General features: G+C 41.2%; 41 protein-coding genes and 1 pseudogene. 5 read left to right on the plus strand and 37 right to left on the minus strand.

Annotation, left to right across the window (positions count from 1 at the left end; translation table 11 throughout):
* Positions 1-175: 175 nt before the first annotated feature.
* From G603_RS0114535 to G603_RS0114570, 8 genes are all read right to left on the minus strand, one after another.
* Positions 176-481 (minus strand): type II toxin-antitoxin system PemK/MazF family toxin, encoded by a 306-nt coding sequence (locus tag G603_RS0114535; RefSeq protein WP_026525103.1) that lies wholly within the window; start codon positions 479-481, stop codon positions 176-178.
* Entirely contained in the window at positions 481-723 is a 243-nt protein-coding gene (locus tag G603_RS0114540) for an AbrB/MazE/SpoVT family DNA-binding domain-containing protein (protein ID WP_026496574.1), read from the minus strand. Before G603_RS0114540 ends, G603_RS0114535 begins: the two co-directional genes overlap by 1 nt.
* A 129-nt stretch (positions 724-852) precedes the next feature.
* Positions 853-1,239 carry a hypothetical protein gene (locus G603_RS20570; protein ID WP_242834890.1) on the minus strand — a complete coding sequence of 129 codons (387 nt, stop codon included), beginning with the start codon at positions 1,237-1,239 and terminating at the stop codon, positions 853-855.
* Positions 1,240-1,519: 280 nt separating this feature from the next.
* Entirely contained in the window at positions 1,520-2,584 is a 1,065-nt protein-coding gene (locus tag G603_RS0114550; protein ID WP_051207936.1) for an SIS domain-containing protein, read from the minus strand.
* A gap of 20 nt (positions 2,585-2,604) precedes the next feature.
* Positions 2,605-3,120, minus strand: a complete 516-nt coding sequence (locus G603_RS20575) for a GntR family transcriptional regulator (protein WP_051207938.1) — start codon at positions 3,118-3,120, stop codon at positions 2,605-2,607.
* 22 nt (positions 3,121-3,142) lie between these two features.
* Positions 3,143-3,937, minus strand: a complete 795-nt coding sequence (gene frlD / locus G603_RS0114560; RefSeq protein ID WP_026670684.1) for a fructoselysine 6-kinase — start codon at positions 3,935-3,937, stop codon at positions 3,143-3,145.
* A gap of 15 nt (positions 3,938-3,952) precedes the next feature.
* Positions 3,953-4,684 (minus strand): GntR family transcriptional regulator, encoded by a 732-nt coding sequence (locus G603_RS0114565; RefSeq protein WP_026670685.1) that lies wholly within the window; start codon positions 4,682-4,684, stop codon positions 3,953-3,955.
* 20 nt (positions 4,685-4,704) lie between these two features.
* Positions 4,705-6,075: an amino acid permease gene (locus G603_RS0114570; RefSeq protein ID WP_026525107.1), complete on the minus strand. Its 1,371-nt coding sequence runs from the start codon at positions 6,073-6,075 to the stop codon at positions 4,705-4,707.
* Between the two features lie 604 nt (positions 6,076-6,679).
* Between G603_RS0114570 and G603_RS0114575 the strand changes: the two genes are divergently transcribed.
* Positions 6,680-8,218 carry an amidohydrolase gene (locus tag G603_RS0114575; protein ID WP_035793452.1) on the plus strand — a complete coding sequence of 513 codons (1,539 nt, stop codon included), beginning with the start codon at positions 6,680-6,682 and terminating at the stop codon, positions 8,216-8,218.
* 138 nt (positions 8,219-8,356) lie between these two features.
* Here G603_RS0114575 and G603_RS0114580 read toward each other — a convergent pair whose 3' ends face one another.
* From G603_RS0114580 to G603_RS0114655, 15 genes are all read right to left on the minus strand, one after another.
* Positions 8,357-8,992 carry a flavodoxin family protein gene (locus tag G603_RS0114580; RefSeq protein WP_026670687.1) on the minus strand — a complete coding sequence of 212 codons (636 nt, stop codon included), beginning with the start codon at positions 8,990-8,992 and terminating at the stop codon, positions 8,357-8,359.
* A gap of 483 nt (positions 8,993-9,475) precedes the next feature.
* Positions 9,476-10,117 carry a peptide chain release factor H gene (gene prfH / locus G603_RS0114590; RefSeq protein ID WP_026525113.1) on the minus strand — a complete coding sequence of 214 codons (642 nt, stop codon included), beginning with the start codon at positions 10,115-10,117 and terminating at the stop codon, positions 9,476-9,478.
* An 18-nt stretch (positions 10,118-10,135) separates the two neighbouring features.
* On the minus strand, positions 10,136-11,230 hold the full coding sequence (locus G603_RS0114595) for an RNA-splicing ligase RtcB (RefSeq protein ID WP_051207943.1): 1,095 nt from the start codon (positions 11,228-11,230) through the stop codon (positions 10,136-10,138).
* 306 nt (positions 11,231-11,536) lie between these two features.
* Positions 11,537-12,154, minus strand: a complete 618-nt coding sequence (locus tag G603_RS0114600) for a pyroglutamyl-peptidase I (protein ID WP_026670689.1) — start codon at positions 12,152-12,154, stop codon at positions 11,537-11,539.
* Between the two features lie 54 nt (positions 12,155-12,208).
* Positions 12,209-12,760 (minus strand): hypothetical protein, encoded by a 552-nt coding sequence (locus G603_RS21675; protein ID WP_051207940.1) that lies wholly within the window; start codon positions 12,758-12,760, stop codon positions 12,209-12,211.
* A 12-nt stretch (positions 12,761-12,772) separates the two neighbouring features.
* Positions 12,773-12,988 (minus strand): DUF1284 domain-containing protein, encoded by a 216-nt coding sequence (locus G603_RS0114610; protein WP_026525117.1) that lies wholly within the window; start codon positions 12,986-12,988, stop codon positions 12,773-12,775.
* Between the two features lie 441 nt (positions 12,989-13,429).
* On the minus strand, positions 13,430-13,672 hold the full coding sequence (locus tag G603_RS0114615; protein WP_026525118.1) for a hypothetical protein: 243 nt from the start codon (positions 13,670-13,672) through the stop codon (positions 13,430-13,432).
* Between the two features lie 89 nt (positions 13,673-13,761).
* Complete coding sequence (locus tag G603_RS20585) at positions 13,762-13,953, minus strand: hypothetical protein (RefSeq protein ID WP_196808085.1); 192 nt, start codon at positions 13,951-13,953, stop codon at positions 13,762-13,764.
* Between the two features lie 366 nt (positions 13,954-14,319).
* Complete coding sequence (locus tag G603_RS0114625; protein ID WP_026525119.1) at positions 14,320-15,261, minus strand: DUF3658 domain-containing protein; 942 nt, start codon at positions 15,259-15,261, stop codon at positions 14,320-14,322.
* Between the two features lie 55 nt (positions 15,262-15,316).
* A complete protein-coding gene (locus G603_RS0114630) occupies positions 15,317-16,201 on the minus strand; it encodes a J domain-containing protein (protein WP_155832691.1) in 885 nt (294 codons plus the stop codon).
* Position 16,202: 1 nt separating this feature from the next.
* The gene (locus G603_RS22910; protein ID WP_242834891.1) at positions 16,203-17,345 is read right to left on the minus strand and encodes a rhodanese-like domain-containing protein; all 1,143 of its coding nucleotides are present in this window, start codon (positions 17,343-17,345) and stop codon (positions 16,203-16,205) included.
* A gap of 399 nt (positions 17,346-17,744) precedes the next feature.
* Positions 17,745-17,951, minus strand: a complete 207-nt coding sequence (locus tag G603_RS0114645) for a hypothetical protein (RefSeq protein ID WP_026670692.1) — start codon at positions 17,949-17,951, stop codon at positions 17,745-17,747.
* Positions 17,952-18,042: 91 nt separating this feature from the next.
* The gene (locus G603_RS22100) at positions 18,043-18,228 is read right to left on the minus strand and encodes a DUF554 family protein (RefSeq protein WP_330367664.1); all 186 of its coding nucleotides are present in this window, start codon (positions 18,226-18,228) and stop codon (positions 18,043-18,045) included.
* Positions 18,229-18,238: 10 nt separating this feature from the next.
* Positions 18,239-18,784 carry an NAD(P)H-dependent oxidoreductase gene (locus G603_RS0114650; protein WP_026670693.1) on the minus strand — a complete coding sequence of 182 codons (546 nt, stop codon included), beginning with the start codon at positions 18,782-18,784 and terminating at the stop codon, positions 18,239-18,241.
* Between the two features lie 134 nt (positions 18,785-18,918).
* A complete protein-coding gene (locus G603_RS0114655; protein WP_026670694.1) occupies positions 18,919-20,325 on the minus strand; it encodes an RNA-guided endonuclease InsQ/TnpB family protein in 1,407 nt (468 codons plus the stop codon).
* A gap of 253 nt (positions 20,326-20,578) precedes the next feature.
* On the opposite strand from G603_RS0114655, the gene G603_RS0114660 reads away from it, so the two are divergent.
* A complete protein-coding gene (locus G603_RS0114660; RefSeq protein ID WP_026670695.1) occupies positions 20,579-21,898 on the plus strand; it encodes an IS30 family transposase in 1,320 nt (439 codons plus the stop codon).
* 516 nt (positions 21,899-22,414) lie between these two features.
* Here G603_RS0114660 and G603_RS0114665 read toward each other — a convergent pair.
* From G603_RS0114665 to G603_RS0114705, 9 genes are all read right to left on the minus strand, one after another.
* Entirely contained in the window at positions 22,415-23,500 is a 1,086-nt protein-coding gene (locus G603_RS0114665) for a tyrosine-type recombinase/integrase (protein ID WP_026525340.1), read from the minus strand.
* A 127-nt stretch (positions 23,501-23,627) separates the two neighbouring features.
* Positions 23,628-25,841 carry an EAL domain-containing protein gene (locus tag G603_RS0114670; protein WP_026670696.1) on the minus strand — a complete coding sequence of 738 codons (2,214 nt, stop codon included), beginning with the start codon at positions 25,839-25,841 and terminating at the stop codon, positions 23,628-23,630.
* Between the two features lie 185 nt (positions 25,842-26,026).
* Positions 26,027-26,497, minus strand: coding sequence for a methylglyoxal synthase (locus tag G603_RS0114675; RefSeq protein WP_024864895.1), 471 nt, complete (start codon positions 26,495-26,497; stop codon positions 26,027-26,029).
* A 20-nt stretch (positions 26,498-26,517) separates the two neighbouring features.
* A complete protein-coding gene (gene rhaD / locus G603_RS0114680; RefSeq protein ID WP_026519493.1) occupies positions 26,518-27,342 on the minus strand; it encodes a rhamnulose-1-phosphate aldolase in 825 nt (274 codons plus the stop codon).
* Between the two features lie 20 nt (positions 27,343-27,362).
* A complete protein-coding gene (locus G603_RS0114685; RefSeq protein ID WP_024864893.1) occupies positions 27,363-28,625 on the minus strand; it encodes an L-rhamnose isomerase in 1,263 nt (420 codons plus the stop codon).
* 80 nt (positions 28,626-28,705) lie between these two features.
* A complete protein-coding gene (gene rhaB, locus G603_RS0114690; protein ID WP_026670697.1) occupies positions 28,706-30,154 on the minus strand; it encodes a rhamnulokinase in 1,449 nt (482 codons plus the stop codon).
* A 22-nt stretch (positions 30,155-30,176) separates the two neighbouring features.
* Positions 30,177-32,609, minus strand: coding sequence for a beta-glucosidase (locus G603_RS0114695; RefSeq protein WP_024864891.1), 2,433 nt, complete (start codon positions 32,607-32,609; stop codon positions 30,177-30,179).
* 30 nt (positions 32,610-32,639) lie between these two features.
* Positions 32,640-35,231, minus strand: a complete 2,592-nt coding sequence (locus G603_RS0114700; RefSeq protein ID WP_049945245.1) for a family 78 glycoside hydrolase catalytic domain — start codon at positions 35,229-35,231, stop codon at positions 32,640-32,642.
* Entirely contained in the window at positions 35,228-36,634 is a 1,407-nt protein-coding gene (locus G603_RS0114705; RefSeq protein ID WP_024864889.1) for an MFS transporter, read from the minus strand. The genes G603_RS0114700 and G603_RS0114705 overlap by 4 nt, the downstream gene beginning before the upstream one ends.
* 138 nt (positions 36,635-36,772) lie before the next feature.
* Here G603_RS0114705 and G603_RS20590 point away from each other — a divergent pair, with 138 nt between their 5' ends.
* The gene (locus G603_RS20590) at positions 36,773-37,954 is read left to right on the plus strand and encodes a helix-turn-helix domain-containing protein (protein WP_024864888.1); all 1,182 of its coding nucleotides are present in this window, start codon (positions 36,773-36,775) and stop codon (positions 37,952-37,954) included.
* Here G603_RS20590 and G603_RS0114715 read toward each other — a convergent pair.
* Genes G603_RS0114715 through G603_RS0114725 form a run of 3 tightly spaced genes read right to left on the minus strand, consistent with a single transcriptional unit; the run spans position 37,951 to position 41,855 of the window.
* Positions 37,951-39,483, minus strand: a complete 1,533-nt coding sequence (locus tag G603_RS0114715; protein WP_024864887.1) for an NAD-dependent epimerase/dehydratase family protein — start codon at positions 39,481-39,483, stop codon at positions 37,951-37,953. The genes G603_RS20590 and G603_RS0114715 overlap by 4 nt on opposite strands.
* Position 39,484: 1 nt before the next feature.
* Positions 39,485-40,498, minus strand: coding sequence for an NAD-dependent epimerase/dehydratase family protein (locus tag G603_RS0114720; protein ID WP_024864886.1), 1,014 nt, complete (start codon positions 40,496-40,498; stop codon positions 39,485-39,487).
* A 13-nt stretch (positions 40,499-40,511) separates the two neighbouring features.
* Positions 40,512-41,855 (minus strand): glycosyl hydrolase 53 family protein, encoded by a 1,344-nt coding sequence (locus tag G603_RS0114725; RefSeq protein ID WP_196804240.1) that lies wholly within the window; start codon positions 41,853-41,855, stop codon positions 40,512-40,514.
* A 166-nt stretch (positions 41,856-42,021) separates the two neighbouring features.
* Between G603_RS0114725 and G603_RS0114730 the strand changes: the two genes are divergently transcribed.
* Positions 42,022-42,576 carry a TetR/AcrR family transcriptional regulator gene (locus G603_RS0114730; RefSeq protein WP_024864884.1) on the plus strand — a complete coding sequence of 185 codons (555 nt, stop codon included), beginning with the start codon at positions 42,022-42,024 and terminating at the stop codon, positions 42,574-42,576.
* A gap of 136 nt (positions 42,577-42,712) precedes the next feature.
* Here the strand turns inward: G603_RS0114730 and G603_RS0114735 are convergent.
* Both G603_RS0114735 and G603_RS0114740 read right to left on the minus strand, forming a co-directional pair.
* Positions 42,713-42,841: pseudogene (locus G603_RS0114735) on the minus strand (4Fe-4S ferredoxin); the annotation flags it as partial.
* 83 nt (positions 42,842-42,924) lie between these two features.
* Positions 42,925-44,412, minus strand: coding sequence for a radical SAM protein (locus tag G603_RS0114740; protein ID WP_013282476.1), 1,488 nt, complete (start codon positions 44,410-44,412; stop codon positions 42,925-42,927).
* 164 nt (positions 44,413-44,576) lie between these two features.
* Here G603_RS0114740 and G603_RS0114745 point away from each other — a divergent pair, with 164 nt between their 5' ends.
* Complete coding sequence (locus G603_RS0114745; RefSeq protein ID WP_013282475.1) at positions 44,577-45,161, plus strand: TetR/AcrR family transcriptional regulator; 585 nt, start codon at positions 44,577-44,579, stop codon at positions 45,159-45,161.
* Positions 45,162-45,647: the final 486 nt, after the last annotated feature.

The raw sequence follows: 45,647 nt of genomic DNA on the forward strand, positions 1-45,647 counted from the left end.
CGGGAACTGATACCCCGAGGCTCTTTCCGGATGTCTTTAGTAACAATTAAATAAGTTTGTGGTGACTCCCTGTAAGTTTTCTCTTGACAGGAGGTCATTACATATCAGTTAAATAATATTTTTTACTTTTATAACCTTTCGAATATCATGGGTTGTTTAGTGATAATAACACACCTCAGACATAATCAAAAATGCTTTGTATAGCATCCGTAATGTCAATAATTTCTGGCATGTGTATTCTGTCTAATTTAGAATATCCTCTTAAATTCATATCGAGTAGTGCCATTTTCTCACATTGAACATACCCAGTAACTTCATCAGAATTAATTCTAATATGTAAAGCACCTGGCTCTCCATTCTTGTAAATCGGACAACCAATAATTTCACCAGTTTGATTGAAAAAATCCTTACTTACTACCAAAACCGGCATCTTTATTTTTTCAATCTTAAGTATATCCCCCTGATTTATTTCTTCTTTCATTACCAAATCTCTCTTCCTACAGGCTCACCCCAGTCAAATTCTCCGTCAAGATCAAGCTTTCCGCCATATTCGGCAGCACGCTCCTCCAAAGTTTTATGTCTGAATGGCTTAACAAGCATGATAACTCCATTTGAAACTTTGACATCCAGCACATCATCAACAGCCACATCCGCTTCTTGAAGCACTTCCTTTGGAATTCTTATGCCTTGACTATTTCCCCATGTTTTTACCTGAGCTTGCATAATATATACCTCCTTTGTGTATATACATTGTATATCCATGGATGCATTCTTGCAATATTATCTAACTAACAGCTCGTAGAACATTTCCCGAAATGCAACCTTATAGCCCATCATCCACTTTTTCTATCATCATCCTGCCATCGCCACCATATCAGCGTAGCGTATCAGCTCCATTTCTATTCTGTCCAAATCAAGCGTTGTACTCTTTTCATATTCACCGGCATTGCATGCCCTGTCATCAATATATACATCGCAGGTGATCTTCCTTGAGTTGGAGCCGTACTTCTCTATTGTCTCCGGTAAGTTGTCATTTACAGCATCAAAATATAGTCCGTTATCCCGGCAAAACTCTATGGCTTTTTCAAGAGGTTCTCCTGCTCTGCATGTCCAGAGAATCAGTTTGTCCCCCTGCTTTTGCTTTTCTATCAAAAAATCTATCAGTTCTATATTGGCAGGACCAACCGAAGGCCAGTCGCCCAGAGAGATGGTCCCATCGAAATCTACCGCAAATATCATATCTGTCCATACCTCCTGCCATTCTGAAACTAAGGCGCATCCTGTGCACACCGGCTTGCCCCTGAATCAATGAAAAAACCATGCATAGCGAACAACTGTTCTATTTGTAATTATACGAATATATGTTCTGTTTTGCAACCACTAGATATTGTGATGGGTATTTTCGCCTTAGTAGTTATAGACTAACTATTAAATAAAAAGAGTGCGTATATCTGTAGATATACGCACAAGATTTCTGGAGTATTATTAATATGCTGTATCATTTGATTTATCACATACATCAGTAATCCATCTGGTTATAGTATCTGCGAATAGATAAGGGATGTCGAAGAAATAGCTCCATATATGCATCCACGCGGTTATTCACACCATGCATAACAAGATGAGAAATGCTTCCTCTAAACTTGGGACTGATTCCCTTTAACTCCTGTTCCCTGGTATCAATGATCGTATAGTTTGCGTTTACTTTAGGCAAAAACCTTGCAACACGCTCTGCCAATGGTCTCTGTTCATCTTCTCCTATGAAAAGAGTAATAGGTGTGTCAGAAACCACTATCTCCTGCATACCATGGAAAAATTCCTGACAACTAATGGACTTTGTCCTGATCCACATCTGCTCTTCCCAGTAACACATTGCATATGAATAAGTTGCTCCATATTGGTTACCTGAACCTATAAAATAATGTGGAAGATCCGGATGTTCTCTAAGAAATTCCACCTTTTTCTTAGCATATTCATAAGCCCATTCATCAGAATCTTTTTCTACCTGAGCAAGAGCATCCGCCAGATACGTTTCCATCTCCTTATTATACTCTTCATAATCCTCAAATTCCCCATTCAGGTACATAAGATAATTAGCTGTCATGAAAAACTTGAGCTGCTCGTTAGCCTTATATGTTATCAGGAAGTCCTGCTTATCGGGCTGCGTAAGCACTGATCCCGGAGTGTCGATAAATGCAAAAACCCTTGCTCCTATTTCATGAACCTTGTCAACAAGCTGTATCATCTCCTTAGTTGTTCCAGACACAGAAGAATAAATAACAACTGATTTATCTGTAAATCTTCTATTTCCTGTTGTCAAGAACTCTGCCGCGTTCTCAACATATATTGGTAATTTGGATTTACCACGCATATATACTTCAACCTGTAAACTGGAAGCATATGTTCCTCCTATTCCCATAAAATATATGCCGTCGAATCCATCTTCCCAAATTTTATCTATGATTTTCTCTATCTGTGGTCTTAGCGCCAGAGCACCATTAACACTGTCAATCTGAGCCTTCTCATTGAAGGAACGCAGAGATGCACCTTCCTTCTCTTTCCAGGCCTTAGCCTCATATTTCATTATTTTAACCTGCTTTCTTTTTAACGTTTGAAGTGAACTTTAAAACTGCATTTGTCACCACGGGTATAATTTTTATTAAACTCCACCACTCTGCCATCTACGTCATACGTCACGCATTGAAAAAGCATTGTCAAAGTATCAGTATCAATTCCAAGTGTGCGTGCATCTGCAGCTGAAGGCTTAGCAAGATCCAGTGTCTGACTTGCATTGGCAATTTGAATCCCGAACATCTTATACACCTCATATATAGAAAAGATATTCAGATCAATTCCTTCAATTTTAGGTACCAGATAATATGGAATATATGTCTGTTCCAAAGATACCGGTTCACTATTTGCATAGCATACACGCTTGATTGCAATGATCTTATCCTCTGGATTTATTCCAAAAAGCTTTGCATATCTATTTCCTGCAATACGCAGATCCTTCGAAAGAATCCTGATGCAGGGTTCCATATTTATGTCACGCATTGTCTGAGTGAAGCCTTCAAGTTCATCCAAATTGCGTTCAATTTGCTTTTTGTATCGTTCGTCCATTTCAATGCTCCCTAATGACTTATTACCATGCGCCAAAATACTTCAGAGTCTCTGTAGCATTCTGAGCTCCCATTTCCATTGCTTGTTCTATAGTGTTTCCTTCGGTTATACCATTTAAGAAGCCTGCTATATAGCTATCTCCTGCCCCCATGCTGTCCACAAAATTATCACAAGGGACTATTCCAAAGCTGTGAAAATCATTTCCGTCATAGCAAAGGCTACCCTTTTCACCCATCATACATATAACAAGCCTGGGGCCTTTAGCGCAAATACTTTTCATAAGCTCTCTGTTTTCGGATGTATCACCATCATCAACTGAAAAGAATACGTAATCCGTGTATGGAATGGCTGTCTGACTCTCAAGTACATCTGGTTCTGTAGCACAGTCAAAAGCTGTCATAATACCGCATTCCTTTAATTCCCTAAACTGTCCTCCAACCTTTCCCCACAGATCGCAGACAACTACGTCATATCCTTTGATAAAATCTATATCTTCCTCTGTCAGACGATAGTCCGCAAGAACTCCTTCGTCATAATCTCCAAGAATACGTTCCCCGTTTATCAGGTCCACCTGCGTAACTGCAGTTTTTCCTGTTCTGACACTAAGATGGGAAATATCTACTCCTTTTGATGCTATTGCTTCTTTCATTATTTGGCCAAACTCATCATTTCCGACATGCCCTATATATGCCGCTTCTCCACCCATTCTGACGGTGTAAACAGCCATATTTACAGGGCCTCCGCCAGGAAATGCTTTTCCACCTTCGAGTTTTTCATAATAATCAATACAATTACTACCTACTGCCGCCAGTTTCATTACTATTATCTCCTGCTACTCCGAAGCCTCTCTGGTCAGTCCCGTGGAAAATCTTACCTGATCCGGTTTTGCAACAATCTTAAAATACTCTACCGGTTTATCGTTGATGTCGTTGATAAAACCTGTAAGATAATACATTTGTTGCCCCGGATTTACATGAAGCTTTTTGGCCTCTTCATCTGTTGCCGTCGTGATACTTATCCATTCCTCTCCGGCTCCAAGTTTGTTCCCATACTCTTCCAACAGGTGATACAGGGATTCTTCGGAAAAATCATGTTCTTCTATCCCTTGGCAGCGACTGTATTCCATGTAGCTGGTCTCTATCATAAGCGGAGTGTTATTGCGCAATCTTAACCTCTCTAAATGGAATACTTTACTGCCTTCGGGAATACCTAATTTATGTGATACATATTCACTGCATTCTTCTACTCTTGAAAGGAGCACCTCTGTCCAAAGAAAATATCCCATCTTTCTCATTGATTCCGATGTTGATGTACCATCATTCAGATTTCTCTCTAAAACAGGCTCCGCCACAAAAGTTCCTGATCCTTTTTCGCTGTATAAAATCTTTTCTTTAATCAGCTGCTGTATAGCCTGATGCAGCGTGGAACGATTCAGATTCCACATCTCGCAAAGTTCTCTCTCTCCGGGGAGCTTAGCGTGGGGCTTTAGATTGTTTTCTTCGATATACCATATGATCTGTTCTACTGCCCTGTCATGTGGGGGTATCTTTTTTATCCGTTCCATTTTCAAATCCTCAATAATTTTTAGCCGGCAAGCTGTTTATCAGCCTTTTCTGTCTTCTTATTTCTGCTATCCCAATAATAGAATGCCGGCAGACCCGTTGCAACTGCGATCACTGCACAAAGAATGCTTTGAAGAGGTGCATATGTAAGTTCGCCGTAGATCAGGGTCCCAGTCATTACAATTGCTATGATAGGCATTATTGGACCACCGGGACATTTATATGATGGGTTATAGCCATGCGCTTTGCCTTTTCTTCTAAGTACAAAAATAGTGAAGAATGTCAGGATATTTTTCAAAAGTGCTACCATTGTAAAGTAACCAAGAAGTCCTGACAGATTTGTAGCAAAGATAAGAACTATAGCAACTGCGCACTGTACGATGATTGAAAAATATGGGGTCTCGTACTTGGGATGTACCTTTGCAAATGACTTAAAGAACAGGTTATCCTTTGCCATAGCATACTCAATACGAGGCTGATACATTATGCATGAAGAAAGAGATCCGATTACTACAATAATTGCCATGATAGCAACCAGTGTTCCAGCATACTGTCCGATACCGGGGATTTTGGAAGCAAGGAGTGCAATAGGTGCTTCAGAAGAAGCAAGTTCGTCAATCCCAAGCATTCCGGATGCCACAAAGGTAAGTCCTGAATAAAGTGCCAATACAATAACAGCTGTAAGAATAAGGCCTATAGGCATATTTCTCTTAGCATCATTGATCTCACCTGACATGTAGCAGGCAGCTCCCATTCCATCATAAGACCATGTTGTTGCTGCAATGCCCGCAATAAGTGCTGTAAATCCGCCCTTTGCAAATCCTTCAAGCGGTGTTGATGACATTAAAAGTCCGCTCTGAAGATGGAAAAGACCAATACCGATAACCAGCGCAAAAGGTATTATTTTGAGTGCTGTAATGACTGTCTGGAATGCTCCACCTGCTTTAACTGAACGAAGATGAATGCTCATAAACAGTAATACAAAACCAACGGCAATAAATTTAAGTATCAGTCCGTGAACCGGAATAAAGAATGCAAGGTAATTAACTATTGCCAACGCCATGATGGAAATTGACGGCGGATCTGTTGCCCAAAAGCTGATCCATCCGCAAAGGAATGCCAATGGTCTTGATCCGGCTTCCCTGAAATAAACATATTGTCCCCCATCCTCCGGATATGCTGAAGCAAGCTCAGAATAAACAAAGTTGGCAGGAATTTGCAAAAGGCCTCCTATAAAGAATGCCAATATCAGAAACAGACTGCTTCCTGCAGCATTAGCTACTTCTGATAGTGATGAAAAAATTCCGGAACCGACCGTCGTGCCAACTCCAAGTGCAATAACGGCACCTAGTCCCAATTTACGTCCAAGTTCCTGTTTGTTGTTTTCAGACATGAATATCTCCTTTCATACCTAACCGAAAAGGACTGTGCATATCCTTTTCCACCTCCGTAACATAATTATGAAAGGCTTCTATTCTATCCCATCCTATGCAGAAGCGCTTCCGACCTCGCCACTGCAAAAGATCACTTTCTGAACTGATTTGATTGTACGAAATCTCTATATTTAATTCCATTCATGATTGGCACGAAAATGAAAAACGGTTTTTATTCACAACCTCAAAACTGTTCGACCAAAAAACTGATAATCAGACCACTTTCGTCATGTTTCACAAATTATAAAAGAGTATTAATCCACCATGTTTTATACAATGACGAAATTGCTTGAAATATAACAGTTATGAACAGACCACATCCATTTTTGTAGCTGAATCCACTTCTCAGAATTTGGAGAAACTCCCAATAGGCAAAGAAAATCTATCATGGTACTTTACAGTTGTGGGATGAAGGTTTGTGCAGACTTTCTCCCAACGCTTCTATTCTTATCCCAAAGAACTAATCCGGATAAAGAGATTTCCGACATGTTCTCTTTTATCCATAAATCGCCGATTCTTCCGGCATTTATCCATGAAAAATATAGGGAGGAAAATATTGTAAATATGAAAGCTGACTTCGTCATGGCATCCAGATCCATCTTTAATGGTTATGATGCCAAACCTTTCGAGGGATATATCGCAGTTAAGGATGGAAGGATCATTTTAGTGGGAAAAGGAACATTATCTGAAGAAGATAGACGGAATACAGAGAATTACCTTGATTTTGGTGATAAAACTATCACTCCGGCATTTACTGATGTACATTGTTTTTTTACCGGGTATGCTGTCCGCTATGCGGGTGTAGACCTTTCACCTGCGACTACCATAGATGAGCTGTTCTCCATAGTTGTAGATTACGCTGATTCACTGCCTCTTGATAAAGCTGTTCTTGGTCATGGCTTATCAAAAAAACTAATATCTGAAGTGAATACTAAGCGTCTGGAAAAGATCTTCGGTCACAGGCCTGTTATTCTTTTTGCTCAAGGCTGCGAAACATGCCTTATGAATAAAGCTGCAAGAGTAATGTACAAATTTAGTCCGGAAACCTGTTATCCTGAAAGCTATGTCCTTCTGTTACCAATAATAATGTCGGACAAGAACTTCATAGTGCCATTGTTCAAACGATATATGCATATGCTAAACCGTATGGGTGTAACAAATGTAAAAGAAATGGGTTTTGATGATTTCTTTGGTTTTACTGATATTCTTGAGGAGTTGAATAACAAAAAAGAGCTTACTTTAAGAGTCCATTTTATGAGTCAGCCTGTTTCCAAGCCGATGTCTCTGGAATATGGAAAAACCATGCGTGATCGCTTTAAGGGTGAATTCATTTGCTTTTCCGGTTTCAACCAAATGACCGATGGATCCGTAAGTGACTTATGTGCTGATCTTAAAGAACCTTATTTATGTGCAGATACTAACTGTGCTCAGGAAATAGATTGGAAAAAAATCGCTGACGATGCCAGAAACGCTGATTCTGAAGGCTTTCGTTTTTCGCTTCATGCACAAGGTGACGCTGCAATATCAAAAGTTCTCGATATATACGAAAGCTGCATGCTCAATCTTGATGGAAAACTCGTAAATCGACACAGTATAACTGACCTTGAATTCAGTGATCCATCTGACCTTGAGAGAATGGGAAAGCTTGGCGTAATTGCAGAGATTTATCCTCAGATTCAATCTATCGCCAACAGAAAAGATAAATTAGCTATGATTGATGAAAAAATAGGTTCCGAAAGAGGAAAACGATATTGGAATCGCAGAAAAATGGCAGATAGCGGTGTAACTATAAGCTGTGGTACTGATCTGCCACTTCTTATCGATAATATCCCGGAATCAATTTTTCATGCAGTAGGTGGATTTTTCCCGGAAGGTGGAGACGCCTTTAATTCTCAGAATATGCTAAAATGTAGCGAACTTCTAAAAGCTTGGACCTATGGAGGGGCCTATAATCTGGGGATTGAGAATGAAGTGGGAACTCTGGAAGAAGGAAAAAAAGCTGACTTCGTTGTTTTTGATGATAATCTTTTTAATACACCGATAAATGAAATTCGAAAACGCTACGTAGAACAGACATATCTTAATGGAAAAAGAGTTTATTGAGCAGGGGCACAGTGATGAGGGATGGGCTTATTCTGTATAAGCTCATCCCTTCAAACATTATCTGGTAAATAAAGAATTTATTAAGCTCATCAAAGGTTGCTGTACATCCTGATCTGTCATCCGAATTCTCTTATCTGCTCACGCCAAAAGTGCTTTTCCCATCTCATAAGCTTTTTTGCATTCCTGTGGGAATACTGTTTCATGGCGCTCTTTCTTATGTTCAGGATCAAAAAATGACAATTCCCAGTCAGTTTTACTATAGTCTTTTAGCTGCAAAGTATCGCCGCTTACCAGCACATTTGTTGGCCCAACGAACTTATCAAGCGTATCCTTGTATCCATTTAATAGCTCTGTGTATGCTGTATCAGGCGCATTGCTGGTCATTATGAGAAGCACCGGAATAACATTCTGATTACAGCACGGCGTTTCAACATTATAAGTAAGGCTTTGGAAAACAAGTCTTTCATAAAGAGCCCTGAAGGATGCTGTAAAGTTAGACAAATAATTGGGAGAGCCCATTATAAGTCCATCTGCTTTCCTAATATCATCAAGCACCTGTGTAAGGCCATCCCTGCAGATACAGTGACCTTTATTCTGCTCTTTTTTACATCCAAAGCACGAAATACAGCCGGTGTAGCGTTCAAGCTTAAAGAGGTCATATCTCACCACCTCTGCCCCGGCGTCCTCACATCCCTTGGCTGCTTCCTTTAAAAGTGTATCTGTATTGAATCCTGCCCTTGGTCCTGCATTTACAACAACAATTTTCTTAGCCATACCTTTCTCTTTCCTCCTTATCCTGAATGTCTGAATTATGCAAATTTACTTAATCAATCATAGCTTTTAAATCAGCACATTTCTTCTCATTATCCGACCTGGGATAGTGTATATTTTGATGTTTTCCTGCCTATGATTGCTGATCTTTCAAAAAAGCGAAATGCGGTAATGTTTTATACTTTCTCAATCATGCTAGACTCACCATATTCGTTATCAGTTCCGTTAATCTCAATATATCTCCGTTTCATTCTCAAGTCTCCTAAACTTAAACTCTTTGACAAAAATAATGCAGTTATAATCCAAAATATCAGTCTCTTCATGGTGTTACCTTCCTTTCATTATTTGAAATAGTTAGTTCTCCCCCACCATTACTTTGAGTCATCTACTTTTGTTATTTGATAATTACAGTATAAAAATCTCATGGACAAAATAAGTCCATGAGAATAAATCTTAAATAAAAAATAGGGACTTTTTCTTCTACTGTTATTGGTTAGTTAATTTCTCTTTATTCTCCTCTTTTCTTTTGACAAAAGTGAGCTTAAAATCCTCACCTTCATAAATCCTCACCGGATTTCCACGCACAATCTGTGCATGTTTGCTCCAGGCGTCATTTCTTTGATTATCCTTGTTTGTGGCGTTCATCTCTTTAAGAACTGACGAAAGCTTTTTTAGTGCATCCTGCTTGTTGGCATACTGTGAACGTTCCCTAGTTGATGCTACGATGATCCCTGTGGGCAGATGTGTCACTCTTACTCCAGTCTCAACCTTGTTGACATTCTGTCCGCCGGGACCACCGCTGTGAAATTTCTCAATTTTCACCTTATCTGCGGTGAGCTCTGAATCCACTTCATCGGCATCGGGGATTATGCTTACATCCACAAACCAGTTTTTCCGTTTATGGCCGGGTCTGTGTTTACTCTTGCAGATCCACTGCATAGTCCCATCAAGCTCTGATAAATCCTGCTCGGATGAAAAAATGATTGATGAAAACGCACCTTCAACTTCTCCTTTCATTGATGCGATTATCTCTAAATCTGAAAATTCTTTTTCTAATGCTCTGTATATACCGCCCACGGCAGCTCTGCATTCAACAGGGCCCATACCTGAGCTTATCTGTAGTATCATTATCTAATTACCTCTTTCTTATGCATTTCCGCCTTTGTAGTTATAAACAGGTTTGAGGATCTTTGTGATTTCAACGGTATCCTCAACAGCTTGCCTGATGTAATCAATGTCCCTGTAAGCGAAGGGTGCTTCATCAAGTGTATCCTTGCTGATGCAACTAGAGTAAATACCTTTCATGGATGCCTTGAATTCAGAAACTGTATGTGAATTCATTGCCTGTTCTCTTGTAGATAATCTGCCTGCTCCGTGGGGTGCAGAACAATTCCACTCTGCGTTCCCCTTCCCTTTTCCAAGAATTACGCCATCCCTCATATTGATTGGGATGATTACCTCCTCGTCTTTTTTGGCAGAGATAGCGCCTTTTCTTAAAATTGCTCCGTTTTCTGTTTCCTCGATATAGTTGTGGATACAGCTCTGCTGGTCTTCTATCTTCCACTTCATACCCTTGCAGATTTCTTTAATCATGATCTGACGGTTCAGGGCAGCATACTCCTGAACAAACTGAATATCATGAAGATAATCCGCTAAAAGTTCACCTGTGAGGAAGGTCATTTCATAAGGCACTTCTATTCCCTGCTTCTTAAGATGCTTGTGACCTGTTTCCATGTAGTATTCAGCCACTTCCTTACCAAGATGACGGCTCCCGCTGTGGATGATCAAATATCCTTCGCCATCTTCGTCTACATCAATCTCAATGAAGTGATTTCCTCCGCCCAGAGTTCCCAGGCTGAGCATTGCCTTGTCCTGTCTGATGTGTTTTGCACAGCGAAGCCAGCCCGGATCAAACTCTCCTGCATCTCTGTGAATAGTATTTCTGCTCTTGAAGCCAACCGGGATGTTATCTCTGATTACGGTATCAAGCTTCTGGAAATCCTTTCTTACTTTTCCAATGGCTGCCATACTCATTCCACATCCGATATCAATGCCAATAAGTGCCGGAAGCACAGCATCTTTCACTGTCATGGTAAGACCTATGGGACCTACTTTTCCCGGATGAACGTCCGGCATAACGCAGATTTTACTGCCGGTTGCTGCCTCAGTGTCTGCTATCATTTTAACCTGAGCAATTGCGTACTGGTCCACGTTTCCTTCAGCAATATCGCCCATGCACATGATTTTTGCATCTGTATATTTTCCTGTTATTTGTGTCAAAACAAAACCTCCGTATCGGTGTCCTTGCAAATTTGCGCACTAAAAAGACACCTCTAATTCTCAGAGGCTCATTACTTAATTGTCCTGTCAAAAATGGGTAAACTGATAGAACTATCAGCTATATAGACGGCGGACAATCATGCCTCTGTCATTTCTAGTTTCAGTTGTAAATATAGTCGTCATGTATTTCATGATTGCCCTCCTTTCTGCTCTGTATGAGCACGTTGAATTCTTTATTACAGACGTTAGTATATCACATATGGTGGGTTATGGGGTATCTTCCATTTCTTCCAAAACAGTTTCTACGCATATCTGAATTCCCCTGGCTATTTCAGGTGTGCTCATTGCTGATTTTGTAGTCTCATCAGAATCAGCCGGGTTGGGAACATGGATGAATCCTGCAGGAATGCTTAAATCCTTTGTCTTCAGATAATTCATGATACTATAAAAAAGATCATTACATACATAAGCACCGGCTGAATAGGAAAGCTCAGACAAAATCCCTTCTTTTGTCATGTTCTCGACCATTTTTGTTACCGGAAGCGTTGAGAAAATGCCATCTTCTCCTTCTGAATCAATCTTCTCGAATTTAGGGCTGTTGCCTTGATTATCAGGAATTCTTGCATCATCGATATTCACGGCAATGACTTCCGGGGTTATCTTTGTCCTTATACCTGCAACGCCAAGCATGATAATCGCATCAGGTCTTTCCTCATCAATTCTTTTTTCAAGTATCGCTGCAGCCTCGCCAAATACTACAGGTAACCTTATCACTTCAATTTCTGCTTCTCCTATTCTCCTCGGAAGCAGTTTTGCAGCCTCATAAGAGGGATTAATCTTTGCATTATTAAATGACTCAAAAGCCGAAACAATCACCTTTTTCATGATTTCTCAGCATCCTTTCTCATCTTTCATTCCAGCTTCAATATCATCAAAAGACTACTTTGTAAAAAATTCAAATATCCCCATTGTAATTGCTTCTGTAATAAGCGGTATCATCCCAAACAGATACCCTGTCATGGGCTTTACTCTGTAATACTGCAAATAGAAATAAAGACTAAGTATTGCCGCGATCGCAGTTAATATAAGAAGAATAGCCGCCTTGTCTATCGTAACTGTCTCCCAGGCAAAAGCACGGTTTATTGATGCCACTTCAAGCATCGACCATCCTACTATTAGGAACAGTTCAGACGTCACCTGCCTGTGAAGAAAAACTCTGGTTCCATATAGCAGAATCAAATATGTAGCAATGCCAGCGGCTATAATAGTTATTCCGGAAATAAACCCTTTTTTCGGTGGAGTTTTGATTATCCCCATCATATTTATGTATAGCCCGGCAAGACCAAATCCCACTGTAATCAGCAATAAAATTCCATCAAGTCCGGAAGTATGGCTATTACCATGATCAGGATGAAACGCTACTCCCCACCAGACAAGGTAAAATATGCAGCATACGATCAACAGTGCTTGTCCCAACTTAATCTGAGCCATGTTAATACCTCGCTAATTTTTGTTTCCGAGCAGATATTTGCCTGAAAGGATATTTTTCTCGCAGGTGCTCATCTGATACCATTCGCAAGTGCCGCAGATTTCCTGCATCTTTTCATGGGTCATCTTTTCGTGGATCATGCTGATTAGCTCCTGATAGTCGTAGACCTTTTTATCCATTCCTATGGTATTGCCGGATTTATCATTTATAGCTGTGTCTGTCTCTGTCATTTCAAGTTTAGACCTTTCAATCGTAATATGCTTTGTTCACGTAATTTAGTATATCATGAACCATTCTTCTGGAAAAAAGAAGGCCATCAGATTTTGCTAAATCTGACGGCCGTTTCACCACTACTTATAAAAATTAACTCTCTTATTACAAAAGCGTTCCTAAAATATGTATTACGCTCCTTTTTACACAACCTATATAAGAAAAGCTCTTAAGGCAAATTTATATACCTATTTCTCACATAACTTCTCCGTCCGGTATATAAATGGAATATAATAATTTAATTTATATACTTTTTTATATGCTTTCCTGTAACATTCACCCCTATGTACTTATTTGGCACAGAAAAAAGTATATAAAAGCCCCATTAAATTTCTATCTTATATACCTGCCTTACTCAATCGCATACAAAAAGATATATAAATTCTATGTATATTTACATCTTATATACCTGTCTCACAAAGCTCAGGTTCTTCATCATCTTCCTGCCTTTTTGAAACGTGATTTCTGATGGATTCCTTGATCTTGTTCTTTATGTGCTTTTTTGTCTTCTTTTTGATGATATGGATAACTATCAAAATAACGATAGGTACAAGGACAATGGCACCAACCTTTAGTCCAAGCTTTATCTTAAGCCACATGAGCTCTTTCTTTTTCTTTTCGATGGCTTTGCTGATTTTACCCATGAAACACCTCCATCCGCGTGATTTATATATACCTTATCATATTTAATCTCGCTTAAAGGGTTTTGGAAGTATTAAATTTCTATTATCTCTCAGCAACCTTTCCCATCTACTCTGCATGCAGCGCCTGCTTCTCCGGGCTTTTCTACCTCTATTCCCTGCTCTGTAAAGTAGCGCTCCCAGTCAAGGATTATTTTTCCATCATCTGTAATGAGTGTAGGAATGCCTATATATCCATTTCCCTTTGCCTCGTTAAAGGCTTCATCCTTATCACGGAGTCTCAAAAACGCCTTAAGGCCTTTAAGGCTCTGGGTTATATCAATATTTTCATAGTCTCAAGCGGTATGCGATTTGGCATTCCGGTATCAGGATATCCAAGAATGAGTCCTCCTGCTAAAAAAGCCCCATCGTATGGGACTTTTATATTTGCTGCCATTTGATTGTATGCAACGCTTAAAGCAATAATAAACCGCCCATAATCAAAAATCAATGCTTAATTGATGCTGATTACGAGCGGCACTACATGTCTCTTTTCGTCGAATATCATTATTATTCAAACCATTTCCGCATTTGATCCACAGCTCATATGCACATGGTTAACAATCAGAATTTCTTAAAAATGTCAGCTATTTCGTTTTCATGTAAGCATTTTATCTATTATTCTTCACAAGAGTCCTCATAGCTGACTCCTGCCATTCCTCTGCGAGAAGTATTTCGCCTCTTTCAATCATGCTGTTTACCCTTTCAAATATGATCAAATCACCCAGCATCAGTTCTGTTTTTCCCATCACTTCACCAACAAGACGGCTTATTTTGAAGGTTTTAGACATATTCTTGATAACATCTCTAATTATAGAATCCAGGAACTCTTCATGAAGGCTCACAATACTTCCACTAACCATCAGCCTTAGCGGGAGATTATCTTTTTGAAGATCCTTCCATTTTTCGGAACAATGTTTTATCTGCTCTTTGGTAATATTTTTTTCCAATGATAATGTGTCAAACCACTTCTCCGGTGGCATTTGTCCCCATGCATTACAATAATACTTGCCTGTCCAATAATTTGGAGGCAAATATACAGCACTTACTTTTTCATAATATTTATTCTTATCAAGATAATTCATTAGCCAGTAAAATCCGTTTATTTCAGACGGACTGTTGCTGTACCATATTCTAATCTCTTCTTCGTTACTGATAGCATCCTTTAAAAGTTTCAGATATTTTCTGTTGTTGCCGGCAATCCCATCGACCCATTCTTTTGCAATGTTACCGTTTCTGCTTTCCGGATACATTGTACTGATCAGCTGATAAATCACCTGGTCTCTCTTTTTCCCGGGAATTCTTCCGGAAATGTCGCCATACTCTAAAGACAGCTCAAGGCAAATGATATCTTTAGCATTTCCGCCAATAGGTCTGCTGTTATACCACTTCTCTTCATTTTCCTTGTTGAGTCTTTTGATTCTGTCTGGAACTTTCCCTGAATCATCTTTTATTGTACAGATCATCGACTTTGGGAATTCTCCAACACCGGTAATCTGTGCCATTCTCAAACTTCCCTGAACACTTGGTCCGAATACTATCTCCTTCTTCATTTCATCCCCTATAACATTTCTTGTTACTTTATCATCCTATGTCACAGCATCATATCTACATTCCCAGAAAATCAAGGATCTGCCTTTTGTAAGATACCGGAGTGTCTTTAAGCCCCTGTGGAATCTTAAGGACTATGCGTAGCATGATGCTATTTTTATTACGTCCTGCCCTGATGAGCCTCATCATCTGAGAGGAAATCTTCACTTCAGGTTCCTCCAAAAGAGGTAAGATCACGTAGTAAAGTGCATCATCATCAAATGAAATATCTCCGAGGAACACTCCGTTCACAGGATTTTGAGCCACTGCCCTGTTATCAGATAGGAAAATATCGACAGGCTCACCTTCATGGAAAGAATCTGCTCCTTTGGCAGAACTCTTTATATAACTGATGAACTGATACTCTTCTGCATCTTCCATGCCCCCAACGGGTTCTCCAATTTTCCTTGCTGCATCCGCAGGTAAGACATATTCCTGCATCATAAGATGGAAAATTCCCATGAGAACATCACCGGAAAGGGCTCCCTCCGCTCCCGAAACTACATCCTTTGCAGCTTCAAGTACGCTTTTTGCAAAGAAAGGAAAATCCTCAAGATCGGGATCCCAGATATACTTGCCCTCAGCTACTTTTGACAGCGGAAGGTCCTCATCATCATAGATTCTGTACTGCACATATACAGCTCTGTCACAGAAAGCTTCCTCATTAACGGCAGCTTCCCACTCCCAGTCATCACTGCTGTCTGTCTCTAGTTCAAGACTTTCCCTGATTACCTTATATGCCTCTATGACTTTGGTTATCATCCCATCATCGGACGCCTCTCCCCTATGCCTTTTCGCGTCGGGATGATGGACAAAAAGAAGTCTTTTATACTTTTTCTTTATGGTGTTTTCATCATCGCTCCTTGACGCACCAAGGATACGATAAGCCTCAATTATATCCATGTTATTCAAGCACCAGCTCTTCGCCGGGTTTTACTATTATTCTTCCGGGAACATCAAAGCTTTCTGCTACAGACTGATCAAAGCAGTTGGTCTTATCTGCAGGGATCATGTGATAGGGAATGTTGTGCTTTGCGCCAACGGTTTTAGCGCACTCAATTGCTTCCTGCACATCCATGTTGTAGACACCGTCACAGCAGAAAAATGCATAATCCAAATTCCTCTCCGCCAAATCATTCATCTGAGGTGTTGTGGAAGTATCTCCGGACAGATACAGTGTCACTCCATTTGAAAAAGTAAGGATAAAACCCACACATTCATTAACGTCATGATTCTTGTTGTAGCCTGCTTCCACAGCTTCAACCTTTACATATCCAAGATCAAAGTTCTGATGCTGTCCTCCGCTTAAGGCCTCAACCCATGAAATAGTCTCGCAGTCCGGATTCTTTGTAGCTATCTCATCTGTCTGGGTGTGATCATAGTGGCTGTGTGTCATAAGTATCAAATCTGCCGGTACATCATAGCCTTCCCCGGCAAAAGGATCCACATAGATCACTTTTCCCTCAGCTGTAATAATCCTCATGCTTGCGTGTCCCTGATACAAAAGTTTTGCTGCTCCCATGTCATCTCCTCCGTTTTCTGCATCTGCGTTACTGTTATCGGTGGCCTCTTCCGTTATTGGAAGAGCATCCTGATCCTGCATATCGTTACTATCTTTACTCGGCTCGCTCTCACCTGTCTCAATATCCCCAGTCCAGTCGATGATTCCTCCGAATTCATACACTTTCGAATATCCCATATCCGCAAGCTTCTGCGAGGCTTCCTTACTGCGTCTGCCGCTTCGGCAATAGACAAGGATTATCTGATCAAAGTCCGGAAGTTCTTTAGGCGGGTCCACATCAATGCTTTCATTAGGTATTAGAATTGCACCTGGGATATGCCCTTCTGCATATTCATCCTCCCTACGAACGTCGACAATAACATGACCATCGTCCTTTGCCATCATCTCCCTGGCTTCGTCCTGCGATATCTGTGTATACTCAAATGTCTGAATCATTCCATCACCATCCATGACCTGACCTTTTTCGCCACAGGCTGCGATGAGCAATAAAAACATAAGTCCCAAAACACCACAAAGTTTTTTCATTCTGATCCCCTTATGTGCTATATCCATAACCGCATTACTTTCCTTTACTATAGCCTTTTTGTGTGCTTTTGCATAGGACTAGGAGAATGGCCCATGGGCCAAAAAAGACGGCAGAAATTTCTGCCGCCGTGTCATTTCTTAGGAGTTTTTCTCCTCTTCCATCATTTTAATTAGCTTATCTATCTCTTCCTGAGAAAGCAGTGCCATATCGTTTGTATCAGCCATTGTTCCCTCCGTTCTCTGCTCTTTGTATGACTATATATATCATAGAAGGTAGCGGACGTCATTAACAATATCGCGCGTTTTTTAATTATCCATAAAACTCACAAAACATAAATTCATAAGTCTATTTTTTCATGAAAAATGGCATATTGCGTGAAGTAAATTTTCATGAAAAAGTCATGGCTTTGAATCATTTTTGTTTCGACATTTGCGATTCAAACGTGCAGATGCTGCAAAACAGGTGGCCGCTGCAAAGAAAACTGCTCCCAGTCCAAAATGTTTATCTGCTATCTGAAATACGGATGAAGCATAGAGAAGCGTTGCTGCAAGCGTATTTAACTTTGAAATCTCTGCTTTCATCTCTTTAATTCTTTCATTTTCCATAGTTAACTACCCTCCTTCTGAAGTAAATATACCTCGTCCCAGAAAAAAAGACCGCTTCTACACCAGAAACGGTCAAATATACACTGATTTATCATATCGGTATGTATGCTGCTATAACAGCCACAATCAGCGCAGGCAGCATATTTGCGACTCTTACCTTTTTGCCCCAGACAAGATTTACTCCCACACAGAAGATCAACACCGATCCCACCAGTGGCAGATTCGATATTGCAGACTCAGTCATTATCGGTGCTACAAGCTTTGCCAAAAGGGTCACAAGGGTTACATCATTCTACGCGGGCAGCCCCAAGAATCGCGTCCACATCTGCCCCGACAACATCAAGGCCCTCAGCCTTAATCTGGTAGACTTCGTCTATTCCATAAAAATTATTGGCAAGAGCTTTTACATAGCCAAATCCCAGCTCGTCAGATAAAATCGGCCCGCCGGCGGTTGTTACATAATACAGCTTATCGGCTTTACATAAACCTGTAGGTATGCCCGTTTCCGAATATGTAAAGGTCAGTCCCAGGACATTTATCTGCTCAAAAAACTGCTTGAGCATAGCAGGAAAAGAAAGGTCATAATAAGGAGCAGCTATTACTATTGTGTCTGCAGCCGCAAAATCTCTGCCAAGAGAAAACATAGGATCATCGTATTTTCCGGCGTTTTTAAGGTCTTCACGATGATTTATGAACTCTTCATCAACCACAGGAAAATCTACGTCTTCAAGCCTGATTTCCTTTACCTCACCTTCTAAAGTACTTAACAGTTGCTTAGCCAAAATCAATGTTCTAGACTGCTTGCGAACACAAGCGTTAACAAATAAAATCATAGAATTCTCCTTTTCCTTAAACGGTGAACTATAGTGCTTCTATTTCCTTTATCTCCGGAATTATCTCGTAATCATCAGTTACGGTTATAACTGCATGAACTACCTCACCGACTCTACGTCGGAAAGGGTTTCTGTTATGCCGCTTTGCGGCATGAACCTTCAGTCTGCCTATGGCATCCTGAAGAACAGGGCATGTCCACTATGCCCCTATCCCATTGTGTTACCTTTGGGAATACTTTTCTCAAGATATTTGCAGCTCCGTTTATGTCTGCATTTGTGAGTGTTCCATCGTAGTGCCTGTAGAGTCCTCTTTTTATCCTTCTTCCTGAAAAAGAGTATTCTTTATTATTCCCTTTTTCATACATGGGAATAGGATCCATGGCAAGAAAATCAGCCTTTGATGTATAGCTCTCTTCTGTGAGGGCAAGTCTTATACCGTACTCAGCAAGCTTATAGCGGAGCATATCTGCAAATATCAGCATTGGTATCTGCACAAAATTCTGGTTACTGATATGTCCCATATCTGCTTCCTGTTTCTGGAATACGTTATGTCCCATCACCACAACATCGACACGGTTATCCCTTGCATAGTCCGCAAGTTGTCTGCTTATCTTGTGAAACTGGTCCTTTATCCTCCTGTTCCTCTTTTCAGTAAGGATGCTCATTTTTCTGGTACGGTATCTCTTATTGCATCTCATGGCACATGAAGCGAGTCTTCCCATTTCCTTGTTGTAAAACTGGTTGATAGCCTTGATGGTTCCGCCCTTTATGACAAAGGGTCTCTCGCCAAAGTTGTTTACTACGGCAGCTATGTTATCTGTTCCGGGATCTATTGCCATTACACGGATGCCTGAAATATCCGCCATATCTACAAGATCCTTCAGTATTTCCTTATCATCAGCAGGAGCCATGCCCCTTGTTTCCACATCCATAACAACATCTATCACAAAGTCCTTCCCATGTGGCTTTATGCGCACTTCCTTAAGCTTTCCGGAAGGGAAGCCTTCACCAAGTCTTAGCATATCGTTTGTTCCGGGGAATCTGATAAGAGAGTCATCCTTTATCCTGCATATCTGGTTTGTGAGTATGGCTGTCTTGTACTTTCCCTCACCTACATACCTGGGCATGCGGGGACGTCCTGTAAAAGCAGACGGAGTCTTTGCATATGCCTTCACTGCCTCAAAAAATGACTTGTAATCCCTGAGCAGGAGCTTCAGTATCTGCTGGTTTGCCTGTGATGGAAGCCCGTAGTATGCCTTATCTTTTGTGGTCTTTAAAAGATAGTCGAGGGCATTGTAAGAAAGCCAGGAACCTTTTACCTGATATTTTGTACCATCGAGGGTGTTATTCACAAGCCTGAATACCTGCATCTGATTGGGATACAGGGGTCTGTAGGATGCCATGGCTTCCACGGCTGAAGAATACTGACGGATTATGAAATTAGCCCTGTTGTACAGAATGGCGCAGGCTCTGCAGATATCGCTGCAGTAACCATATAGTCTGTTGTTTTTACTGATTCTGAACTGCCTTGTTCTGTACACGGTTGTAATTCCCTTCGCCAAGCCTTATATTCTGTATTATAGCATATTTATAGTAAATATGCAAACATTTGTTTGCGTTAGATTTGGAGGTTTCATGGACAGTTACAAGAGGAACAGGCACTCAACTTGAGTGCTAATTTAAATTCCGGATTGTAACAGTAAATTCCGCATGAACTGACTTTACCTCCGCACATCTTTCCGCTATACTGCATAGGCTGCTGATTACCTAGCCTGTGTAAGAAAGAGAGGAAAGATGAGTACTCAAAAAGGTAATCAGAAACATCTGACTCTGTCAGATAGAATTAATATTGAAAAAGGTTTAAACAACAGTGATTCTTTCGCCGCCATTGCTAAAGTGGTGCACAAGGATCCTACGACCATATCCAAGGAAGTCAGAAAACATTCCAAGGTGAAGGAATACAAGGGGTATGGCAACACTCCTTGTGAATCCAATAAGGATAAGCACTCTCCCTGCAAACTTAAGCATGTATGTGGAGACATGGATTGTGACAAATTCTGCAGACAATGCCGCACCTATAGATGCAGTGATGTTTGTGGAACTTACGAACCAATGCAATGCCCAAACCTAAAGAAAGCTCCGTATGTATGCAATGGATGTGGAAAGCGTGTCAATTGCATGATGGAGAAAAAAATATATTCTTCCAAGTATGCTAATGATTGCTATCTCGAAACTCTTAGTTCCAGCAGAGAAGGAATAAATCAAACACCTGAAAGCATTCAGAAAATGAATGATATTCTGACTCCGCTAATCAAGAAAGGCCAATCAATATCACATATTTATGCGTCTCATGCTGAAGAATTAGGCTGCTCTAAACGTACTACCTACACGTATATCGATGCCGGTGTTTTTGATGTAAGAAACATCGATCTGAGGCGCAAGGTAAAGTACAAAAAGAGAAAGACATCCACTAACACCAGTGCCAAGAGCCGCGCTTATCGTATAGGCCATAACTACGAAGATTTTAAAAAGAGAACAGAAAAAGATCAAAATCTAAGTATCGTAGAAATGGACTGCGTAGAAGGTAATGCTGATGGCCATAAGGTTCTACTTACCTTTACGTTCCGTAGAACTACGTTAATGCTGATCTTTCTATTAGAAAGTCAGACTCAGGAGGAAGTTCTCAAAGTCTTCTCTTATCTTGAAGAAAGCCTCGGGACAGAGCTTTTTAGTAGACTCTTTGAAATCATCCTTACAGATGGCGGAAGTGAATTTGCCGACCGTGAAGGAATGGAAACATCGTCGGATGGCAAGACTCAGAGAACAACCGTCTATTATTGTGATCCTTACTCTTTTTGGCAGAAAGGTTGTTGCGAAAAAAATCACGAGTACATAAGATATGTCCGCAAAAAGGGATCATCTTTCGATGATTTGGATCAGGAAAAAGTTACGCTACTGGCTAATCATATCAATAGTACAAAAAGAGACAGTTTGAACATGCATAGCCCATTCGAACTGTCTCAGTTGCTCCTGGATAAACAGCTCTTATCTGTTATGGGATATAATCTCATCGATCCAGATGACGTAACGCTGACACCAGAATTATTAAAATAAAATAGTTGTGCACAGGCAGGTATTTCGCGCTTTGAATTTGCAAAAGTTAATTCAGGTATGCGGAGCTTAGTCTCGCACACTAAGTCCGGATGCCCCTTTGGCATACTCAAAATGCAGAAAAAACTGTTCTGTTGGTGCCATTATAACGGCAAATGGATAAAATTTAAAGGAGAAAAACGGATGTTAGTTCCGCATGATTACTGGATCTTTGAGAATGCGGAATTAAATTCCGCATTCAAGTGAACAGGCACTCAGTCTACCTGCTTACATACCACGTTATTTTTGTTACAAAATACATAGAAGAACAGCGCACTGATGATGTCGGTTTAAACTAAACTTGTAATATGTTTAAAGATAGGAGTGTAAAAAGTCAAAAATACGGCTTTTTACACTTTTTAACTTAAAAAAATAAAGCTTGAAAATGTAAAAAGCCGTACTTTTTAAAGAAAAATCTGTAAAAAGCCGAATGGATTAAAGCTAAAATTGTAAAAAACCGGGCACTGTAGTGTGTGCAATTTAATCATTATCCTGGATATCATCAGTTCCATAGACGTCTACCTGGGATGCCTGTCTTTTATGTTCTTCTTCTATAGCAGCATAGTGTTTAACAGTCGTATTTACGTCTTTATGTCCCAGAACATCAGCAACCATATAAATATCACTTGTTCTGTTATAAAGCGCTGTACCATACGTTCTACGGAGCTTATGAGGGGTGAGTTTTTGAGTAAGTCCTGTGTTTTTTCCATATTTTGAAATCATATATTGGATGCTTCTTATCGATAAACGCTTATGCTGAAGAGATATGAAGAGAGCAGGTTCTTCAGAATCATTGAGTAGGGAAGGGCGTTCATGATTGATATAATCCCTCAGCGTATTCCGGATAATCTCGTTTATGTAGAGATGATCTTCATCGCCGCCTTTTCTGACGATAGTAATTGTATTTTCATCAAAATTTATATCTGAAAGATCAAGCCCTGCACATTCCGAGACGCGGATTCCAGTATTTAACAGAAGAGTTACAATTGCCAGATCTCTTTTTGCAGTAGGTTCAGACATGACTTTGGAATGGTAACTAGCAGAATTCACAGCTGCAACAGAATCCATTAGAAGCTGAACCTGGTCAGGATACAGCCTTCGGATATCTTTCTTTACCTTTTCTTTCTTCTTTACAGCAGCTTTCACTGTGGGATCAATCTTAAGATAGTCATATTTGATCAGATATTTATAGTAATTCCGTACAGCCGCCATTTTTCTTGCAATTGCACGTTCTTTAGCAGGCTTTACATTGCCTTTTTTATCCGGTTTGTGGCCTGATGCAACATAATTTTGGAATTCATTGATGTCCTGAGGACCAAGATTTTCGACAACTTCAAAGGGGATATCTTTGATTTCAAGATTCTTGCACAGGGGATTCTTTTCCTTGAGAAATCCGTAGAAAAATAGAATATCCTGCGCATAATTTAAAGCGGTGCTTTCCTGATATTTGAGAAGACATTCCTCAACAAATCCATGTGTATGCTGAGGAAGAATGTTTTTAATGCTTTCAGTATCTTTACGGCGTTTCTGCCTCAATGAATTGTAATATTCTGAATTTTCACCCATGACTTAACTCCTCCGCTTTTCTAAAATAATCGTAACACAAAAGAGGAATTTTGTGCAATGATATTTGCGTTAGCAGCGCGTTCCAGCGGGAAGTGAACCCCCTGTCTGACATCGTTCTTTATTGGCTTTATTTCTTTGTTGGATATGCCGTTAATTCTTCAAACTCATCTACCGGCATAGGCTTGTAGAAATAATATCCCTGCATTTCCTCACATCCAAGACTTCCGAGGAAATCAGCCTGTTCCAGTGTCTCAACACCTTCTGCGATAATAGAAGTTCCAATAGCATGGATCATCTGGACCATGTAGCTAAGTATTGTCCGACCCATCTTTTGGTCACCTGAACCGGTAATAAATCGAAGATCAAGCTTTATGCGATCAAGGATAACTTCTTTTAACATATTCAGTGATGAGTAACCACTTCCAAAGTCGTCCATTTCAACTTCAAAGCCTGCTTCACGAAGTTTGGTTGTTGTTTTGATGATGGTATCGGAGTTTTCGACATATGCGCTTTCCGTTATCTCAATACGAAGTTGACCAGGCAATAGGTTATAGAACTCTTTTAATGTATTAAAGTGGTCGGCTACATCAGGGTTCTTTACTATATCAAGTCTTGATAGGTTTACTGATACACACAGTTGTCTGCCCTGATCATTCCATCGCTTCAAATCCTTACACACAGTGTCCCAAACGTGACAGTCAAGATCATAGATAAGCCCAGCATCTTCCAAAACCGGAATAAATTCTCCCGGAGAAATGTTTCCATCCTTCTTGCTTTTCCAGCGGCAAAGAGCCTCTGCACCAGTTATCATCCCAGTCTTATAGTTGACCTGTGGCTGATACCATACTTGTATTTCCCCAGACTCAATAGCTGCAGGAAGGCGACTTGCGATACCGGCACTTTTCCTTCCCATGTCCCACTGCTTTGGGTTATAAAACTCAAATCCTTCTTTCTTGGATTCTCTGACTTTTCTTTCTGCAAGGCGGGCATAATCAAGCATCTTATCCACGTTTATGTCTTTATAGTCATCAGGCATAAGAACATAAATACCAGAACAGAGCCTTACAACAAAGTCTTTTCCACGATCGCTAAAATAATTGCGAACAGGAGTCAAAATATATTTTTCATCCTGAAGAATCTGTTCATTGCCGCCAATACATCGAAGGATAACAAAATGATCTCCATCATACCTTCCTATAGCTTCTTTATCGGTAAGTACTTCAAGGCTTCTCTCAGTCCAAAATTTTAACAGCTCATCTCCGGCCTTCCAGCCAAAGCTGTCGTTGATGAACTTAAAGTCTTTTATGTTGTTATAGGATATCGTATACGGTGTATCAGGGTTGTTAGTGAGTAGTTCCTCAACTTTTTTACGGAATCCATTGTGGCTGAGCACACCAGTGAGAGGATCGATATCCTCCATTATCCGCATCTTTTCCTTCTGCTCTTCAAAATATGCTTTCTGTCTTAGGACAAGCATTATAACAAGAGCAGCAAAAAGGATAGTCCCAATAATAAGGAAGTACTTATATTGGTAGAGATAGTCTTCAAAAGTATATACATAAAGATCTCTGGTAGTGTAATCAAGGACTATAGCCTGTTTTTTGGTTTCAGGAATAGCTGCAATTCCTTCGTTCAGAAGTTCAATTCGTTTTTTTCCCTCTGGGGTTTCAAGAGTTCCGGCACGAAAATCCATTGAAAACATGGCAGAAGGCTGTACTTTAAAATCATTATAGGATGGCTTTTGAAGCACATAGCTCCACGCATATGAGTTATGTAAAAGTGCATCTACCTCTTCATTTCTAAGCGCTTTAATGCAATCAGCCATGGAATTGTAAAGGTTTATCGTTATTCCAGGGTATAACTGCTTTACAGTTTCTGCTACTCCGCCCTGTGATTTTAGCATGCCTACTCTGATGGTATTTATGTCAGAAATAGAGTGCTTATCTGTAGTCACAAGGGTAAATGGGGTCTGGATGAGATTGTCCGATACGATGGTCGCTTGACCAGATGCACTTGAAACAGCACTTCCAAAGGGCATAACAAGATCGTACTCAGTACTATCAAGGGCTTCCTTAAGATTTGATTCACTTATAGCTTTGAATGCGACATTGAAACCAGCTTCTTTGGCAGCGGATTCCATAAGATCAACGCCGATTCCTGCAATCTTGCCGTTGTCTTTATCAATGTAAAACATAGGACATCTGTCTACAGGCACACCGACTGTAAATTCTGTAGCAGGAGAATCAGACGAGGCATAAACAGGCGTCAAAAAGACTCCCTGATAGATTACCAGGAAAAGGAGGGCTATGCTGATAGTAGTATGGATCCTTTTTGATTTCATGATACACTCGCCTTATTGTTTGTTCTTTGCTTTAGATACTCACACTTAATTCTAACATTATTATGTTAAAATACGATAAATAATAAATAACAAATCGATAAAGGCGACTTCTAGTATTCCGGCATTGCTAACTTATGCGCATACGGGACTTGAACCAGGGATTCACGGAGCACCATTAGAACATATTATGACAACGTTTCCGCTCTATTGGCTATATTCTGCTTAAAGTTGATGACATCGTGATTGTACTCTTCATCCATGAAAGTTGAGTGAATGAGGAAATCCGCTGTGGCTTTGTTGTTGGCAAAAGGGATATCATAAACCTGCGCAATTCTCATTAGCGCCTTTACGTCAGGATCATGAGGTGCAGCAGTAAGCGGATCAGAGAAGAAAATGACAAAATCTATCTTGCCCTCTACTATCTTCGCACCAATCTGCTGATCTCCACCCAAAGGACCAGAGTTATAGCCTCTTACAGGCAGGTTCGTTGCATCGGTTATCATTCGGGCTGTCGTACCTGTTCCACATAAAAAGTGGTTCTTAAGAGTTTCCGCATTATCTTTGCACCATTGTATGAGCTCTGCCTTTTTCCCATCGTGGGCGATAAGTGCAATATTCTTCTGTTTCCCGATAGTAAGTGTAATTGTATCTGTCATAGCCGCTCTCCTTTTTTGCGTTATTTTTCAAAAAGGAACCTCTCCGGAAGTGAAACTGCAAAATCCTTAGCAAGATGCCTGAAATCGTCTGGTGTTATCGTCTGTCTCTTAGCGCCAGTCATAGATAGCGTTTTTACGAGGATTTCTGCAGACTTTTCAACTGTATGCATAAGTCCAAAGGTAAGGTCAAAATCTTCTCCGGCAGCAAACATTCCATGATGAGCCCAGATAGCCACATCATATTTTTCCATGAGCTTACTGGTTTCCACAGCAATCTCTCTGCCCCCGGGTACCATCCAAGGTACTACGCCTATTCCATCAGGGAATACCACAGGGCATTCAGTCGCCATCTCCCAAAGTTCTCTGGTAAAAGCTTCATCTGTAAGTGGCAACACAAATGTCAACGCAATGGTATTTGTGGTATGTGCATGATAGATTACTCTGTATTTTCCGTTTGTCACACGTTTTTTCACCTCATGGTTCATAAGGTGTGAAGGCAACTCAGAAGTTGGTCTCCCGCCATTGACCAGCCCCCACATAACGCGGTAGTTCTCACCTTCTTCGTCAAGCTCAATAATTCCGAAGCTGTCCTCAGGCTTTATTATAACATTTCTGAAGAACTTGCCAGAGCCTGTTACCATAAGAAACTCTCCGGCAAGGTCAGGCACTGATGTTCCAATTTCCTTCCACTCTCCGGCCTTAAACTCCTCTTTTACCAGCTCCACCTCTTCCGGCTTCATTCTGTAAGACAGATTTCCGCCGTTTCTCTCATGCCAGCCCTGTTCCCAGCCGTCATTTGCCATTCTGATAAATCCCTTTGTAAACTCAGCATCTAAAACTCTCATTGTCCTTTTATCTCCTATCATCAGACCCTCTTCGAAAGAACGTCGATTTCATATCTCTCAATTTCCTGGTACCAACTTCCATCCTGAGGAACTTTACATCTATCACAGTATTCATTCCACACCTCTCCGAAAGGCATGGTCTTAAGCTCCTCCTGCATGATCATGAGCTTCGTAAAGTTCGATTCATCCTGCAGCTTTTTTAGCTCCTCATGAGGTGTAAGAAGAGCATTCAAAAGAGCTTTCTGTGTATTTCTAAACCCAGTTACCCAGGCACCTATCCTGTTGATGGATGCATCAAAATAGTCTAATGCCATAAATACTGAGCCATCAAGTCCGCCGCAGCGCACAATCTCTTTTGCAATTTCCTTTGTCTCATCATCAAAAAGAACTACGTGGTCTGAATCCCAACGAACCGGCCTTGTGATGTGAAGAGCAATGTTTGGATAGAAAGACAAGAGCGCAGGAATCTTGTCACTTACAACCTCTGTAGGGTGATAGTGGCCGTTGTCCATAAGAGGAATGCACTTGTCAGAATGAGTTGCTGCAAAAGACAGTGTGAACTCAGCACTACCTACTGTATAGGACTCTACTCCAATTCCGAAAACCTTTGACTCAACGCAGGGCTTAACCTTATTAAAATCAAAGGGTTCGGAAAGAATCTGCTCGATAGAATCCTTATATCTGTCCCTTGGTCCCTTACGGTCTGCAGGAATGTCCTTGAAGCCATCTCCTGTCCAGATGTTCATGACACAGGTCTCGCCAAGTTCTTCTGCGATGTACTGAGAAATTCTTATACATGCCTTTCCATGCTCGATCCAGAACTTTCTTGTATCCTCGTTTGGAGAAGAAAGGGTAAGCGGGTCACATTTAGGATGAGAGAAAAAGGTAGGATTGAAATCACAACCCAGATTCCTCTCCTTGCAGAAATCCACCCACTTCTTAAAGTGTTTGGGCTCAAGTTTATCTCTGTCTACCCAGCCTCCGTTTTCATCATCAAAAATTGCATAGCAGGCATGAAGGTTCATCTTGGCTCTTCCCGGAATCAGCTTTATTACCTCATCGATATCTGCCATAAGCTCCTCTGGAGTTCTTGCTCTTCCGGGATAATTTCCGGTGGTCTGGATTCCTCCTGTCAGAGGCTTATCCGGATCTGTATCGAAGCCTCTGACATCATCTCCCTGCCAGCAATGAAGGGCAATCTCTGCCTCTTTAAGCTTTTCGATTGCTTTTTCTGTATCAATTCCAATTGCTGCATATTTTTCTTTTGCTTCTGTGTAGCTCATTTCTCATTTCCTCCTGATCTTGTATGGATTAACTCGTCCTTATCGTTTAATTATCTTATTTCGCTTTTATTCCCAGACTTTCATGCCCCATATTTCTGAATTTCAAAGCTCTCGTAAATGCAGTTTCTTGCATCCTGCAAATCCTTAAATAACCCCGCATTTATCATCTGTACCACAAGATTTCCGATGGCTGTACCTTCAATTGGCCCTGCATATACGGGAAGTCCGGTAGCTTTTGCAGTAAGTTCATTGAGATATGTGTCCTGACAGCCTCCACCTATGATATTCACATATGTGATTTCTTTTCCTGTGATCTTACCAATCTCCTTTACAGTATCTGCATAACATGCAGAAAGACCTCTGTAGACAGTCTGCATTATCTCCCCAACCGACTCCGGTACCGGCTGGTTCTTAGCCTTGCAGTACACTTTAATTGCATTTATCATGCTTACCGGCGAAAGAAAGAGCTCATCATTTACATCAATATCAGCCACAAATTTCTCACTTCCCCTGGCCAGCCTTATCAGATCCGGAAAGCTGTATTTTTTGCCACCAGCATATTCGCTCTTTCTTCCTTCAACGTACTCTGTACCATTCAGCTCACGTCTTATGGACTGTATGATCCAGAGCCCCATGATGTTCTTTAAGAATCTGTATCTATACCAGGCGCCGCCTTCATTGGTAAGGTTTTCCTGCCTTGCAGCCTCGGTGGTTATGGGCTCTTCGTTCTCAATCCCCAAAAGGCTCCAGGTTCCACTGGATAGAATTATCGAATTCTCATCCCTTGAAGGAACCGCAAGAAAAGCAGAGCCTGTATCATGGGTTGCAGGAAGAATGACTGTTGCGCAATACCCGACCTCGTCCTGTATCTCTTTTGTAAAAGAGCCAACGACAGTGCCAGGCATTGACAGCTCCCCGAAAAGATTCTGAGGTAGTCCCAGCATAGAAATAAGCTCTTTATCCCAGGTCTTTGTCCCTGCATTTACTAGGCCTGTGGTTGTGGCATTGGTGTATTCCTGTTTTCTTACACCTGTAAGCCTGTAGTTAAAATAATCCGGTATCATAAGAAGTGCGTCCGCTTTTTCAAGCACTTCCGGATCATCCTCCTTTTGAGACATCAGTTGATAAATGGTATTGAAGGACTGTTTCTGTATTCCGCACTTTTCATAGAGCTCTTTTTCGCTTATGATTGCAGAAATCAAATCGTCCATGCCCTCAGTCCTTAAGTCCCTGTAGGCCACAGCATCGCCGATCAGCTCTCCCTTCTCATCAAGAAGTACATAATCCACGCCCCAGGTATCAATCCCCACGGTCTCGGGTATCATATTCTGTCTTTTGCATTCCTTAAGACCTTCGATGATCCCCTTCCATAGATGATCCAAATCCCACACAAGATGTCCATTTTTCTTAAGCTGATGGTTATCAAACCGGTGGATCTCCCTGAGAATCATCTTCCCATCTTCTAACCAGCCAATCATGTGCCTCCCGCTGGAGGCGCCTATATCAATTGCAAGAAAATATTTATTCATATCGATACAGTACTCCTAAGCGTCAAGAAATAAGCATTTCATCTACCATTCTGATAACACGTGATGCGTTGATTTCCATCTGTCTCCTGGAGAGCTTACCTTCCTTGATAGCAGAAAGCACGTTTTCATAATCCTTCTTTCCTCCAGGCATAAACAGATCTCCACCTGCGCCCGCCACTTCATTTGAAAGCGCATTCCTGTAAATGGATCTTTTGCTGTCCATAACAGTCATAACCCAGTCAGTCATGACGATTCCTTTAAACCCAAATTCTGATCTGAGAATATCCTGTATCAGCCCTCTATGCTCAGAAGTATGCGTTCCGTTAAGCAGGTTGTAGCTTGTCATCACAGCTTTGGGCTGTGATTTTCTTACGCAGATTTCAAATCCGCGGAGATATATCTCACGCATGGCACGTTCACTTACATGGCTGTTATTGCAATAACGGTTTGTCTCTGCATTGTTTGCAGCATAGTGTTTAATGGTAGTCCCACAGCCTTTATGCTTCTGAACACCTTGGGTCACCGCCGCCGCAATGAGGCCGGAAACCAATGGATCTTCAGAGTAATATTCAAAATTTCTTCCGCATAGTATGCTTCTGTGAATATTCAGGGCAGGAGCAAGCCAGAGATTTATTCCCATCTCTTCCATTTCACTTCCTACCATATCCCCAAAGCTATAAGCAAGGTCTGTGTTAAAGCTCTGGGCAATGGCTGTTCCTATCGGGATTCTGGTAGCATAGTGTTCTCTGATCACTGCACCTTTAGGTGCCTTTTTTCCTCCTGTTACCTTTAAAGCTATGAACTTAACCAAAGGATTCATGACTTCTAGCATACTATCCGGGATCATTCCTGCACCGCTGGCATCATGAGCTCCATTTTCATCCTCGTAGTACTTTTTGGCAAGTCTGAGTCCTGCAGGACCATCAGCCATAATAAGAGGTTTAATTCCTTTTCCGGTAAGCTTGGATGTGGTTTCACCCGCAGCACCTGCGACATGGGTTGCAGCATTACCGATGATACTTAGTCCTTTCTGCTTTTCGTTGAAACTACCTATCGCAAGATAAGCAAGCTCCTCATCCGTTAATGACTTAGCTCTTTCATCCACGTCTTCTTCGACATCATATATTAGTTCCGTACAATTTATGTCATTAGAATTTATAGTCAGTTTCTGCACTTCTTCCGGAATACTCTCATTCGAATGTCTTTCCATAAAAAGATCTTTAAAGCCTGGATCTCCAAGGCAATTCCTTGCTTTTGTGACACATATGGTTTCATCAAGATTTATCACAGCAACAACATTTGTGTTGTCCGAGCTGTTTCCGCACCTTATGATATAGTCTCCCTTTTCAAGAATATATGCGCTGGTCTCTTCATCATAGGATGATAGATCAGAGAGCCTGAAAGAAATGTCTGTCTGTTCTTCGCATCCCGGTTCCAGCAGAGATGTCTTGGAAAAGCCTGCCAGTTCCTGATATGCCTTATCAAGCTTTCCATCAGGCAAAGAGACATATACCTGAACAACCTCTTTTCCTGAATAGTCTCCATCATTTTTCACATTAACGCTGACGGTTATAAAATCACCAGATGCACTTACGGATAACACCTTCTGCTCAAAACTGGTGTAAGACAATCCATACCCAAATGAGAATAAAGGCTTTTTGCACGCAGTGTCAAAATACCTGTACCCTACATATATTCCCTCTCTGTACTCTGTGTCATTCCAGTCGCCAAAAGTGCCTTCGTGACAGTAGTCTTCATAAGAAGCCCAGGTTGTGGTAAGTTTTCCAGAAGGATTCTGCTTCCCAATGAGGATATCTGCAAGAGCTCTTCCGCAGTCTGTTCCAAGCTGAGATAAAAGAAGGATATTTCCAACTTCCATTACAGGAGAAAGATCGACAGCTCCGCCTACATTAAGCACCAGCATGAAACGCTCATACATTTTGTTAAGTGCTAAAATGTCTCTGACTTCAGATGCAGCAAGCTTTACATCTCCTTCTACCACCCCTCTGTCGCTTCCCTCCCCGGAATTGCGGGAAAGAACATAAATAGCTGTATCACCCGTCTTATCAATGTGGATGCTATGCCATGGTTCTGTCATTTCCTTTCCCATGGCATACATGATCACATTCTCATGCTTTTCTTTTGCTTCTTTTTTCAGGTTTTTGTAAAAGGTATTCTTTGCAACTTTTCTGACCTGGTCATACTCATCCAGCCATTTTTTAGTTGTTATCTCAAAGCCCGCTTTTTCCAGCCCCTGCTCGATGGTATATGCAAATCTTGTATTAACCTCACCGGATCCTGTTCCGCCCATGACTGTGTATCTCATGCCGGCACCATAAGCTGCAAGCTTACATGGTTTATCAATGGGAAACTTTCCATCATTTTTTAACAGAACGGTACACTCAGCTGCATTTTTAAGCACTAAAGCGCGGTGTTCTTTTTCATACTTTTGCATATCTCTTCTCCTGTTATTGTTAGTGTTTCATTAAAAATCTGCTTTACCTGGTCCTACTTCCAATCCCTCTTTCCCCGGAAGTATTACCATTGCATCCGTGTTTGCCGGGACTTCAATGTGATAACTGTACTCACCATCATCTTTTTTATCCCATCTACAGAAAACTGTTCCATATACGCTGTCATATGAAAACTCTGCAAAATCAAAGTGTCCGCCGGGGTGAGGTGCAATGATAAAATGATTTTCTCCAACCACCCTGATTCCACACATCGCCTCAAATATCCACTGACATACAGCACCCTTGGAGTAGTGGTTCAAAGATGCGATTCCGCCGCCTTTTCCATTATTCGAATCCGGTCCATCCCAGTCTTCCCATATTGTTGTCGCTCCGGATTTCGGCATTGAAAGCCATCCGGGCTTTTCCTCATTCTCCAGAAGCTTATAAGCATATTCGATATCAATATCTTGAAGAACATATGGTAAAAGAGGTGTTGATAAAAAGCCTGTTCCTACTCTCCATTTATAGTTTTCCAGAGCCTTTATCAGTCTCTTTTTCGCATATTCAGTCTGTTTTTCATTAAGCATACCAAAGTACAAAGGTCTTACGAGTTTTGCCTGTCTGTCCGTGTCGAGAGAGTACTTTGGATCCTCAACGAGCTTTTGATAGGCACGTTTTGCACCTTCCGCATACTCTTTGTAAAGATTTATGTCTTCTGTTTTTCCAAGGGCACCGGCAATCTCAACCATAAGAGTCATGACATAGCTCATGTAAGCTGTTGAAACCTCCGGCTGTGACTTTATGAAATCCTTAAAACTCATGGCATGGACATCTGAAGGTTCTGCCCACTCGCCATAGTGCTGGCCGTTGTTGTAAATATACTTTTTTTCTTTTCCTTTTACTGAATGCTTCTCTGAATTTAACAGACTCTCTTTTCCCGCGCGTTCCATAACATATCCGGCGTACTTTTTCATTGAATCATAATATTTTTCAATGATCCTGATATCCCCGTTCTGTTTCCAAAGGCGATAAGGAATGATTACTCCCGCATCTGACCATCCCGATGATCCGTTCATTCCACGCATATATGAGTCAGTGCCACCCTCCGGTGCAATCTGAGGAAAGCACCCGTCTTTAGTCTGCCAATCGCAGAGATCTGTTTCATATTTCATGGCAAAAGGAGCGTAGTTTACCATATAACCTGCAGTGCCAATAAATATCTGGGCATCTCCGCTCCAGCCATGACGTTCTCTTGTCGGGCAGTCCGTCGGAAGATCTGCGGAATTGTTCTTAAGCGACCAGAGTGTATTCTGCACAAACTGGTTCAGAAGCCTGTTTGAACTGTCAAACTTAAAGGTCGTTTCAAAATCAGAATAAACCGCAATAGCAGTCATGTTCTCCAAATCAATATGAACATCAGATTCCACCAGTACATACTGAAAGCCAAATATGGCGAATCTTGTCTTATAGTGGTTCTGTCCATCCTTACATATGTATTTTATCTGCTGAAGTGGTGTGATGAGGTTCTTTCTAACACACTGAATATTGTGCTGAGTAAATTCTCCAGCCTCGTCCAGCTTTTCTCCAAAGCGAAGGAAAACACGCTGCCCTTCATCAGCTACAACGTCAAATTCCACGTAACCTGCAATATTCTGGCCAAAGTCAAAGATTGTTTTCCCCTGAGGCGTCCTGATCACATTCTTAACAGATAACCTCTCCTGCTCTTTGAGTGCAAAATTGTTGGATGCTGTTGGTATCACATTGTGGTATGTTTCCTTAGCAGTCCACCACTTTGCCTTCTCAAAATCTTCTCTTCTGGCATCGTAGTTTTCTCCATCCTTGTTATCTGCAAAGCGGATTGGCCCTTCATTTGTCCACTCAAAAGATTCATCAGTGCAGATTACCTGAACCTCTCCATCCTCATATGTGATCTCAATCTGGGCAAGGAGCTTCGTTTCGCTGCCATAATAATTCTTCATTCCCCAGGCACCGACCGAGCCCCTGTACCATCCGTCAGCCAGCATGAAAAAGACTTCATTCTTTCCCTGGATAATCTTATCTGTAATATCAGCGGTCTGATACTGGACTCTTTTGCGGTAATCAGTAATTCCGGGTGCCAGACAGAACTCACCTATTCTGTCTCCGTTGATACTTCCTTCATATATCCCACAGGCAGTCATATATGCTCTTGCTGATTTAACTTTCTTTTCCCCGGTCCAGAATCTTTTTCTGAAGCAGTCAACAGGGTATCTGTTCTTCTTGTTTACCTTATAATTTCCGGTGATCCATCTTGCCTTCCAGTCATCGTTATTTAAAAGACCTAGCTCAAAAGAGGCAGTATCACTCTCTTCACCCTCAATATCATTTTCGTCCCAGAGTTTTACTGTCCATTCAATCCTGTCACGACTTCCAAGTGTTTCTCCGCCCCAGATCACAAGGTGCATCTGGTCTGAGTTCACTTTCCCGGAATCCCAGACGGTTTCGTCTTCCATTTTCGCAATGATCTGATATGCGCTCTGCTTATTGCCGCCTTCACAGTTCCATGAAAGTCTGGGTCTTACTATATCTATTCCTATTGGATCAGTTAAATATTCGCACCTTAGTCTGACAGCTTTCATTATCATTTTCCTTCCTTATTTCTCTCATTAAGCTCACTCATGATCTTGCCATAAATCTTCTCCAGGTCGTAACGGCTAAAGATCACTGCCATAACAACAAGCAAAAACAGTGGAACATAGATTGAAAATGCAAAGATTCCGCCATTTACTGCAGCTGGCTGCTCAGCAACAGCTGCGCCGGAAATAAATCCACATGCGCCAAGGATCCATCCAATAAGTGATCCTCCGATTCCGGAACCAATCTTTGATCCGAAAGAGCTTGCTGAGTTACTCATTCCGATCATTCTCTTTCCAAACTTCCAGTCATTGTACTCAACACAGTTATTTACCATTGCACCCATAAGACACATGATCGGAATATTGGCAAAGGTTGCCATGCTTCCTCCGACAAGACATGAAACAAGGCTGTAAGGAGTAAATACACGGGCGATGCAGCCAACTATTCCAATAACACAGCCGATAAGACATGTTTTTGCCATTCCGAATTTCTTTGTCATCGGACCAACTAATATGAATCCAAGGAAAGTCGGGATAAGTCCAACGGCACCAAGAAGTGCCACAATGTTGTCATTTCCGAGGATATATTTTGCATAATATGCTCCGCCTGAGCTGGACAGTCCATAAGAAATGTTCATAAAAAGATTTGCAACGAGCATCAGAACCCAGTACTTGTTTTTAAACAAAAGACCTATCTCCTGGGCAAAAGACATCTTCTCTTCCTCCAGCTCATCCACTGACTTCTTTTCTTCTGAACCATTTTCCTTTGAGCTTCTGTAAAGAACGATCATGCTAAACGCTGAGATAGCTGCCATAATGACTGCCACCTTTATCCACGCTGCCTGATTTCCCCCCAAGGCATTTGTAATAGGTATAAGACCGATCGCTATGATCATACCGATGGCATAACCGAATACTGCACGGAAGATACCCATTTTGCCTCGTTCTTCAACACTGTTTGTCCTCATGGCCATCATAGCACCATAAGGTATGGCAACAGCAGTATAAACCACAGCAGTGCAAAGGATGTTGGTTAAAAGAACATATCCCGCCTGAAGCCCCGAAGCAGCTCCTGCAGGAACTGTGAAAAGCAGTACCATGATCGCTGCAACCGGTATTGCCATTATCTTAAACCACGGTCTTGCCTTACCATCCTTAAAATGAACTGAATCCATGATCTTACCCATGATAAGATCTGTAAAAGCGTCAAGTATCTTGGCTATGATCAGCATTGTAGCAACAGATGCTGCAGCCAGTCCGACCTTTTCTGTATAGAAGTAGGTCAATTGTCCTACCAGACAGCTTAGTGCATTAAGCGGTATCTGCCCAATTCCATCTCCCAAAAAATCTCCAAACCTCATGGTCTTCTGGATTCCCATTGAATCCACGCCAAGTTCTTTTTTTCTTCCCATAATAACCTCCTGATTATTGTCACGGCTTTTGCTATTTGCCATATTTCTCTTTCTATTGACAGTCTATCAGGAGCCCGCTTATCATTATTGTAATAGTATGACGCAATATTGTAATTTTGTGACTATTTGAGGTTTCCTATGGAAAATGCATTTTTTCAGGCTTTAAGCTACATCTATAATGCCACCTATGTTCCAATCCACTACTACAAAGATAGTGTATGCCTTCTTTCTTTCCCGGTAATAGATATGCCAACTGAACTGGCTTCTGCTATCAGCGGAATACTTGGCAAGTCCACAACCAGCCTATACCATTACCAGACTGAAGAAGGGCTTCATATTGGCTATGTAGGAAGCGATCTTAGCAATGAAGCTGTTGTTGTAGGTCCCGTTAGCAGTATGGCTGTGACTGATGAATTCATAGACGCTATCATCCTAAAATATGGTGTTTCTATTGAAAACAAAGACAAGATCAGAGAGTTTTTTGTTCAGACGCCGGAGTTTTCAATCATACAGTTCTTGAATATTCTTGCCATGATCAATAAAGAACTCACCGGTAACTACGTAGACATTTATGAGACTTTTAACCTCTTTGACAGAGAAAAGGAGGCGGAGGTAGGAGAAAGCCATTCTAACACCCTGTATGAGCGAAAAGAAACTGAGAACTTTCATGATACATATTTCTTTGAACAAGAATACTATGGCTACGTGGAACGCGGTGATATTGCCGGTCTTGAAGCCATGATCAGAAATATCCCCAGAATAAATGAAGGAAAAGTTGCTCCAGATTCACTTCGTCAGGCAAAAAACATATTCATCGCTTCAATGGCCCTGGTAACCAGGCACTCCATCTCAGGTGGACTTGACATCGAAACAGCCTACCAATTGTCAGATATGTATATTCAGGAGGCTGAACGTATGTCAGACGCTTCTTCAGTTACTCTTCTTAATGCCACGGCAGTTATGGACTTTACCAAGCGTGTAGCCGAATCCAAAATTCCTCAGGGAATGGAGACGGACATATATATGGCTATCCAGTACATAGCAAACCACGTCAATCAGAATATTTCAGTAGAAGATGTTGCCGCATACCTTGGGATAGACCGAAGCACTCTTTCACGAAAATTTAAAAGAGAACTGGGATTTAACATAAGCAGTTATATAATGCGCAGAAAACTGGAAGAAGCAAAGAGCCTCCTTAAATTCACTGACAAAAGCATCAGCGAGATAAGTGAGTATCTTTGCTTCTCAACACAGAGTTATTTTCAAAATGTATTTAAAAAGAAATATGGAATGACTCCAAAGGAGTTCAGAAATAGTTAAATATCCAGTTCCGAGACCATCTTGGGATACTCACGAAGCTCGCTTTCTTCATGAAGCGGATTCCATACCTGCGCGAAAAACTTATCCTTTTTGGCTCTCATTCCGTAGTTCCAGGATTTTCTTTCGCACTCATCACACCAGTGCCCACCTTCAAGAATAAGGCGTGGACTGCCTTTAAAATGATGTCCGAACTGACATGTAAACTCAAGGGGAGTTTTCCAGTCACCGGTCTTCATTTCTTTGGAATCACAACTGCCGCCTCTGAATTCCGCCGCTTTCTTCATATCCTCCAGAGTAAGCTCTGATTCGTGCTTGGATTCATCATAGCCATGGTCTATGTGTACAACTTTATCCCAATCAGTAAATTCTTCCATCTGGCTCAGCTTTTTGGGAAGCTTTTCCCAGGCCTTTTTGCTGCCCCAGTATGCATCGATATGGTCTTCCATGTTTTCATCCAGCCAGTGCTTTGTCCCATGCTCTGAATTTAAGTCTTTTTTGAAGGTTGACTTTATAATACTTCCCATGAGTTTCTGACCACCGGGAAGCTTTGTTATCACTTTACCTGCGGTAACTGCGCGGCCAAGGTCCTTTAGATATGCGTCATAAAAGTACTGCATGGAATCACTTCTGAAATGAAGGTATTTCTCCAGTTTGTCGGAATCGAGATAATACTGACCATGGAAATTCCTTGTGGCATACATCTTTGGATCGATCACCGGATCAAGGCTCTTAAAGCCCAGAACACCGTACATATCCTTGTACATTTCATAAGTGCTCACGCGGCAGCTCTCACCGCCGCCAATATTGTAGATGTGTCCCCAGAAACTCTCATCCAGGGTTCCATCGGCATCGAATGCTGCAAGATTTCTCATAGCTCTTCCGCTGTCCCTGTCAGAAGCATACTCAAGCACGTTGAAAATGCAGTTGTGGAACTGGATAGCATCACGGATCTTGGCCATAGCCGGTCCGATGATTCCTGTCTGCCTTAGAGATACCCAGTAATTTAGGCCACTATCGATAACGTAGCGCTCTGCCGCAACTTTGGAAACCGCGTAGTAATCAAACATACTTGGCTTTATCGGATCCCCGACCCTTCCCCAGTGTATAGGTGGCATTCTGTCACCGGTTTCTGCCACGGTTCCGATATATACAAACTTATAGCTATCCTCTTTACCGCTCTTCTTTATGGCTTCTATCATATTCACAACAGAACCGTAATTATTCTGCATTGCTTTTTTTGGATAATAGTCTGCTGCAGGGGACACAAATGCTGCAATGTGAAGTACCATGTCGCTGTCAGCAATACATCCGTAAACATCATCCCTATTAAGAAGATCTCCATAACGAATGGACAGACCTTCCCTGCCTTCATAACTGTCAAACAGGTTATGATTCTTTTCACTGTCCCTCACCAAAATAATGAGGTCATAGATTTTACCTATGTCAGGGAGCATCTGCTTAAAGCTCTCAAATCCCATTCCTCCACCTGCACCTGTCATAAAAACAACCGGTAACTTATTCGCACTCATATCATTCGCCTTTCATTCCTACTACTTTTGCCTTGCCATCAAGTACATCGACACAGAGCTTAATTGAGTCTCCGATTGCCCTGTCAATGTCGTCCTCTTCAACATGAAGCGGCTCGCATCCAAGTTTCTTATCAATAAAGAGATTGCTGCACTGAAGATCCGTAAACTTCACCATATGAAGTCCGCCCTGGATATTCTTTGCTGCCTGCTCCTTCATCAGCTTTTTTCCGCCCATAGCGTACATCCAGTTAGGTATTGTGATAACCTTTCTTCCCTCGCATCCAAGGTACTTATGAACGATAGCAAGCATCTCTTTCCATGTCATATTGTAATAACCGATTGGGTAACAGTGTCCTCCCTTGTTGTATTCAAGAGCTCCTGCCAGAGCCTGTCCAACCTGATGAACTGTTACCATTGTGGTTCCGCCCTTGGGATATAGCGTAGCTTTCTTCATGCTCCTGATCTGTTCTACAAGGAATACCCATACAGGCTTTCTTCCGGGCTGAGTTCCGAAAATATATGGAAGCTCCAGAACTGCTACATCAAAGCCGTCACCGGCAAAAGACATCGCTATCTCTTCCTGGTCAATTCTGCTTCTTATGTACGGATGCCACTTTGTTAATTCAAGTTCAGGCCTTGTCTTGGCAAAATAGGAAAAGTATGATCCACAGATTGCAATATGCTTAACACCGCACTCCTTGGCAATAGCAAGAAGTCTCTTAAGTGGATCTATATTGTACTTTTTGAAAAGATCATAGATTGGAGCAGGGCCTTCAACTCTCTCATCCACTCCGGCTGCAAAAACAAATCCATCACACCCGGCCATGTAACCCTTTATTTCTTCATCTGACATCTCCAGATAGTTGCCATATTCAATTTTCATTTCAGGTGGCAAGACAGCTCCCTGAGGAAGCGGAGGTAACGCAACAGATGTCACTTCATGTCCCCTCTCAATAAGCACTTTGGCTGCTTCACTTCCGAGCAGTCCTGTTCCACCAATCATAAATACTTTCATCGACTTATCTCCTTTAATCAATATTCATAAGCAGGCTTTTCTTAGGTACGCCATGCTTATTCTCAAAATTAAACAATCCCATTGTTCCCCAGTCTTCATAGTCGGCAGCCCAGTAACGGATGCCTGCAACGCCATGGGTTTTACCCCAATCGATGACATCTTTATAAATGGCTGCCTGTCCATCTTCAGTATTTGCATATCCCTTTGTAGCCTTGTTCCATCCGGCAAAAGCCCCGGACATCTCTCCTGAAGGATATGCAAACTCTCCGATAAACACGGGTACATGGCACTTTTTGTTTATGGCCATAACAGTCTTTTTAAACAGAATCGTGGAATCTGCATACATGGATGGAGCACTAGGATAATAGCTGATCCCCGCAACATCCACGGAATATCCATTCTTTGCAAGGCAGTTAAAATATTTTGCACAGGAATTAGGAGTCATAACCACAGTTGCAATATGAGTTGAAAACTTAACATTGGAGGAGTCAATTCCGAGTTCTTCGTATGCTTCCAGGATTCCCTCTTTTACAGCCGCAAACTCGCTTGCATTGTATCTCCAGATATTCTTCTCTAACCATCCGGGATTAAACAGTGGGAGTAGATATCTCATAAAATCCGGAACTCCGGCAAGCTTTTCATTTACAGCTGTCTTAAGCCCAAGGCTGACTCCTGCAAATCCAAAGTTAGCTTCATTTCCAAGATTCCAGTTCTCCACTGTGCATCCGGTATTCAATATCTCTTTTGCCAGGAACCTGCCATATGCTTTAAGCAGAATATTTATCTCATCTAGCGAAAGCTCAGACCAGTCCTTCCCATTTTGAAGAGCAAAAAGCTCGGGATACTCATCAAACTTTGGGGCCTGCTGCTTTTCCATATCCATGTAGGTGTATGCACACATTACCTCAGGATTAATAGGGATATTTAATTTGGCTGCCAGCTTGCAAAGCTCTATGGCCTGATCAAAAGTATGAACGTTGGCATTGGTATCAACCTCTCCATCAGTCACATCCTCATCTGTTATGTGCCTCTTTGTGGCTATGCGCACATACATTTCTGTAGCGCCTTTATCTATATATAACTGCTCCAGTTCTTCTATGGAGCTTATCTGCCTGCCTTCATACTCATAGGTGTATCCTTCGTCAAAAGCCCTTGCTGTAAACGGGCTGACCGATAGCGCCATTCTGAAATTCTCATTATTATCAGCCGCTGCGTATCCGATTTCTGTGTATAAGAATTGAGCAGTAAGAACTTTAAGCACAACACATATAACTATCAGAAGTATTGCAAGGCCTACCTTATGGCCTGTCTTCATTTTCTTTAACCTTTCAAGAAAACCTGTCATTTTTTCCTTCATTTACAACCTCCAAAAAATCTCCATTTGCAATAACAAGTCACTGTATGTATAATATGGACACCGTGTATTATTTACAACTTGCAATATTCTTTAAAACGTCGTAAACAATACATATTTTTTAAAAGTGTACGAAGTTAACAGTTTTTTTAGATTTGGGAGATGGATAATGGCGACCAAGAACAACCGAAGAACCGTAATCACAAAGAAGATCTTAAAAGAATCATTACTGGAGCTTATGCAGAATAAGCCCGTCTCAAAGATCACCATAAAGGAAATATGCGACCTTTCAGATATGAGCAGATCAACGTTCTACCTCCATTATCAGGACCAGTTTGAACTTTTGGAGGACATAGAAAAAGAGGTCCTCGAAAAGACCTTCGAAAACCTCAGAAAAATTGACAGTCCCATGAACACCATGGAATCCATCGAAGCATTTTTAAATTATGTAAAAGAGCATCGGACCACTTTTGGAGTACTCCTCTGCCAGCCGGAAAACGAACTCTTTCAGCAGAGCATTATTTCCAATGTGCAGAAATATGTTCAGGAATCAGCTCCCGAAATAGATGAGATTCCCACTGCGCGATACGTATACACCTTTATTATGTATGGAAGTCTTAACGTAATAAAGATTTGGATACACAATAATTTTGACGCAGATACACATGATCTGGCTGAAGTCATATATCATTCCTGTAATAATATTGCACAAAGCCATAAATGAATTCTTACGAAGCTGTAAACCGTTATTTCCCACATATATTATTGGCGCGCTTACAGAAATTTGCTCCAGGGATTCACGGAGCACCATTAGAACATAAAAAAAGTGTTCCGACGCTATATGAGTCATCGGAACACCATAGACCGACGCAGCATGGCATTTCCATCCTTGCAATAGTAACATCCCTTATGTCCTTGTTACTGATAACTTCTGTCAGTTTCTCAGTGTAATCTCCCTCATCCGGTTTGGGACATCCGATCATTGTAAACCTGCCTTGCATCAGAAAAAGAAAAGTATAAAACTTTATTCGACAGGGTAAATGAAACAACAATACTATAAAATTCGAGGCATTTAAGCTCTCTTATGTTTAAAGTGATGCTGTCTGGGTTTGTGCTTAAATGCAACTATGTTTAGAGGCTTTTCATCCTTTTTTGCATAATTCTCATATGCCTTCTTATAGTGTTTCTGTCCGGCCCAGATATCGTCAGCTACAGGCGCCCACTCTTTTGCGTAATCATCACACTTTGCACACAGATGCTCAACACTTTCTTCGGATTCTTCATTTGTACCATGAGCTTCTGATCTTTCGACCATATCCCTTAAAAGAGCCGGATTTTCAAGCATAGGGCACGGTCTTAAATGGTTCTTATTGAAAGGCTGGCCCTTATGGTATTCCATGAAAAGAGGACTTTGAAGCATCTCAAGTATTGAATGTGTATGTATATTGGTGTTGGAGAAGTGGACAAATACGCATGGTTCAGCATCTCCACTTGAATTGATGTGGAAATAGTTTCTTCCGCCTGCGATGCAGCCACCGACAGCTTCACCATCATTCTGGAAGTCCATAGGGAAGAATCCCAGGTCACATTTGACGCTTCTAAGGAACCTTATCTGATCCACCATCTTCTTTCGCTGCTCTACTGTAGGCATAAGCTCAGGAACAGCATTGTTTCCAACCGGCATGTAGTGGAAGAAAAATCCGAATCTAGCACCTTTTTCAGCAATGAACTCGATGAACTTGGGATCAGTCACTGCCTCGATGTTGTTTCTTGTATAGCAGATGGAAGTTCCATAAACTATTCCGTACTTTTTGAGTAGATCCATGGCATTCATTACTGCATCATAATGACCAAGGCCACGTCTTGCGTCATTAGTCTCAGGAGTTCCCTCGATAGAAAGCTGGAATGTGAGATTTCCAAGCCTTACAACTTCTTTACAGAAATCCTCATCAATAAGTGTTGAATTGGTATAGATAGAGAACTCAACATCATTGTGCTTTTCTGCCAGTTTCAAGATATCTTTCTTCCTTACAAGAGGTTCTCCTCCTGTCATCATGTAAAGATATACTCCCAGCTCTTTTCCCTGGGTAACGATTTTGTCCATATCTTCAAAAGACAGATTGTGCTTAGGTCCATAAGTACCTGACCAGCATCCCGCACAGTGCATATTGCAGGCGCTTGTAGGGTCAAAAAGAATAAGCCATGGGATATTGCATCCGTATTTTTCCCTGTTTGCCCTGATCATTTTTGTGCCTCTGAAAAATGCCTCATAGCCAAGATTGAGCATCATCATCTTTGCAACATGCGGATCTGTCTCATCTATTACTTTATTCAAAAACTTAACCCATCTGTTATCCGGATCTTTAAATGCCGCTCTTACTTTATCAAGGCTTTCTTTTCTGGCTCCATCTTTACCCCAGAATTTCTCTGCCTGGTCAACAAGCTTAAGATAAGTAGCAGTCCTGTTCTCCGTTTTATCGAGATTTGCAAGGAACCTGTCAATCAGTATGCTAAAAGCCTGTCTTTGTACTTTGTGAGAAATGTTTTTTGCTAATTCCATACTTGTTATGCCTCCCCAAACGATGCTACAATTATTCTGATGTAACAAGTGTAACGCCACAGCATATTAATAACAATGGCTCTACCATCGGACATGACAATATTTCGTTTAAGTGAACCGATGTTACATTCTTGCATTTTTTGTAACGTCGAGAGGGAGAAAAAATGAAAAGCTCAAAAGAATCTTTAACAGAAATGCAAAAAAAAGAAGTTCTGAGGATGAATAATAAGGAGTCCAATCAGCTGACAAGAGAGTGTCTGCAGCTTTCGCTTATGCATCTAATGAGCGAACACCCTTATGAGAAGATCACCATCAGCGAGATAGTACGCCGTGCAGGAGTATCAAGGACGGCGTTCTATCGAAACTATACAGATAAAGAAGATATCCTGCATGAGCTTGGGGATGAAATAATAAAGCGTATAGCGGAGATCAGCGAAAAGCCCGAACTGCACGAAAACCCACATCTGTGGTTCGAAGATATTTTTCGGGCTGTCAAAAACGATAAAGATATAATATCTCTGTTTGACCAAGCCGGAATTCTTCAGAATGAACTCTTTCTTGAAAAAGCGGTCTCAGAGCGGCTCTATCCTACAGCTGACCCAGAAAAGAAGTATCTCAGACTTGCTGCCGAAGCTGCCATTTTACAAATACTCATAAGCTGGTTCAGGGATGGGATGCAGGAAGACGAAAAACAAATGGCTGATATCTGCGTAAATATCTTTGATAACGCTTTGAGCAGACTGCCATAATTAACAAGGACCTCTTCTAACATGAGACATGATCCTTCCTGGCGTAAACGAAGTAATTCTTGCGCATATGAAGCTTGACCCCGGAATTCCCTTAGCACCAATAGAACATAAAATTCGGATATAATGCTCATTCCAGCAAACTGGAATTGAACAAAATCGCTGCGCGATGGCCTGCCTAGGCTGTGTGCAGTGATTTTCTTTTTATCAAAAAGGCAGTAGAAAGTAAGTCCTAATAGTAGTATTGTTGTAGTCGCGAAACTTAACAATCAAACAGGATCATTACTAACACTGCCATGAAAAGAATATCATTCGCTTGTGCAAAGTACAAGCATCATTTTGATGTACATGCACCTCCGAAGTTTTAGTTGTTCCTATCAATGACTATACTTTCGGAGGTTTTACTATGTATGATGAATATTTGAAAAAACTTGATGAAGCAGGAAAAATACGTAATCTTAAGGAACGTTCTATATCCTGCTATCATAA

This window comes from Butyrivibrio sp. AE3006 (genome assembly GCF_000424165.1).
Lineage (GTDB): Bacteria > Bacillota > Clostridia > Lachnospirales > Lachnospiraceae > Butyrivibrio.

What these genes read in the sequence shown, in the direction of transcription:
- G603_RS0114535 (WP_026525103.1), bottom strand. Translation starts at nt 481, where the DNA reads ATGAAAGAAGAAATAAATCAGGGGGATATACTTAAGATTGAAAAAATA.
- G603_RS0114540 (WP_026496574.1), bottom strand. Translation starts at nt 723, where the DNA reads ATGCAAGCTCAGGTAAAAACATGGGGAAATAGTCAAGGCATAAGAATT.
- G603_RS20570 (WP_242834890.1), bottom strand. Translation starts at nt 1,239, where the DNA reads ATGATATTTGCGGTAGATTTCGATGGGACCATCTCTCTGGGCGACTGG.
- G603_RS0114550 (WP_051207936.1), bottom strand. Translation starts at nt 2,584, where the DNA reads ATGAAATATGAGGCTAAGGCCTGGAAAGAGAAGGAAGGTGCATCTCTG.
- G603_RS20575 (WP_051207938.1), bottom strand. Translation starts at nt 3,120, where the DNA reads ATGGACGAACGATACAAAAAGCAAATTGAACGCAATTTGGATGAACTT.
- frlD (WP_026670684.1), bottom strand. Translation starts at nt 3,937, where the DNA reads ATGAAACTGGCGGCAGTAGGTAGTAATTGTATTGATTATTATGAAAAA.
- G603_RS0114565 (WP_026670685.1), bottom strand. Translation starts at nt 4,684, where the DNA reads ATGGAACGGATAAAAAAGATACCCCCACATGACAGGGCAGTAGAACAG.
- G603_RS0114570 (WP_026525107.1), bottom strand. Translation starts at nt 6,075, where the DNA reads ATGTCTGAAAACAACAAACAGGAACTTGGACGTAAATTGGGACTAGGT.
- G603_RS0114575 (WP_035793452.1), top strand. Translation starts at nt 6,680, where the DNA reads ATGAAAGCTGACTTCGTCATGGCATCCAGATCCATCTTTAATGGTTAT.
- G603_RS0114580 (WP_026670687.1), bottom strand. Translation starts at nt 8,992, where the DNA reads ATGGCTAAGAAAATTGTTGTTGTAAATGCAGGACCAAGGGCAGGATTC.
- prfH (WP_026525113.1), bottom strand. Translation starts at nt 10,117, where the DNA reads ATGATACTACAGATAAGCTCAGGTATGGGCCCTGTTGAATGCAGAGCT.
- G603_RS0114595 (WP_051207943.1), bottom strand. Translation starts at nt 11,230, where the DNA reads ATGTGCATGGGCGATATTGCTGAAGGAAACGTGGACCAGTACGCAATT.
- G603_RS0114600 (WP_026670689.1), bottom strand. Translation starts at nt 12,154, where the DNA reads ATGAAAAAGGTGATTGTTTCGGCTTTTGAGTCATTTAATAATGCAAAG.
- G603_RS21675 (WP_051207940.1), bottom strand. Translation starts at nt 12,760, where the DNA reads ATGGCTCAGATTAAGTTGGGACAAGCACTGTTGATCGTATGCTGCATA.
- G603_RS0114610 (WP_026525117.1), bottom strand. Translation starts at nt 12,988, where the DNA reads ATGACAGAGACAGACACAGCTATAAATGATAAATCCGGCAATACCATA.
- G603_RS0114615 (WP_026525118.1), bottom strand. Translation starts at nt 13,672, where the DNA reads ATGGGTAAAATCAGCAAAGCCATCGAAAAGAAAAAGAAAGAGCTCATG.
- G603_RS0114625 (WP_026525119.1), bottom strand. Translation starts at nt 15,261, where the DNA reads ATGAAGAAGGAGATAGTATTCGGACCAAGTGTTCAGGGAAGTTTGAGA.
- G603_RS0114630 (WP_155832691.1), bottom strand. Translation starts at nt 16,201, where the DNA reads ATGGATATAATTGAGGCTTATCGTATCCTTGGTGCGTCAAGGAGCGAT.
- G603_RS22910 (WP_242834891.1), bottom strand. Translation starts at nt 17,345, where the DNA reads ATGAAAAAACTTTGTGGTGTTTTGGGACTTATGTTTTTATTGCTCATC.
- G603_RS0114645 (WP_026670692.1), bottom strand. Translation starts at nt 17,951, where the DNA reads ATGGAAAATGAAAGAATTAAAGAGATGAAAGCAGAGATTTCAAAGTTA.
- G603_RS0114650 (WP_026670693.1), bottom strand. Translation starts at nt 18,784, where the DNA reads ATGATTTTATTTGTTAACGCTTGTGTTCGCAAGCAGTCTAGAACATTG.
- G603_RS0114660 (WP_026670695.1), top strand. Translation starts at nt 20,579, where the DNA reads ATGAGTACTCAAAAAGGTAATCAGAAACATCTGACTCTGTCAGATAGA.
- G603_RS0114665 (WP_026525340.1), bottom strand. Translation starts at nt 23,500, where the DNA reads ATGGGTGAAAATTCAGAATATTACAATTCATTGAGGCAGAAACGCCGT.
- G603_RS0114670 (WP_026670696.1), bottom strand. Translation starts at nt 25,841, where the DNA reads ATGAAATCAAAAAGGATCCATACTACTATCAGCATAGCCCTCCTTTTC.
- G603_RS0114675 (WP_024864895.1), bottom strand. Translation starts at nt 26,497, where the DNA reads ATGACAGATACAATTACACTTACTATCGGGAAACAGAAGAATATTGCA.
- rhaD (WP_026519493.1), bottom strand. Translation starts at nt 27,342, where the DNA reads ATGAGAGTTTTAGATGCTGAGTTTACAAAGGGATTTATCAGAATGGCA.
- G603_RS0114685 (WP_024864893.1), bottom strand. Translation starts at nt 28,625, where the DNA reads ATGAGCTACACAGAAGCAAAAGAAAAATATGCAGCAATTGGAATTGAT.
- rhaB (WP_026670697.1), bottom strand. Translation starts at nt 30,154, where the DNA reads ATGAATAAATATTTTCTTGCAATTGATATAGGCGCCTCCAGCGGGAGG.
- G603_RS0114695 (WP_024864891.1), bottom strand. Translation starts at nt 32,609, where the DNA reads ATGCAAAAGTATGAAAAAGAACACCGCGCTTTAGTGCTTAAAAATGCA.
- G603_RS0114700 (WP_049945245.1), bottom strand. Translation starts at nt 35,231, where the DNA reads ATGATAATGAAAGCTGTCAGACTAAGGTGCGAATATTTAACTGATCCA.
- G603_RS0114705 (WP_024864889.1), bottom strand. Translation starts at nt 36,634, where the DNA reads ATGGGAAGAAAAAAAGAACTTGGCGTGGATTCAATGGGAATCCAGAAG.
- G603_RS20590 (WP_024864888.1), top strand. Translation starts at nt 36,773, where the DNA reads ATGGAAAATGCATTTTTTCAGGCTTTAAGCTACATCTATAATGCCACC.
- G603_RS0114715 (WP_024864887.1), bottom strand. Translation starts at nt 39,483, where the DNA reads ATGAGTGCGAATAAGTTACCGGTTGTTTTTATGACAGGTGCAGGTGGA.
- G603_RS0114720 (WP_024864886.1), bottom strand. Translation starts at nt 40,498, where the DNA reads ATGAAAGTATTTATGATTGGTGGAACAGGACTGCTCGGAAGTGAAGCA.
- G603_RS0114725 (WP_196804240.1), bottom strand. Translation starts at nt 41,855, where the DNA reads ATGAAGGAAAAAATGACAGGTTTTCTTGAAAGGTTAAAGAAAATGAAG.
- G603_RS0114730 (WP_024864884.1), top strand. Translation starts at nt 42,022, where the DNA reads ATGGCGACCAAGAACAACCGAAGAACCGTAATCACAAAGAAGATCTTA.
- G603_RS0114740 (WP_013282476.1), bottom strand. Translation starts at nt 44,412, where the DNA reads ATGGAATTAGCAAAAAACATTTCTCACAAAGTACAAAGACAGGCTTTT.
- G603_RS0114745 (WP_013282475.1), top strand. Translation starts at nt 44,577, where the DNA reads ATGAAAAGCTCAAAAGAATCTTTAACAGAAATGCAAAAAAAAGAAGTT.